Consider the following 57,671-nt stretch of genomic DNA (forward strand, 5'->3'; position numbering starts at 1 on the left):
ATAGGATATGGCGCTACATAAATGTTGTAAGCTATGTTTTCCAACGGAGTCTTTTAATAAAGTACAAAGACTCAAGAACATCTCCGGCTTAAGTTTACCGGAACGCTTTAAAAAGCCTGTTTCTTTACCTGTTTGTCTAACAAAGTTGTAGTTAAATGTTTCATGAATAGCTTGAGCCATGGACCGAATGTGTTTCATTAGTTTCATAAAATCATCCTTCCTTAGAAAATTCTTGAAGGAAGGATAACTTATATAAAGGGAGATACAAAAATTTTAGAGCTTAGCTTGACGGCTATGGGGAAACGGTGAGACTCCCGTGGGAGATGGATCTAGGCAAGACCCCGGAAGACGAAGTCTGAGGAGGCTTGCCAGTTCCCCCACAGGAAAGCGAACTGTTTCCCAGCCTCCCTTCTCACGATTCAGTGACGGACCCAAATTATCTCGGAATCGAGTCTTCCACAATTTGGTCCTATAGTTGAATAGGCCTATTGTGAAAATTAACAACGTTTAAAAGTGCGTTTCCAATAAAAAAAGCATCTGGTTATAAGACCAGATGCTTTTTAATATAGCGCGCCCGAGAGGATTCGAACCTCCGACACATAGAACCGGAATCTATAGCTCTATCCAGCTGAGCTACGGGCGCAAAATGACATGCATTGATTATTATAAGCACATAAGCGCAAAAACGCAAGAATTAATTCTACCTTTTACACTGTTTCCATCCATTTATTGAAGGTCATTGAATTATTTTAATTATCTCACTATTTTTGAGAAAAAAGAGATTTAATTCGTAATTTTCAGAATTTATGTATAATAAAAGGCACATCAAATTTAGAAGTTCTTGTCACAAGGAGGATCGCTATGGCTGATCATCTTCCTATTTTGGAAGTAGAAGATTTACATACCCATTTTTTTACGAAATCTGGTGTCGTCAAAGCTGTCGATGGCGTTAGCTTTTCGGTTAAACCAGGAGAAACATTAGGAATAGTCGGGGAATCCGGCTCCGGTAAAAGTATCACCGCCATGTCGGTGATGAAATTGGTTCCATCGCCCCCAGGGAAAATTGTCTCCGGGGATATCCGTTTCAATGGAGAAAGCTTATTACTAAAAAAAGAAAAGGAAATGCGAAAAATACGCGGGAAAGACATTTCGATGATATTCCAGGATCCAATGACTTCCTTGAACCCCGTATTCTCCGTTGAGAAACAGATGATGGAGACGATTCTTACGCACGAAAATATGAATAAACAACAAGCACGCAACCGCGCCATTGAATTGCTTGACTTAGTTGGTATTCCTGATGCCTCCAAGCGGTTAAAAAACTATCCGCATGAATTCAGCGGGGGGATGCGGCAGCGTGTCATGATTGCAATAGCACTAGCCTGTAATCCGAAGGTGCTGATAGCGGATGAACCCACTACTGCACTTGATGTTACCATCCAGGCGCAAATACTCGATTTACTAAAAAAACTGCAGCAAGAACTAGGAATGGCGATCATCATGATCACCCACGATCTTGGTGTAGTAGCAGAAGTCTGCGACCGTGTAATGGTCATGTATGCTGGTAAACCGGTAGAATTTTCAAGTGTCAAGGAATTATTTGACCAGCCCAAACACCCTTATACTTGGGGTTTATTATCATCTATCCCTCAGATTCACAATCGCAAAGAAAGATTGGAAGCGATCAAAGGTCTTCCACCTGATTTACGAGACTTACCGAAAGGCTGCAGTTTCGCTCCTCGTTGCACGCATGTTAAAGAAGAATGTCTGACAAAGGATCCTGCACTATTGGAAGACGAAACAGACCACTTTGTCCGCTGCCTACTGTATGAACAGGAAGAGAAGGTGATCATCCATGAGTGAACTATTACGCGTTCAAAATCTAAAAAAACATTTTCCTATATATAAAGGGGCAGTTTTCCCGAAAAAGATAGGGGCTGTACAGGCGGTCGATGGGATCTCTCTTACGGTCAAAAAAGGGGAAACCCTGGGGTTGGTCGGAGAAAGCGGATGTGGAAAGTCTACTGCCGGCAGAACCATACTAAAATTGCTCGATCCAACGGAAGGGCAAATCATTTATAAAGGACAGGACATTACCAATGTCAAAGGTGAGGAGCTACGGAAGCTGCGAAAAGAAATGCAATTGATTTTCCAGGACCCATATGCTTCCTTAAATCCCCGTAAAACCATCGAGCAGACAGTGACAGAACCGATGAAAATTTTCGGAATGTCAAAAGAAAAACGACAGCAAAAACTGGATCGCCTGTTAGAAGTAGTCGGACTCGATACTTATCATAAATACCGTTATCCGCATGAATTCAGTGGAGGACAACGGCAGCGTATCGGGATTGCCAGAGCATTGGCACTGGATCCAGAATTGATTATCTGTGATGAACCAGTCTCTGCACTGGATGTTTCCATCCAGGCCCAGGTTATCAATCTGATGGAAGATTTACAGAAGGAATTCAACCTTACTTATATCTTCATCGCTCATGATTTAAGTGTCGTTCATCATATCAGTGACCGCGTAGCAGTCATGTACCTTGGTGAAATCGTTGAAAGCGGGGAAGTCGAAGAACTTTATGGGGATCCGAAACACCCTTATACAAAAGCTTTACTGTCATCCATTCCCGAGGCCCGCCCTGTAGAAAAACGGGAACGGATCATGCTTCAAGGAGACCTTCCCTCTCCTTCCAACCCACCACAGGGATGTAAGTTCCACACGAGGTGTCCATGGGCAGAAGATATATGCAAACAGAAAAAGCCGGTCTTAAAACAAGTTCCCGGTGCGGAACATCAAGTAGCCTGTCATCTTGTTAAGGAGGTGGTAGAAGAAACGGAACCGACACCTGTCTAATACTTACTTTTATTAAATTCCAATAAGGGGGAACTAATTGTGAAGAAAAAAGCACTTTGGATGTTACTGACACTGTTTGCACTGATGGTGCTGGTAGTCGCTGGATGCAGCAGTAACGATGAAGCTAATTCAGAAGGTGATTCTGACAACCAGGATACTACTGATTCAGCTGAGGAAGGCAGCGGCGGAAGCGATACATTCGTATTCGGTCGTGGAGCAGACTCCGAACAACTGGACCCTTCCAAGGTTACAGATGGTGAGTCCATTTATGTCACCAACCAGATTTATGACACACTTGTCCGCTATGAACAGGAAGGAACAGAAGTGAAACCTGCTTTGGCTTCCGAATGGAAAACCAGTGAAGACGGCCTGAAATGGACATTCCAACTACGTGATGATGTAAAATTCCACGATGGAACCGACTTCACTGCTGAAGATGTCGTATTCAACTTTGAACGATGGACAGAAGGAGCAGAATATGTCTATTACGGTTACATGTTCGGCGCATCTGAAGAAGATCCAGGCGGAATCATCGAAAAGGTAGAGGCTACAGGGGACTACGAAGTCACTTTCACTCTCTCTGAGCCAAATGCACCATTTTTGAACACACTTGCGATGCCTCCTTTCGGTATTGCCAGTCCTGATGCAATAAAAGAGCATGGGGAAGACTACTTCAAAAACCCAGTAGGTACTGGTCCATTCGTATTTGAAGAATGGAAGCAGGATGACAGCATTACATTGTCTAAAAATGAAGATTACTTTGGCGATGCAGCAAAAGTAGATACAGTCATTTTCCGGGTTATTCCTGATAATGGCGCTCGCTTCATGGAACTTCAAGCTGGTTCTATTGATGCAATGAACGGGATGAATCCACAGGATATCCAACAGGCAGAAGATGATGATGCCCTTCAAATCATCCGTCGCCCATCCATGAACGTTTCTTACATGGCAATGAACACAGATAAAGAAGGTCCATTGAAAGACAAGAAAGTCCGTCAGGCGATCAACATGGCAATTGATAAAGATAAATTGCTGTCATTATTTGAAGGAATCGGGAAGCCAGCTAAAAACCCAATGCCACCATCCCTTTGGGGATATAACGATGACATCGAAGACTATGGCTACGATGTCGAAAAAGCAAAATCATTGCTTGCTGAAGCAGGATATGGCGATGGCATGAGCTTGACACTTTATACCATGTCTAACCCACGCCCTTACTTGCCGCAGCCGAAATTTGCTGCGCAGGCTATCCAGGAAATGCTTAAAGAAGTAAATGTCGAAGTAGAAATCGTTGAAAACGAATGGGATTCTCACCTAAGTGCGACCGAAAATGGCGACCATGATATGGCGTTCCTTGGCTGGACTGGTGACAATGGTGACCCTGACAACTTCCTGTATGTCCTTTTGGATAAGGATAATGCAAAGAAAGGTTCTGCAGGAAACATCGCCTTCTATAAAAACGATGAACTGCACGATATCCTGAAAAAAGCGCAAACTGAGCTGGATCAGGATAAACGTACCAGTCTTTATAAAGAAGCGCAGGAAATCATTCATGAAGATGCACCTTGGTTCCCAATCGCTCATACAACACCACCGCTTGCTGTTAAGAAAGAGGTCAAGAATTACATCCCTCACCCTACAGGAAGTGAACCGTTCAACTATTTAGAATTGAACTAATTGAGGTTAATGGAAGGGAAATTCCCTTCCCCCTCCCTTACGATCAGGCAAAGAAAAAGGCTGTAGGAAAACAAAGGGATGGATTCCTATTCAATAGGATTCTTCCCTTTGCACAGCTTTTTAAATTTTGGAGGAATGCAGCATGCTCAATTATATTATCAGACGTCTTGTTTCATTGATACCCGTCGTCATCGGTGTATCGATACTTGCTTTTTCACTCATGCACCTGGTTCCAGGAGACCCTGCCAGAAGTATTCTTGGAGAAAAAGCTACGGAAACCCAGCTGGAATTGCTGCGGGAAGAATTGAATTTAAATGATCCTCTCATTGTCCAATATGGTAATTTCATGGGGAAAATCGCCACTGGAGACCTTGGCGAATCTATTAAATCCAAAGAATCGGTTGCGTCCGAAATCGGCGGACGTTTACCAGCAACGATCGAATTGACACTGTTCGCTATGACAGTCGCTGTCGTAGTCGGAGTGCTTGCCGGAGTCATTGCTGCCGTAAAACAATACTCTTGGTTTGACAACCTCAGTATGAGTGGAGCATTATTCGGTGTTTCGATGCCGATATTTTGGCTAGGCTTGATGATGATTTGGCTATTTTCTGTGGAGTTGAATTGGTTGCCGCCATCCGGAAGGCTATCCAATGATATTGAGTTGACAACCATTACCAATCTATATTTGGTAGACAGCATCCTGACCTTGAATGGAGAAGCATTCGTCGATGCACTGCGGCATCTGTTGATGCCAGGAATAGCGCTTGCCACTATCCCAATGGCTATCATCGCTCGTATGACCCGTTCAAGCATGTTAGAAGTCATGAAGCAGGACTACATACGAACCGCCAACGCAAAAGGGTTAGCCAGCCGATTGGTTGTCTTTCAACATGCATTAAAAAACGCTTCCCTTCCGGTTCTCACTGTCATTGGATTGCAGTTTGGATTCCTCTTAGGAGGCGCTGTCTTGACAGAAACGATTTTCTCCTGGCCGGGAGTAGGCCGTTATGTCGTTGATGCCATCCTCAGCCGGGATTACCCTGTTGTACAAAGTACCATATTGATTATCGCTGTCATTTTCGTGTTGGTGAATTTGATCACCGATATCCTTTATACGTTATTCGACCCTAGAATCAAACTGGATTAGGAAAGGATGTGGAAACCTTGGCTGCAGAAGCAAAAGCGGATCAGATAGATCCAGCATTGAAGAAAAAAAAGAACTCGAGCCTTTGGCTTGATTCCTTATCCAGGGTAGTCAAAAGTAAAACGTCATTAATCGGATTGATCATCATATCATTATTGATCATTATCGCGGCGTTCGCACCGCAAATCGCCACCCACTCGCCTACGGATCAAAGCATTATCGATCGCTATCAGGCTCCTTCAGCGGAACATTGGCTAGGAACGGATGAACTCGGCCGGGATATATTTTCGCGAATCGTGCACGGTTCACGAATTACTATACAGATTGGAGTAATCACCGTGGGAATATCGATGATTGTCGGTGTATTTCTCGGAGCGGTAGCAGGTTTCTTCGGACGGTGGGTCGATCAGATTATCATGCGCCTGATTGACATTATGATGGCTTTCCCTAGTATTCTATTAGCGATTGCCTTAGTTGCCGTCTTAGGAAAAAGCTTGACCAATGCCATGATTGCCGTCGGTATAGTCGGTGTGCCCCACTTTGCCAGAATTGTACGGTCGACTGTGCTTTCTGTAAAAGAAACGGAGTATATCGAAGCCTCCCGGGTCATCGGAGCTAAAAACGGCAGGATCTTATTTTCTCATGTATTACCGAACTGCCTGGCACCGATTATCGTGCAGGCTACCCTGACGATAGGTACGGCTATTCTGGATGCAGCAGGTTTAAGTTTCCTAGGTTTAGGAGCACAACCGCCGCTCCCAGAATGGGGTGCCATGCTAAGTGATGGGCGATCGGCTCTCCAAACTGCCCCATGGGTGGTCATGTTCCCGGGCTTCGCCATTCTACTGGTAGTGCTCGGATTCAACTTGTTGGGTGATGGCCTACGAGATGCACTCGACCCACGCTTGAAGCAATAAGATATTCCTCCTTGAAAAACAAGGAATGTTGCATAATTAGAATACCGGTTCCGTTATCCGTGAGAAACAATTAAACCAGCATATGAAACGAGTATAAAACCACCACGGTTTTATACTCGTTTTTTGCAGTTATATACTGGTCAACTTACGTTACTGGTCTTTTCAATTTTACTACGTAATATCCCCTTTTTTTAGCGCAGCTTCTCAAAAGCACCTTTCATTATTCAGAATATTTAAGTAAAATAGTACTAAAAGCAATTGGGACTAGTGACCTTTTTGTAAACAGGCTTAAGAATTAATAAAGCAGCAGGAGGAAATGCCTTTGAAAAAATACACAGTGCCCATTTTGTGTTTCATCATCAGTCTGGCAGTTATCGGCCATCATTCCTATCAAGCTTCCGGGCAATCGATGTATATGTATCCGAATCTGCCTGCGCCAATTGGAAAAGAACCAATTCTAATCACTTCAGCAGGTCAGACCGTTGAAGGTGGCATCGTCCATAAACTTTCCCAACAGCTCCATTTGGAAGCCGAATACCGTCCGAGAGCATTAGCAACCGATTTATATGAATATCAAACATTAGTGATCGTAACCGGCTATAGCTATAATGGATTGTTACATAAGAAAAGAAAATTCAATCAAGAGCAGGAACGTATTCAAAAATTAATGAATGAAGCGGAAGCAGAAAGTATTCCAGTTATAATTTTCGATCTCGATCTCCAATACCGTGATTACGAGGAAACCTGGTCTATATTGGAACATACCATCCCGTATGCTGATTATTTCATCGGTAAACGACATGATGAATCGCCGGATGAATTGTTAGAGATGATCCGCAAACATAAAGTTAAATCTACTTTCGTCAATGAAATCGAAGATATGAAAACACCGTTTAATTCGGTATTCAGATAGGGGGACTACAGCATGAAGCAGCCTACTCACCCATTCTGGGGGACCCTTGGAATCGTGCTTGTTTTCTATGGCATGCTTATCCCGGCGTTGACGATGGATTGGTCTATGTTTATCTATGAAGAGATCGAACGCAGTCTTTATGAAGAGGACAGTGGAAAGTTACTGGTAACCGCTTTTGCTTATATCTCTCGTAATGTCATTATGTTTACGATGATCTTTTTCGGCACGTTGTGTCTGACTAGATTCCTGGGAGTAAGGATCACCACGGTACGCTTTCAAGTGATATTTACTGCTCTTTCCATAACAGCTGTTTTTGTATTAAATATTTTATATACAGAATATTATGCTTACCTGCCACATATTCTCACAATCGGCGTACTTTTATTTTTCAGCACCTACCTTCCAAAACAACGATATTTTGCCTGGACATTTTTGATATTGTTGATTTTGACAACCATTTCTGTTCAATGGCTTAACTTGATCCCCACTTTGAGCACGTATGGTTTTGGGACGAATGACCTTGCTGTAAGTTTGAAAACGGTTGATGAATTTTTAACAGATCATAATCTATTTAGAACCATCACTTTGGTATTTTTTCTAATATTTTTTATTATCGCTGTCATTTTTACTACCTTGATTCACTTGTTCAATAAGCAAATCACTACGTTAAAGCTATATCAGGCGCAAGGGAAGGAATTGCAAAGAACAAGGAATGACTTAATAGAATCAAAAGTCTACCAGGAAATGCACACGCTGGTCCATGATTTGAAAACCCCACTGGTGGCCATCGAAGGGTTATTATCTTTAATGGAAATGAAAGTAAAAGCCGATGACCATAAATCGAAGAGTTATTTCTCCAGGATCAATCAATCGGTCGTTAAAATGAAGGAAATGATTTCAGATATACTTTACGAGGATATCCGCAAGCAGATACCTGCCGAAGAATTACTCGATTATGTCATGAGCCACTTGAATACAGATGATCTGCCCATCGATTTTGAAATCCATATTTCCGAGGATGTTCCTCCCCTCTATGTCAATAAAATCCGTTTTTCCAGAGCCATTTCCAATGTGCTGGAGAACTCGATGATTAATTTGCATGAGCGAGGAGGGAAAATCACCGTTGAAATTTACAAGGACAAAGATAACACTTGTATAAAGATTGAAGATAATGGTCCGGGAATCGAACGCGCCAACCTTGTTCATATATGGCAGGAAGGATTCAGTACAAAAAATTCTTCCGGCATCGGGCTGCCTTTTGTGAAACGGGTAGTAGAGAGCCACTCTGGAACCATCGAAGTCTCCAGTGAACCGGGATCTCATACCATCACTACGATTACACTGCCTCAGAACTCTAGAAAGGAAGCGATAGGATGATATTAATCATCGATGACAACGAAGATATACGTTTTACTTTAAAAGAAATTTGTGAATTCTGTGAGTGGCCCTCTATCGAAGCTTCCAATGGTAAAGAAGGGATTGCATTATTTCGAAAACTGGACCCGGATTTGGTACTGGTCGATTTTCACATGCCTGAATGGGATGGGTTAAAAACCGTAAAAGCGATCAGAAACGAGAATAAACACATCCCGATCATTGTCTTAACGGTTGATGATCGCCAGGACATAGCTAACTCTTTCTTGGAGGCTGGAGCTACAGACTTTGCCATGAAGCCGATAAAAGCACCTGATTTAATCTCACGAATAAAATTGAATATGAAGTACGCTAAACTCTCCAATACAGATCAGGATATTTATGTGGATAAAGGCATAAACAAAGAGACACGCAAGTCAATCAAACATTTTCTTTACAACCAAAAGCAGCCTGTCACTATCAACGATATCCAGGAACAGCTTCCAATTGCTTATCAAACGGTCCACCGCTATCTCCATCATATGGTAGAAAAAGGCGAAATTGAAGTCGTTTCCGATTATGGCAGCCGCGGCAGGCCTAAAAATAAATACCAACTGCTGTAAACATGCTCGAAAAATCCATAGAAGACAGGTTTATTCTCCCTGATTTAGGGAAACATGGTAGAAGGAATTTTGCCTGATAAAGTCGAAGTATTTTGTTTGACCTTTATTGACCTTGGATGTATGATAAAACTATCACATCATCCAATGATAATAAGTGATGAAGGAGGAATTTACATTGAATCTAGTCCCTACAGTAATTGAACAAACAAACCGCGGAGAACGTGCATACGATATTTATTCACGCTTGTTGAAAGACCGTATCATTATGCTTGGAAGCGGAATCGATGATAACGTATCCAATTCGATCGTATCTCAGCTTCTATTCCTGGCAGCAGATGACCCAGACAAAGATATTTCCCTTTATATCAACTCACCTGGTGGATCTATTACAGCTGGAATGGCGATTTACGATACGATGCAGTTCATCAAACCAAATGTATCTACCATTTGTATCGGTATGGCAGCATCTATGGGTGCATTCCTTTTGGCAGCCGGTGAAAAAGGAAAACGTTATGCGCTTCCTAACAGTGAAGTAATGATTCACCAGCCATTGGGTGGTACACAAGGACAGGCGGCCGATATCGAAATCCATGCTCGTCGTATCTTGCAAATGCGCGAAAAGTTGAATAAGATTCTATCTGAGCGTACTGGACAGCCAATGGACGTTATCGAACGCGATACCGATCGCGATAACTTCATGCCTGCTCATCAAGCGAAAGAATACGGCCTGATTGACAAAGTAATGGAAAAGAAACCAACTGAATAAAAGCTTCACCTACCCTGATCCACTCGGATCAGGGTTTTTTCATATTTCTTATTGTCACAATTACTCAAAAAATAGCCAGGGACACTGTCAGATCCCTGGCTTACTTTGTTTGTCTAAGTATGCTATCCATTATCCTAATCTACTAATTGTTCATCCATTCACATAGAAAAGTACTAAGAATTTACACTTTTACTACGAAAGCCTGCAACTCTTCCATAGCAGGTTCTTCATCTGAGCCATCTGTAATCAGTACGACCTCTTCATCGGTGCCGATAGCAAGGCTCATTAAACCCATTATGCTTTTTGCATTGACTCTTTTTCCGTCCTTCTCAATAAATATATCTGATGAAAAACGATTAGCTAATTGTACGAATTGTGCTGCCGGCCTGGCTTGCAGACCAGTATCCAATTCAATTTTCAACGACCGTTCAACCACCTGAATTCTCCTCTCTTGCACACTTCTGGTTAGGGAAGCGCTATCATAGTTGGTGATAGAAAAAACGCCCTCGACGAAAGCGTTTTTTTAATTGCATTAATTATAGCATGAATTAACTGCATATGACACGGATTTAACTTAGAAATAATCTCCTGTTACCCCTTTGGGGTCGGATGTATTTCTCCTTTACGGACCTTTTCTGCAAACTCATCAATCTTTCTCAACCGGTGATTGACACCAGACTTACTGATCTTTCCGGTAGAAACCAATTCTCCCAGCTCTTTTAAAGATACATCCTGATGAAGCAGACGCAGCATAGCAATCCCCTGCAGCTTTTCAGGTAAAGCTTCAATCCCTACCGTATTTTTGATGAACTTGATATTTTCAACCTGACGGAATGCGGCGCCTATAGTTTTGTTCAAGTTGGCTGTTTCACAATTGACCAGCCGATTGACCGAATTTCTCATATCGCGCACGATTCGAACATCTTCAAACTTGAATAAGGCCTGATGTGCTCCGATATTACTCAGGAACTCCGTTATTTTTTCGGCTTCTTTGATATAAGTGATAAAACCTTTTTTCCGTTCCAGTGTGCGTGCGTGCAAATCAAACTCGTTCATAAGTTCGCACAATGCTTCATTATGCTCCTGGTAAGAATTATAGATTTCCAAATGATAGGAAGAGGTTTCCGGATTATTGACAGATCCGCCTGCTAAGAACGCTCCGCGTAAGTAGGCGCGTTTACAGCAAATGTCTTTCTTATGGTTTTCCGAAATCGTCCGATTGAACGAAAAAGGACCCCCATTCATGATTTCAAGTTCTTCTAAAAATACTTTAACGTCCTCTTTCATACGGACAATGTAAACATTATTCTTTTTCAAACGCATTTTTTTCCGAACAAGCAGCTCCACTGGCGAATGATAAACCTTTTTGATCAATGTATAGATTCGCCGTGCGATAGCTGCGTTTTCTGTTTGCACATCCAGTGCGTAGGTTTTATTGGAATTCAAAGAAACGGATCCATTCATGCGGATTAATGCTGCCAACTCCGCCTGTACGCAGCACGGCTTCTCTGCCTGGGCATTGGTTAATTCTTTTTTTATTTCCGAAGCAAAAGACACGACGTTCACCTCCCTGCAAAAACTCCTTGCTTTCTACAGCATACTGTAGAGCAGGTTCGCAATTTTCTTCGTATCATGGCGCAACATCGCTTTAGAATGATCGATGATATCTTCCTCAATAACTTCCAATTTCATATTTCGAATTCGCTCATTATCATAAACGACCGGCTCGGCCTGTTCTTCGGCATATATCTTTCTTACATCATGTTCAATCGGTTGATTGTGGACAATGATGGAATGGACACAACCCTCGCCGACATGATCCAATATCGCTTTAACATGATCTCCTGCTGAGTAACCATCGGTTTCTCCATGCTGCGTCATTACATTACATACATACGTTACTTTCCCGGAAGTTTCTCTTAATGCTTTAGAAATCTCAGGAATAATTATATTTGGAAGCGTGCTTGTATAAAGGCTTCCTGGTGCGATGACAATCAAATCTGCACTTTTTATTTCTTCCACCGCTTCAGGGAGCGGCTTTACTGGGTCAGGCTCAAGAAATACCCGCTTGATCCTGCCTGGATGTTTAGGAATGTTTGATTCACCGGAGACTAAATTTCCATCCTCCATTTCAGCATGTAAATACATATTCTGATTGGCTATAGGATAGATCTTCCCTTTCACATTCAGGACACGGGAAATTTCTTTTATTCCCGTGAAAAAGTCCCCTTTCATCGAGGTCAATGCGGCTAACAATAGGTTGCCCATCGAGTGTCCGGATAATCCATTCCCATTTTCAAATCGGTGCTGGAATAACTCTAACAGCATCGGCTCTGCGTCCGACAGAGCTGCAATGACATTCCGTATATCTCCTGGTGCCGGTATCGACATTTCATTACGCAAACGCCCCGAACTTCCCCCGTCATCAGCTACCGTTACAATTGCAGAAAGGTCGATAGGAAGATCTTTCAAACCGCGGAGCAGTACTGGCATACCTGTCCCGCCTCCTAATACGACCACTTTGGGCAATGCTTTATTTGTCATATCAATGGCCCTTTCTTTTATCAATATCACGGTGGCTTGCGTGTGTGACGTAGTCCGTAGAAAAATGCCTGCGTAAATGTTCGGCAATAGCGACAGAACGATGTTGTCCTCCAGTACAGCCAATACCGATGATCAATTGACTTTTCCCTTCCCGTTTATATTGCGGCAGCATAAATTGCAATAGATCAATCAATTTTTCTAAAAACTTTTGGGTATCTGACCATTTGAAAACATACGAAGATACTTCGCTATTAAGTCCGGTCAACGGCTGCATATGTTCAACATAGTGTGGGTTCGGTAAAAAACGCACATCAAAGATCAGATCGGCATCGATGGGCACTCCGTATTTAAAACCGAACGAGACCATTTGTACAGAAAAAATCTCGCGCTTCTTTTGTGTATTTGCATAGGTCTGAATAATTTGTTCCCGTAACTCCCTGGGCTTCAAATCCGTTGTTTCAATAATTGTTTGAGCCCTGCCTCGTAATTCATCCAGCATCCGGCGCTCTTGTTTGATACCATCTAAAGGCAATCCGTCTTTTGCCAATGGATGTGAACGGCGTGTCTCTTTATATCGAGAGACAAGCGCCTGATCCTGGGCGTCTAAAAATAAAATATGCTCCTGAAGCCATGGTTCATCAACAAGTTTATCAAGGACTTCAAACAAAGCATCGAAAAATTCCCGGCCTCGCAAGTCCATGACAAGCGCTACATTTTCTATATTATTTGATGAGTCTTTCATTAATTCAAGAAACTTTGGCAGCAAGGCAGGAGGCAAGTTGTCAACGCAGAAGAAACCTAAATCTTCAAAGCTCTGAACTGCCACGGTCTTACCAGCCCCAGACATTCCTGTGATGATTACTAATTGTGTTTCCTGATCTTTTTTCGCCATGTAAGAACCCTCTCCTTATCAAGCAGCAATCTAAAATTTACTCCGTAAGACTAATCGTTATTCAGGATCGGTCGGATCGAGGTCGATATCGAGCAGCTGATAGTCAGGCGTGTAAACAAATGTCCCATAGATTTGCTCATCGCTTGTTAAGATATGGTTAAAAATATGGCGGTCTCCTTCAGCCATCGGCTTACCCAATACATCATCGATATGCACCCACTCCAGCTCTCCTTCTTCACTTTCTTCCAGTAGTGATCCCTTATAGTCCCTGCAATAGAAAGTGAACATCATCCACTCTTGCACCGTTTCTTCCCCGTCACGGATAATAAATGTAAAGGAGCCTTTCATTTCGGGGTTCTGAATGGACAGTCCTGTTTCTTCTTTGAACTCTCTGACAGCCGAATCTTTGATCGACTCTCCTGGCTCCATCTTACCGCCAGGGGCTACATACCAGCCTCTTCTTGGTTTTTTTAACATTAAAATTTTATCGTCTATGTGTAAAATACAATTCGTCACTCGTTGCAATTACGTCACCTCATCCTTATTCGAGGACATCTTCTACTATTATACAATGAATGGGATTCGTCCCACAATGCTGCAAGCTTTATTAACAAACCAAAAGGTTCTTTGGTGATTTTTTATAAAAGCCTTATTCAACCATAGGGCCGAAAAGTCGAAGACTTTATTTCGAGATATTGTGTATGAGGGGAAGGGGCGTTGGGGAACGACTCGCTTTCCACGGGAGTCCGTTGAGCCTCCTCGAGCTAACGCTCTGTGGGGTCTCACCTGGAACTCTTTTCCCGTAGGAGTCTCCCCGTTCCCCCACGCCCCTTGCCAAATAAGATTATAGAAATCGCCTTTGAATATCATTACTTAATATCGAGAAAAATCCTGTCATATCGCTTGATAGATCTTACTTTCCGCACAAAAGTACGTACTCTGATAGGAGTTACGATACTCTTACAATCGTAAGGGGGCTGGGAAAACGGTGAGACTCCTCGAAAATGTTACGCATTTTCTTCGTGCGGTGTTTATTCAAGAAGCTTATTCAAAGTCCTATGGGATGAACATGCTCCCGCAAGGCGAAGCCTGAGGAAGCTCACCTCATGCCCACGGAAAGCGATCCGTTTTCCAAGCGACCATCATCGCCTGCATAAGTCTCGAAACTGAGTGATCTGGAAAAGGGAGCTTTAACTGTAAGTGCAAAAATGATATTTAGCATCGACAACCAAAAAAATGCACAGGTGGCTAGGCACCTGTGCTTAATAGATCTATCTATTAAAAGGGGGTCAATTATTAATTATAGTGTACCCCACAATTGTTTCATGCGTGTTACAGGAGAATTAAGATGCAATTACTATTTCTAAAGTCCTGTACATATGCCCGCACATCAACCATCACAGTTATTTATTGGCAACCTTAAGTTCTTCCATCAGGTTTTCGATATAATGCTGCGCAGATTGAGCAGCGATACTACCATCACCGGTTGCAGTAACAATTTGTCGCAACGTTTTCTCACGAATATCTCCAGCGGCAAAAATTCCAGGAATCTTCGTTTCCATATTATCGTCGGTTGGAATATATCCTTGCTCATTAGTAATGCCAAGGCTGGCAAATGGATCACTTAAAGGAATCATTCCGATATAGATGAACACCCCATCTGTATCGAATTCGTACTCTTCATTTGTTTTTTTGTTGTAAAGGGTAACACTCCCTACTTTCCCATCCTTTTCATTGATGGAATTCAGTACCGTGTCCCATACGAATTCCACTTTTTCGTTATCAAATGCCCGCTGCTGTAATATCGGCTGCGCCCTCAGTTCATCACGACGGTGCACGATAGTCACTTTGCTTGCGAAGCGAGTCAGGTAGACCCCTTCTTCAACAGCGGAATCTCCGCCACCGATTACGACAAGCTCTTTATCCCGGAAGAATGCCCCATCACATACAGCACAATAGGAGACACCGCGTCCGCCCAGTTCTTTTTCACCAGGGACACCGATTTCCTTGTATTTGGCCCCGGTTCCTATGATGACCGCGCGTGCTTTATACTCTTTATTGCCTGCTACGACTGTTTTATATTCTTTTCCATCTATGATCTCTTTGATATCTCCATATGCATACTCCGCGCCAAATTTCTTCGCATGTTCAAACATTTTGTTAGAAAGATCCGGCCCGAGGATACTTTCGTAGCCCGGATAGTTCTCCACATCTTCTGTATTCGCCATCTGACCGCCCGGAATTCCCCGTTCAATCATCAGCGTATCTAAATTCGCACGTGAAGTGTATACAGCAGCTGTCATACCAGCCGGTCCTGCACCTGCGATGATTACATCATAAATATGCTCTTCCATTTCTTTTCAGCCCCCTAATATACATTGACTCGAACTGTCAGTTTTCATACTATCATCCTATAAAATTGAGTCTCCTGCGTCTATTAATATGCTCACTAGGGTATATGCGGAACGTCATCTCCCCAGAAACGCTTCAAGAAGCATTCCAGGGGCCACCTTCCTCACTCAGTTCCGGATACTTTTTACAACCTTCTTCCCATAAATGCAATGCCTTGGCAGGTTTTCCTGTATGATAAGATGCGATGCTATGCCACTTATAGAAAGTCTTCGTCCGTTTCACAACCTTCGAGCGGATCGATTGGAACCGTTCGCATGCTTCACGGTAATGGCCTGTTCGTGTCAATGCCTGGGCAATATATAACTTTTGATGATCATGGATCGGAAAAATTTTTTTCACCATCTGGATATGGTCATCACTACGAGCGTCATTACGTTCTTTATAGAAAATTGCTAAATTGACATGGCTGTGCAGATTATCAGGCTGCTGTTGTAACCATTGTTGTTCCAATTCGATCGCCCCTTCTTCATCTCCATGATGAAATAAGGCGTAAGTATATTCATGCTTTGCTGCCGTATAATCAGGGAACATCTCCATCATTTCTTCCAGCAGGGCAATTGCTTCTTCCCATTCTTGATGCTGAATATGGTGAAGAGCTGTCTCCTGGTATATAAGCAGTTCGTCTTCATCTTCAAGGGTCCACTCATCCTCATCATCTTCTTCTAAGGAAGTGACCAATTCTAATAATTGCTCGGCGGCCTCTTTGAAATCTCCCTGCTGCGTTTTTGCTAAATAAGTTTCCGCGTATTTTTTAGCATCTTTGAATAAACCGAGGTGCGCATAGTTATTAGCTATCAAGTAATAACAATCCACATACTCTTTCCCGAACACCGATAATACCTCGGTCAATAATTGGTTCGCTTTATGATAGGAGCCTTGCTCTGTGTGAACCACAGCCAGTTGACAAGCGTAGAGCGGCTCTTGTGGGGACTTTTCCATCGCTTTTTTCAGCCATTTGACGGCCATCTCAAAATTCCGCTTTTGAAACGCCTGTACACCATAACTGAAATAAAATTCCCCGTCTGCTACAAAAGGAATCACGTTATTATTCGAATTTCCTGTGGCTGCATTCCTGGAAGTAGGCATCCATATCCTCCTATCACCGTTTCAGTACGTATGACAGTATAACACAGATGATTCTGGGGATATAGAGGTTTTTTTGACAAAAACAGTAAATATGATACTTGTTTTATTTACTATGTCGTTCCTCTAAAACACCAAGCACCTGGTCTATAGATACATTACGATCAGTAAGCAATATCAGCAAGTGGAACAGTAAGTCTGCTGACTCCATTGACAGTTCTTCAGGATCATTATTTTTGGCTGCAATTATGACTTCTCCCGCTTCTTCCCCGATTTTTTTAGCAATCCGGTCGACACCTTCCTGGAATAGCTTACTTGTATACGACCCTTCAGGCTGTGTGGCTTTCCTATCAGCAAGGATGGTCAACAGTCGGTCGATAATCTCGTAACGGTTTTCTTTTGGAGCTGATTCTCCAGTAGTCAATGATTCAGAGAAGCAACTGTAGTCCCCCTTATGGCAAGCGGGCCCATTTGGCATTACTTGTACAAGCAGTGCATCCTGATCGCAGTCATAATGGATACTGGTAACTTTCTGGGTATTCCCGGAAGTCTCTCCTTTATGCCATAGCTCCTGGCGGGAACGACTGTAAAATACCGTCTCTCTTATTTCCAATGTTTTCTCCAGTGACTCTTTATTCATATACGCAAGTGTCAGCACTGATTTACTACGTGCATCCTGGACAATTGCCGGGACCAGGCCTTTATCGTCAAATTGAACCTCTTCGATATTCATCGCACGACCACTCCTTTTTCTGAAAGGTAATTCTTAACCCGCTGGACGGATGTCTCTTTATAATGAAAAATCGACGCAGCTAATGCTGCATCTACATCTGATTCCCGAAAGACTTCGTTGAAATGTTCAGCAGACCCTGCTCCTCCGGAAGCGATAACCGGGACATTCACTACTTTTTGAACTGCCTTCAGCATTGGCAAATCAAAGCCTGTCTTTTCCCCATCCTGGTTCATGGAAGTTAATAAAATTTCGCCTGCACCCAGCCGAACAGCTTCTTTTGCCCAGTCTTCCAATAGCCATTCAGTCGGTTTACGGCCGCCATGGGTATAAACACGCCATGTATCCACTTCGGTATCATACCTGGCATCAATGGCAACTACGATGCACTGGGTTCCAAAATAATCCGAACTTTCTTTGATTAAGTCCGGCCTTCTGACAGCAGCTGAATTGAGCGAAACCTTATCGGCGCCAGCTCGAAGTATCGCGCGGATATCCTCTAATGATCCAATCCCGCCTCCCACGGTAAAGGGAATGGCTAATTCGGAAGCAACTTGACGGACGACATCAATCATCGTCTTCCGCCCCTCATGGCTGGCGGAAATATCTAAAAATACGAGTTCGTCTGCCCCTTGCTCATCGTATACCTTCGCCAGTTCAACCGGATCCCCGGCGTCACGAATTTCTACAAACTGAATACCTTTTACTACTCTTCCTTCTTTGACATCAAGACAAGGGATAATTCGTTTCGCCAGCATCTATTCTTCCTCCTTCAGTGCTTCTTCGAGGGAGAATTGATTTGTGTAAAGAGCCTTACCTACGATTGAACCAACAACCTGGCTGGACTGATACTTTTTCAATTCACGTAAGTCTTCCAGTCCTTTGATGCCGCCTGAGGCAATAACATTTGTATTCGTCTCTTCAGCGAGGCGAACAATTTCTTTTGTATTTGGCCCGGAGAGCATCCCGTCTTTAGCAATATCAGTATAAATGAATGTTGATGCACCGGCTTCAGCAAGCTCTTTTCCGAGTGAGACCGCCGTTACTTCTGAACGCTCAAGCCAGCCATCAGTTGCCACATAACCATCACGGGCATCAAGGCCGATGGCGATTTTGTGCCTGAATTTCGTCAGCAGCTCTTTCGTCAAATTCAAGTCACGGATAGCGAGTGAACCGATGATCACCCTGTCGACACCCTGGTCCAAATAAAAACGGACATCCTGTTCGGAACGGATGCCGCCGCCGATTTGCACGGAACATGATAGCTCTTTAGCCACTCGAATGACATGCTCTGCATTTTGTCTGGATCCTTCTTTCGCTCCATCCAGATCCACCATATGAATCCAGCTAGCTCCAGCTTTGGCAAAGCTTTTCGCTACCTCGAACGGATTTTCTCCATACACCGTTTCTTTATCAAAATCCCCTTGCTCCAAGCGGACACATTTACCATTACGCATGTCGATGGCCGGGTAAACTGTAAAGCTCATGCTTGTACTCCTCCTTGATCCGGTACTATCTTTTTGCAAAAATTCTCTAACAACTGCATACCTGCCTTGCTGCTTTTTTCCGGGTGAAATTGACTGGCATATAATGAGCCCCTACCGACGATTCCTGGTACTTCTACATGATAATCGGCTGTAGCAAGTAATACAGATTTGTCTTCCGTATAAACGTAATAGGAATGAACGAAGTAGACATAGTCATTGCCGATCCCATCCAACAACGGGTGGTCAGTCTGCTTAATATTCAGCCGGTTCCAGCCCATATGTGGAACTTTATAGGAATGGCCTTTCTCATCGATACCCGGAAACCTGACAATCCGGCCTGGGAGAAGTCCAAGTCCTTTCGTCAACTGATTTTCTTCACTTTCCTCAAATAACAACTGCATCCCAAGACAGATACCGTAAAGCGGCACGCCCTCAGATGCTTTTTCTTTGATGAATTCAACAAAGCCATGCTTTTGCAAAGCTTTTATAGCATCAGGAAATGCTCCGACACCTGGGAGAATATAACCGTCGCAGTCAGCAATCTGCTCTGGACGTTCTCCGAATTTATAAGGAACATCCAACCGCTCTAACGCTTTTGAAACACTGAACAGGTTCCCCATGCCATAATCGATGATACCAATCATAATCAAAGACTTCCCTTCGTACTTGGTACTCCTTGTATTCTCGGATCAATTTGTGTCGCTTCATCCAATGCGCGGGCCAGCGCTTTGAACATCGCCTCGACAATGTGATGGCTGTTATGGCCATGATGGACGATGATATGTAAGTTGATCCTTGCCTCAAGGGCAAACTTCCAAAAGAATTCATGCACATTTTCTGTATCAAACGTACCGATTTTTGCGGATGGAATGTCAGCTTTCCATTCCAAATGCGGCCGGTCGCTTAAATCGACAGCCACGGTCACCAGTGTTTCATCCATCGGCAATGTCATCGATCCATAACGTTTAATACCGGCTTTGTCCCCTACTGCTTCACGAAAAGCCTGACCGAGACAAATTCCGATGTCTTCCGTCGTATGGTGATCGTCGACTTCAATATCGCCATGCCCTGTTATCGTTAAGTCAAACAATCCATGCTTAGAAAATAACTCCAGCATATGGGAGAGGAATGGGACCTGGACATCAAGTTCTTGTTGGCCAGTCCCATCCAGGTTAATTGTCAGACTAATGTCTGTTTCTCTCGTCTTTCGTTCGATTGCTGCGGTTCGTTTGTTCATCACTTGTTCTCCTTCCGTGCCTCGACTGCTCGTGCATGGGCTTCTAATCCCTCCAGCCGGGCAAAACGGGCAATTTTCTCATAGTTATCCTGCCAGGCTTGTTGACTATAAGATATCACACTGGATTTCTTTACAAAATCATCGACATTCAACGGACTGGAAAACCGCGCCGTTCCGTTTGTAGGCAAGACATGATTCGGTCCGGCAAAGTAATCACCAATTGGTTCACTACTATATTTTCCAAGGAAGATCGCTCCGGCATGTTTTATTTTCGCCAACTGTTCAAATGGAGCACCTGTTACTACTTCCAGATGTTCGGGAGCGATCAGGTTGATGACATCTTCTGCTTCAGTCATCGTATCGCATACAATGATAGCTCCATAGTCTTCAATACTTTTCCTTGCAATCTCTTCTCGAGGTAAAGTTTTTAGCTGCTGTACCACGGCTGATTGTACTGCTTCAGCCAAGGCTTCGCTGGTCGTCACCAATACACTCGATGACCGGGCATCATGCTCGGCCTGTGAAAGCAGGTCTGCTGCCACTTCCTGAGCCTCAGCTGTTTCATCAGCAAGAACTGCGATTTCACTTGGACCGGCAATCATATCAATGGCGACATCACCAAAAACTTCTCGTTTGGCAAGGGCTACAAAAACATTGCCTGGTCCGACGATTTTATCGACAGGGGATATCGTTTCTGTCCCATAAGCAAGCCCTGCCACTGCCTGGGCTCCTCCGATTTTATATATCTCATCGATACCAAGGATGTCAGCAGCCACCAATACTCCAGCTGGCACCTTTCCATTTGGTCCCGGAGGGGTCGTCATCGCAATTCTTTCTACACCCGCCACCTGAGCGGGAATGACATTCATGAATACAGAAGATGGATAAGCCGCCGTGCCTCCGGGTACGTATACACCCACTGCATCGATCGGCGTGATTTTCTGGCCAAGAATCGTACCATCAGCCTGGGTGTCAAACCAGGAAGTCGATTTTTGTTTGGCATGAAAATCCCGAATGTTCTCAGCTGCTTCTTTTAAAATTGTAACCAGGTCAGCTTCGATTTGCTCGTATGCCAGTTTGATTTCATCCTTGTCTACTTTCAGGCTGTCTACATGAATCCCGTCAAATTTTTCCGTAAAATGCCGTATCGCTTCATCGCCTCGTTGTTTGACATCGGCTATAATTGATTTGACTGCCGCTCTTTGTTCCTCTGTACCAGCATCGACACTGCGCTTGAAGGAGGTAACTTTATCTTTTTTTAGGATTTTCATGCGAAGTCCTCCCCTACCACTTCACTCAACTGACTGACCATCTCATCGATTTCTTTACTTTTCAACCGATAACTTACCGGATTGACGATCATCCGGGAAGTGATCCCGACAATTTTTTCATATTCGACCAGCCCGTTCTCCTTCAATGTCCTTCCTGTCGATACGATATCTACAATACGATCAGCGAGGCCAATCAATGGAGCTATTTCGATGGAACCATTCAGGGGGATAATTTCAATCTGCTCCCCTTGTTCACGGAAATAGTCGGATGCCACTTTTGGGTACTTCGTTGCTATTTTCGGTGCGATTTTGCTAAGCGGCTGATCCGGCAGTCCAGCTACGGCAATATAGCAAGGACTAATCCCAAGATCCAGCACCTCGTATACATCCCGGTCCTGTTCTAATAAAACATCTTTTCCTGCAATTCCGATATCGGCTGTACCGTATTCGACATAAGTGACGACATCCATCGGTTTAGCCATCATAATCCGTATATTCTGCTCGGGGAATTCAAGGATCAGCTTTCTTGATTCCTCCTGATCCGCCAGCAGATCATATCCCGCTTTTTTCATCAATTCTGCCGCTTCTTCAAAAATCCGCCCTTTTGGCATGGCGATCGTCAATGGCTTACGCATCCCGGCCACCTCCTGTCGTCAAATCGATCGCCTCAGCCAGATCTGCTTTGAATTGCTGCAGATCCGGTACTTGATCGACATGCTGAAGTAATACCTTTTTTCCTTCTGAGCGCAGATCCTGCGCCTGCTCTAATCCATCCGCAAATGTATCATCATCGACCAAAATACCAATGCGCTGTTCTTCATCGGATTGTGCCGCCAGTGCCTCTACCAGGCGCTCGAGACGGATGGCGAAACCAGTCGCAGATGCATTGAGCTGGAATGAAGGGAGCAATTTATCATAGCGCCCGCCATTGCATAACAGTGAACCAAGGTTCGGCGCATAACCTTCAAAAAGAATGCCAGTATAATAATCCATATGGCTGATCAAGTTTAGGTCGAAACTGACATACTGCTCCACCTCATATTGCTTCAGTATCTTATACAATTGCTTCAGTTCGTTGATCGCCTGCAGACATTCCTGATTGCGGGCAAGTGATTTACTTTGATCGAACACTTCACCTTCTCCACGAAGCTTCATCAATCCCATCAAAGACCTTTTCGCCTCATCACTAACTGCCAGTGCTCTTACCGCTTCCTGATATCCTACGTGATTCTTCCGGTAAAGATAGCTCATTAATTCCTCTGTAACAGCTGGGTCGTCTCCGAGGATTTCTTTGAAAAAGCAACGGACGTATCCGACATGCCCGATTGTGATTTGGAAATCATCCAACCCAGCGCGCTGCAACGAACGAATCAGTAAGGCGATTACTTCCGCGTCCCCATAAGAAGAATGATCGCCAATCAGCTCCGTACCTACCTGCTCGAATTGCGCAGGCTTGCCTCCTTCAGTCTGCTGGGCGCGGAAAACCGGGCCATCATATGCCAACCGCAGTGGAAATTCAGCATTTTTCAATTGGGACGCTGCGACCCTCGCAATCGGTGCCGTCATATCCGGGCGTAAAACAAGCGAATGACCTTGCTGATCGAGCAATTTGAACAATTGCTGATCCAAGGTCGCACTTGCTTCACCGACTGTCTCGTAATATTCAAGAAATGGTGTATCCATAAACAAATAGCCAAACCTGCTGATTTCTTCTGTCAACAGCTCGCGGGCTTTCTTCTTCTGGTTATAAAAAAAGGGAAGCGTATCCCGCATTCCCAGAGGCTTTTCAAACATTAACCGCTTAGCCATGGAGTGCATCCTTTCTATATTAGAAATCTATAAGTAATCCTTTAGCCTGCTAATATGATAACGTAATAAAGATAGAGCGTCAAACATTACCCGCTGTTTTTCCTTTCCCTTTTCAAAATGGTTTAGAACCTGCAATTTGAATTGCACTGCAAAGGTCATTTTGTTAGCTAGTTTGTTGTTTCTACTGTCAGTTTGCACTATTTATTGTCCACTTCCCAGTCATTATTAATCGCTGTATTAAAAAATGTCCCTCGCATCAGAGGGACATTTCATTCAAGTCGCCGGTATACCTGGATTGACGATACTATCGAAGTATTGGAGGGGGAGTGCTTCTTCCTTTGGATTATCTTCCTTAAACGTTTGAGTAATATATACTTCTGCTATTTTTTGTTTACGTTCCTCTCCTGTTGCTGCTTCTTCCAAAGCTACAACCCCTTCATAACTTTTCGACAGCCGCTTTGCAATCCTCTTACTATAATATGTCTGTTCCTGTTTTGACTTTTTTACTATTTTTCCAAGATAAGCTTTATCGTCATCGAGTGCTTTCAAAACAGGTTGCAACCACTTCTGATCTATACTCGCTTCAATCCTGGCTAGCCGGCTCTCCATTTCCTCGTAGAAAAGTTCATAAGCTTGATATTTATGAATCAACCGCATGACTTCCAACCCCAGAATATTGGCTGTACCTTCCCACACCGTCAATACCTGGGCATCACGCAACAGTCTTGGAGTGACGAAGTCTTCAATGTAGCCATTTCCCCCATGCATTTCAATAGCTTCATGAGAAAAGTGTATCGCTTGTTCCGCCGTTTCTTTTTTCATAATTGCTATATATAACCTGTTCAAGACAGCATCTCTTTCCGATACACCATGGGGATCATTACTGACGCGATCAAGCAAAGAAATCATATCGAACACCGTACTGGTTTCTACCTCCTGCTTGACCGCCATTTGTATCAATGTGTCCTGGACCATTGGGTATTGGATTAATCTGTCGCCAAAAGCTTTTCTCTCAGTCGCATACTCCCGTGCCTCTATATATGCCCGGCGCATGATACCGATTGATGTGACCGCATTGCAAATACGCGATAAGTTCAGTGCCTCCATCATATAATAAAAACCGCGATCCGCTTTTCCAACTAAGTAGGCATGCGCTCCTTCAAATTCTACTTTTGCAGAAGGTACCGCCCGAACCCCTAGTTTGTCCTTCAACCTTCTGATTTTTATATGATTAAGTTTCCCATCTTCATTTCGCCATGGGACAAGAAATAGACTCAATCCCTTAGTCCCTGGAGGTGCTCCTTTCATACGAGCCAGCACCATCGCTACCCCGCATGCCCCGGCATTACTGGCAAAATATTTTTCTCCATAAATTCGGTAACTCTCCCCGTCAGCTGCTGCATATACTTCGTTCGCCCCGACATCAGATCCACCCTGTCGCTCAGTCAAGAATGTTGCACCTTCATAAAGTTCTGTGTCCCCAGTAGCAAGTACATGTGGAAGATACTTGGCTTTTAACGCTTCATCACCATAATGATCAATCAGGTAAGCTGTTGCCATCGTCAATGTCACAGGACAATAGAAACCTGGTTCAGCATGCGATAACAAATATCCTTGTGCAAAAGAATAAATATAGTTCCCTTTATGACCGAGTTCAGGGATTGGTTTATGGACGAATCCCACAATCCCCTTTTCATATGTTTCTTTCACTGTCTGCATATAGCCTTCGTTCAACCAGACTTCTGAAATATCTTCGCCCATACGGTCATATTTGATCAGCCTCGGTTGTCCTTCCCGATCAGTGTGCTTTGCACGTACATCAATTTCCCCTGCACACATAGCCCCGAACTCCTCTAATTCTTTAACTGCCCATTCATTAAATTGCGGCTTCATCATTTTCTTCATTTGAAATGCTAAATTAGGATCCTCATGATAAAAGTTCATATTACCTCCCCTACCACATTGTTATCTTCCGGCAACAAGGCTCCTTTAAATACTGAATTTTCCAATAATTAAAGTGTACCATGCCCATTAACATAACGTGTAGAAGAGTTTTTCTTAGGATTATTTTGGACTGTCTCTTCATGAAGATGAAGAGTAGAACGTCCGAGAAACCGTTCCGCGATTACCGGGAGCTTTAATGGCTAAAAGTGCGGCAAAAATTAAACGTCCAGGAGATACCCTGGACGTTTTTGTGCATCACTTTTTTATTTCTACTCATGAGTACTCCATTTTCCACTGACCTGTTAATAGAAGGGGCTCAGCCTTTGTCGTTTTTGTCTAAGCCATCACAGGTTCAGTCGGTTCGACGGCTTCCTTCAAGAGTTGCTCTAATTCTTTGGTATAAGCTTTTTTCTGGGTGTCGTTCCAGTTCAGTTCATTGGCCATATAAGCAATTACAGCATCTTTATGCTCATGCACCCATTCAATAGCAAAGAAGAGCGCCCCTGTACGGCGGACAAAAAAGTCAACTGGTCGATAGGCAAGTTCGTATTCCAGCGCGTATTGTAGCATAGCGAAGACGATTTGGTCGATACCTGCTTTCTCAGCGGCTTCTTTTCCATTTTTATAATAATCAAAGACGATTTCTATATTGGAGCCATATAAATCTGCAAGTTCTCTTGCATCGTCTTCCAGTAGTCCGAGACTGACCCCTTGCTTTGTTTTTTCTCCTAAGAATTTTTCAAAACCTTTTGAACCTCCGACTTCTCCGCCTGAAATCGGCATATGCTTCGTTTCAGAATCAGAATAGCGGATACCTTCTTCTTCCATCAGCATATCACGTACCTGATCGATAACGTTTTGTGCCATTTTCCGATAGCCCGTAAGTTTTCCTCCAGCCATAGAAATCAAGCCTGAATCAGATATAAAAATTTCATCCTTACGTGATATTTCAGAAGGATCCTTACCTTCTTCATGAATCAGTGGACGTAAACCGGCCCAGCTGGATTCAACGTCCTCCACTGTAATATTGACTGTCGGGAACATATAGTTGATCGACTCGATCAAGTAGGTTCGGTCTTTTTCAGTCATGGTTGGGTGAGCAATGTCACCCTCATAGTCCGTGTCAGTCGTACCTACATAGGTCTTACCATCACGCGGGATAGCAAATACCATCCGTCCATCTGGTGTATCATAGTAAATCGCCTGTTTCAGCGGAAAGCGCTCTCCATCAAAAACAAGGTGCACCCCCTTCGTTAAATGCAGGGTTTTCCCTTTTTTCGATCCATCAATTTCACGCAGTTGATCCACCCAAGGGCCGCCTGCATTAATTATTTTTTTGGCATGAATGTTATAGTGTGTTCCGTCTGTTTGATCCTCGACAACAGCACCATCGATTTTTCCTTCATCATTATATATAAAATCGACCACTTTAGCGTAATTGGAAGCCAGCGCCCCATGTTCAACAGCTTTTTTCATGACTTCCAATGTCAACCTGGCGTCATCTGTTTTATATTCGACGTAAAATCCGGCCCCTTTCAAATTTTCCCGTTTGATCAACGGCTCACGTTCAATCGCTTCCTCCGGGGAAAACATCGTCCGGCGTTCTTTCTTTTTCACCCCGGCAAGATAATCATAAACTCGAAGACCCAGACTGGTGGAGAAGGGACCGAAATTTCCACCTTTATGGAAAGGCAGCATCATCCATTCAGGAGTAGTCACATGGGGACCATTTTCATAAACAATCTCACGTTCCTTACCGACTTCTGCTACCATTTTCACTTCAAACTGCTTTAAATATCGAAGGCCGCCATGCACCAATTTTGTTGATCTGCTTGAAGTGCCGGCAGCGAAATCCTGCATTTCCACTACCGCTGTTTTCATTCCGCGGGAGGCGGCATCAAGTGCGATACCAGAACCGGTAATGCCACCACCGATGATTAAAACATCCATTCGTTCTTCAGTCATAGCTGATAGTGTTTCTGCGCGTTTATAACTTGAAAATTGACTCATTTTACAACTCTCCTTCTGACGATACTATATGATCCGGCCGGAATCCTCCTGTACTTCATTTACCCATAAACCCGCTAATTCATGTATTACTATTGAGCAGAATAAATAAAAAAAGAGACCACGAACATACTTTATAGATAGTTCTATAAAGCAGCGTGGTCTCTCCGTTTCTCCAAACCGAATCTTATTAACTTCTTCATTCATTATAGCAGCAGAACAGCATTGATTCAACTAAGAACTTAAGGTTTAAATATACGAGCGGCTTCGACCGCTTTTTGCCACCCTCCGTACAACGCAGTGCTTTTCGCTTCTTCCATCTTTGTTTCGAAAACTTTATCCATTTCCCATTGTGAAGCAATTTCCTCTTTGTTATCCCAGAAACCGATTGCTAGTCCAGCCAGATATGCAGCACCTAATGCAGTAGTTTCATTGACTTTCGGACGTTCTACCGGTACCTGAAGCATATCACTTTGAAACTGCATGAGAAAATCGTTTTTAACAGCGCCGCCATCGACCCGCAGTTTTTTCAATTCTATTCCTGAATCTTCTACCATTGCATCTGCGACGTCTTTTGTCTGATAGGCGAGAGACTCAAGCGTTGCGCGGACGAAGTGCTCTTTTGATGTTCCTCTCGTCAATCCAAATACAGCGCCTCGGGCCTCACTGTCCCAATAAGGGGTCCCCAGCCCGACAAAGGCCGGCACCACATAAACACCTTCAGTGGAAGCTACCTTTTTCGCCAAAACCTCACTTTGAGGTGAGCTATCAATCATTCTCAGCCCATCCCTCAACCATTGGATTGCTGACCCGGAAACGAAAATACTTCCTTCCAGCGCATATTCAACCTTGCCGTCGACTCCCCATGCTAAAGTTGTCAGTAAACCATGTTCTGAAACAACTGGTTCTTCACCGGTATTCATCAATAAGAAACCACCGGTACCATACGTATTTTTGCCCATCCCTTTTTCAAAACAAGCTTGACCGAATAACGCCGCCTGCTGATCTCCTGCTATACCTGCAATCGGAACTTGTTCACCATAAAAGTGGTAATCTACCGTATGGCCATAAATTTCTGATGAAGGTTTCACTTCAGGAAGCATACTTTTCGGTACTTTTAGAATATCTAACAGCTCTTCGTCCCACTTCAAATCATAAATATTATACATTAATGTGCGGGAAGCATTGGAATAGTCTGTGACATGTTCTTTTCCACCGGAGAGCTTATAGACAAGCCAGGAATCAATTGTGCCAAACAGCAATTCCCCTTTGTCAGCTTTCTCCCTCGCACCATCTACGTTATCTAATATCCATTTTACTTTCGTTCCTGAAAAATAAGGATCAAGTAACAGCCCGGTTTTGTTGCGGAATGTGTCTTGAAGACCTTGCTCACGAAGTTCATTGCATATTTGCTGGGTTTGACGGGATTGCCAGACGATTGCCTTATAAATCGGACGGCCGGTGTTTTTATCCCAAATCACTGTCGTTTCACGCTGATTGGTGATCCCAATTCCTGCGATTTGATTTGCTTCGACTTCGGCTTTTCTTAACACATCAGCAATACAGGCGAGTGTCGATGTCCAAATCTCATTTGCGTCATGTTCGACCCATCCTGGTTTCGGAAAGTATTGTTGGAATTCTTTTTGGGCGGTCTCCACGACGCCGCCATCATGATTGAACAAAATCGCTCTGGAACTGGTTGTCCCTTGATCAAGGGATAAAATGAAAGTTTCCATCGAAAATTCCTCCCTTATTATTAAGACTGTCATTAATCTCAGTGTTTCTTTTACAATTAAGCTCCCGTTTGCTGAAGACTCAGTTTTAAGGTAGTTGGGTCCGTTACCATGAGAGGAACGGGATGTTCCGGGAAACAACTCGCTTTCCAGCTTCATCGTCTAGACACTCGCGACATAAGCAGTCCATCAACGGGAAGAAAGAGCCCTTCCCTTTTGCTGTTCTGCTTATGCTTGTCGTGTCTCCCAAGGCGATTACGCATTCATTTCTTCCCTGCGGGGGACCTGGCAAACTTCCTCGGGGCTGCGCCCTGCGGGATCTCGCCTAGCCCCTTCTCCCGCGGGAGTCTCGCCGTTTCCCTTCCCATCCAGCCAGTTTTGTAATAAACGGACCTACCTTATTTATAGCTGAAATCTTCATCTCGAGCCGTTTATAAAGGGTCCAAAGGTCTTCTTTCAAAATTATCATAGGGCGGTTTACACAAGTATGGTTTCGAGGACTTCCTATAGCAAGGTCCGGTGGGGAACGGCGAGACTCCTCGAAAATGCTACGCATTTCCTTCGTGCGTGGGTTAAGTCAGGATGAAAATGACAGGTGAGACCCCGGAAGACGAAGTCTGAGGAGGCTCAGCGTATGCCCGCGGAAAGGGAGTCGTTCCCCACCGAACCCTTATTCAGACAAACATCTCGAAATCAAGTCTTCGACTTTTCGGCCGTTTAATTTAATAGGCCGTTTATGAAAAATCCACAGCAACTTTTAACGGAGTCTTTATAGTGAAAACCAAGGAGATAGCAAAAAGCAGCGATTCAGAAATCCCATAAATCGCTGCGTGAAGTAGATATAGCTGTCGCTCCAGCTTCAATAGCCTGATCGACTTCCTGATGATTTCGTATCAACCCGCCAGCAATGATGGGAATTCCTACTGCTTCTTTAATTGCCGTTATTTGCTCGGGCAGTATACCGGGAAGAAGCTCGACATAATCAGGCTTCGTTTTCCGGAGAAGTTTCAGATTATGATCGATAGCGTGGCTGTCAATCAGGAACATTCGCTGGATAGCTGTCATTTTATATTTTTTAGCCTGTTGGATGACACTGGCCCGCGTGGAGATGACACCGTCCGGCTTAACCTCCTGGCCAAGGAACTCCATGCCGTATTCATCTGTTTTAAGTCCCTGAATCAGGTCCGCGTGTACAAACACTTTCTTTTCTGTTTTTTTACTGTAACGGACCAGGCTTTTCAACAGAGCAATCCGAGTATCTAATAAGACGATGTATTTTGTGTCGCTTTCCAGCAGTTTTTCGAAGTCTTTCATATTTTTGACTGCCGGAAGTATTCTCTGTTCAATCAAACTTCTGGCCCCTTTCTTCCATGAAAAACTCGTCATTCTGCATACGCGCTTGCAGCTCTTTTTCGGTGTAAATGACCTGCATAGGGTTTCCCCCCACAAAACAGCCGGCTGGTACATCCCTGTGTACCAGTGTACCTGCTGAAACAATAGCGCCATCGCCAATTTCAACACCTGGGAGTATGGTAGAATTAGCACCTATCATCACTTCATCACCGATACGGACATCGCCCAGACGATATTCTTTGATTAAATATTCATGAGCAAGAATCGTTGTATTGTAGCCTATGATGCTGTTTTTTCCGACAGAAACTCTCTCCGGAAACATGACATCAAGCATTACCATTAGCGCGAAAGCCGTGTGCTCTCCTACTTCCATACGTAAGAAAGTGCGGTAAAGCCAGTTTTTCATTCCAAGAAAAGGGGTATATCTGGCTATTTGGATGACAAGGAAATTTTTCGCGACCTTCCAAAATGGTACGGTTTTAAAGATTTGCCACAGCGAATTGGCGTTGTTTACGCGGTAGCGTTCGGTCTTGCGCATGGGATCATCCCCCTAAGATTTCAATTAGCTCACGCATTTCAGCTAACATATAATCCGGTTCCAATTCTTCAAGTACTTCTTTTCCTTTGATCGTCCACGCAACCCCTGCTGTTTTCGTGCCTGCATTTTGTCCAGCCAGAATATCATGGGTGTTGTCGCCTACCATCAAGGTCTCTGAAGCTGTCGATCCAAGGGCGTTCAATGCCTGGATAATCGGTTCAGGATGAGGTTTCGCGTTAGTCACATCATCTAATGTAACGACTACAGGAAATATTTCCACCAACCCAGTCAGCTTAAGTCCCATTTCAACAGTCTGACGCATTTTGGTGGTAACGATACCTAATTTGCAGCCCTTCTCCTTCAAGGTTTTCATCGTTTCAACGACCGTTGGGTATGCTTCCACTAATTCATCATGATGCTTCATATTATGTTCGCGATAAGTGACGATCATTTCTTCCACACGGTTTTCATCGACTTGTGCCAGACTTTCCCTCAGCGGCGGACCGATGAAGTTCATAATTTCTTCCCGGGTATATACCCTGTCGCCATATTGTTCTGTCGTATGCAAAAATGATGCGATGATTAATTCATTCGTGTCAATCAGTGTCCCATCCAAATCAAAGAGTATTGTATTTATGCTCATGTATGTGTTCCTCTCTTTTCTGTTCTAACCTGTTCCATATGAATCCTATTGCAGCTGTCAAAAGAATGGCGGTGATCAGGCGGAATGCGAGCAGCGGCCATACCGGGATACCTAATGGTATAAAGATCAAGGTATCTTCTACAACTGCATGGCAAGCCACAAGGAAGATCATTGCCAGATACATATCTTTTTTTGAAACACCGTCTTCTTTCACAGCCTGTATCATCATTCCTGCCCCATAAGCTAATCCGATGGTCAGGCCAGCGACCAATGTCATAGAGGTGTTACGTTCCATCCCTAGAAATTTGGTTGCTGGTGCTACCCATCCAGAAAAAATATCAAGCCAGCCTTTTTCTCTTAAATATTGCATAAAAACCATCAGCGGCAGGACGATAAGAACCAATTGCAAGATACCCATAGATGCTGTCTGCAGACCCTGCATGATGATTTCGGCCCAGCCCTCTGGAGCAGCTTGCTGTTGAGGCGCAAGCCCATAGTCGGCCAATTCCCCGCCGCCTTTCCAGACCAAGTTGATCACTGCGGCTGCTAAAAGCGCAAGAGTGATACGGAAACCAATGACGAACCACCAGCTGACACCAACCCTGGATGCAACGGTAGATTCAATCAGCAAATTATGGGAGAAAGACATCATTACCGCAAGGATGAACACTTCTTTTACAGTGAAATCAAATGAAATGATGGCTGCAATGCCGGCATATAAATTCAAAAAGTTACCTAACACAAGCGGGACAGCCGCTTCTCCTGACAAACCCAGCCAAGCCATGAACGGAGCTATTTTTTCCATCGCCCATGGCAGCACAGGGGTGAACCGGAGGATGGTGACTATCAATGTCACAGGGAATATCACTTTTCCTAACGTCCATGACACAGATAACCCTTGTTTTAAACCTCTCGTGATGATGCCTGTCACTGTTCCTCCTCCTTACTTAGCTTTCTTTCCGTTATAATGCTTATCTGCCATATTCGTTTTTCGGCGATAAATGATTGATGCAATGCTAACAACTACGAGTACGATGGAAATAGCCTGGGCTGTACGAATATCTCCCACCAGGTATAGACTGTCTGTACGCAGTCCTTCCACGAAGAAACGTCCTACTGAATACCAGATCACATAGCTCAGGAATACTTCACCGCGAAGCGGATTATAACGGCGTAACACGAGCAGCAATATGAACCCGAGTATATTCCAGGTGGATTCATATAAAAATGTCGGGTGATACATCGTCCCCCCGATACACATTTGATTCGTAATAAATTCAGGAAGGTATTGCATGAAGTTGGTATAAAAACTTTCTGATACCGGACCTCCATGGGCTTCCTGGTTCATAAAGTTCCCCCAGCGCCCAATCGCTTGTCCAAGAATGATACTTGGAGCGGCAATATCCAGCAGCATCCATACCGATACTTTTTTCACACGGGCATACACGATTGCTGTAATCACAGAACCGATCAAAGCCCCGTGAATGGCGATACCGCCTTCCCAAATTGCAAATATGTTCAATAATGAACTTCCCGCATAGCGTTCCCATTCAAAAATAACATAGTAGATTCTTGCAGAAATAATAGCAACCGGGATAGCGATGACGACTGCATCAATCATCAAATCCTTTTTTAATCCCAGCCGCTCCGTTTCCCGGACAGCCAGCCAGAGACCTAAATACGCACCAGCGGCAATAATGACGCCATACCAGTAGATAGATAAAGGTCCCAACTGTAAAAATACCCGGTCCAGGGCTTCAGCGCTACATGACACGTGAACTCCTCCTTACTATTCCGTATGCTTATCGCGATCGATGACGTTTGTCAATCGCTGTGAAAATTCTTCTGCGGCATTAACTCCCATTCGCTTCAACCGGAAATTCATCGCTGCCACTTCGATGATGACAGCCAGGTTACGCCCCGGACGTACAGGAATTGTCGCTTTCGGTATTTCCACATCCATGATTTTCATTTTTTCTTCATCTAATCCTAACCGATCATATTGTTTCTTCGGATCCCATATCTCCAAATTCATCACCATGGAAATCCGTTTGTAGTTACGAACTGCCCCGGCCCCGAACAAAGTCATGACATTAATAATGCCGAGTCCGCGGATTTCTAACAGGTGTTCTATCAGAGGAGGACTGTTTCCAATCAATGTATCGAAGTCTTCCTGGCGAATTTCAACACTGTCGTCAGCCACAAGGCGATGCCCACGTTTTACCAGCTCAAGCGCAGTTTCACTTTTCCCTACACCACTTTGACCTGTAATCAGGACACCGATGCCATAAATATCGACAAGGACACCATGGATGGCTGTAAATGGTGCAAACTTCGTCTCAAGATAATTGGTCAGCCTGCTGATGACTCTTGTCGTCTTATAAGGGGAACGCATTAATGGTACACCAGCTTCACGTGCTGATTCGATTAATTCAGGCGGGATGTCCATCCCCCTGGTGATCACTATTCCTGGAGTTACATCGGTACACAGCTTTTCTGTACGGTCTTTACGCTCTTCTGTATTCAGTTCATTGAAATAGGATAACTCCGTTTTCCCCAGCAGCTGCAGCCGCTCCTTAGGATAAAATTTGAAATAACCGGTCATCTCGACTCCCGGTCTGGAGATATCACTCGTATGTATTTCACGATGGACGCCGTCCTCGCCCGTCACCAATTCTAGTTCGAATCTGTCTAATAGGTCCTGGGTGCGAACTTTCGACATATCGTAGCCTCCTCTTATATCATCTCAATCACTGTACCTTATTGTAGCATTTTTTCCAAATAACTTGGACAAAAACAGGTTATTAAAGATTGCGTAATATTTTACCATGAGTAATCGTTCATAATCGATGTCCTTGGAGGGATAATGAAAAAAAGACAGAAAAGGCTGGTGCATTTTAATGGAACTTTATAATCCACAGCAAACGCTGGGTGCAGGTGAAATCGTGTATGTCATCTATCGCAATCCACATACACAAAATGTAGCGAATATTCAGGAAGCAGCTGTGGTTCGTGATCCGGAAGAACCGGAACAGCTTGCTCTCTTTTTATACGAAACCTATTATCCACTGACCGAGGAAATAGCCGTATATCGTACGGAAGCAGAAGCGGAACAGGCATACGCTGATCATTTTGGCGGGAGTGACCTCCAGTGGTGAAGCCATTCATACCACAACTTGTTTATATCGAGCCAAGGGCATTAGAATACCCTCTTGGAAGAGAACTTCAGGAAAAGTTCGAGAATATGGGAATCGAAATTAGAGAAACCACCTCCCATAACCATGTCAGAAATCTCCCAGGAGAAAATCACTTTCAGCAATACCGTGTAGCCAAATCCACCCTTGTCGTAGGAGTAAGAAAAACCTTAAAGTTCGACACTTCCAAACCATCGGCTGAATATGCCATTCCATTAGCAACCGGATGTATGGGCCACTGTCACTATTGTTATCTTCAGACGACGATGGGCAGCAAGCCATACATCCGCACTTACGTTAATGTAGAAGAAGTGTTTGAATCAGCAAACAAGTATATGGAAGAGCGTGCTCCGGAACCGACAAGGTTTGAAGCCTCCTGTACTTCCGATATCGTAGGAATCGATCATTTAACCCACTCACTAAAAAGAGCGATTGAATTTTTCGGAGAGTCAGAATATGGAAAGCTTCGTTTTGTCACTAAATTTGCCCACGTCGATCATTTATTGGATGCTAAGCATAACGGTAAGACGCGCTTCCGCTTCAGTATGAACGCTGACTATGTCATTAAGTTCCTGGAGCCCGGAACCTCCAGGCTGGACGAACGGATTGAAGCTGCCGTAAAAGTAGCAAATGCCGGTTACCCTTTAGGTTTCATCATCGCCCCGATTTATTTGTATGACGATTGGAAAGAAGGATACCGTGAATTATTTGAAAAGCTGGAGGCCAAATTGCCTGCCTTCGCAAAAAAAGACCTTACCTTTGAACTAATTCAGCATCGTTTTACGCAGCCTGCTAAAAAGACGATTGAAAAGAACTACCCTATGACCAAACTTGAGATGGATGAATCAAAACGACAATATAAATGGGGGAAATATGGTATTGGGAAATACGTATATAAAAAAGAAGAACAAGAGGATATGAAAGATACGCTTAGAGGATACATTGAAAAATATCTTCCTGAAGGCAAATTTGAATATTTCACTTAAAAGAACAAAAGCGCAAGCGCCTTGCTCACCCCCGACAAGCTTAAGTCAAGCCACGCCGTGACGTTTTTTGTCACAGAGAGGATTGACTTAAGACCTCGAGGGGGTAGGCGCTGGAGCTGGATGTGGCCCACTGCAAAATGTTATCCTTTATAATTTCCTAGATTACAAAAAATAGAGTATAAAATCTAAGGATTTTATACTCTATTTTTGTACGGGCCTCTTTACTTTTGATTATTTTTTAACAAAAGAATTCAAAATCAAGTTGAGCAGGGAAATGACGATTGCAGCGAGAATCGCCATGAAAAAACCGTCAATCTCGAACATGGTGCCAAGGATCGCATCCGTCAACAACAAGGTTATCGCATTCACTACAAATAAGAAAAAGCCGAGTGTCAAAATTGTAATTGGCAGTGTCAAAACCACCAATATCGGCCGTACAATCGCATTTAAAATTGATAATATGAATGCTGCCAGCAATGCGCCACCTACACCATCAATCTGGACCGCTTGAAATAATGCGGCAACCACAAAGATCGCTACAGCATTTAGAATAATATGAAGGAGCCAGCTTCTCATTCTTCTATTCTCCTTTCATTCGGCATGATAAATATAGCCGCAAAGTAAACCAGAATTAAAGGAGTCACAGGGATGGTCAGAACTACAAAAATAATTCGAAGTAATGTCGCATCAATATTGAAATACGCTGCCACCCCGCCTAGGACCCCGGCAAGCATGCGGTCTGATTTCGATCTCGTTAATTTTCCTTCCATTTTACCTGCCCTCCCTTGTTATTCAACAGTGACAGAGCCTGTTTTTGTCTCTGCTTCTAAATGATATTCCTTTTCTTTCTGCTCGTTAATCACGAATAGCAGCTCTTTACGAACGACTTCCTTCTTCTCTTTATAAATTTTGGCGTTATCCAGGTTGCACTTCAAGCTGCCCATATTAGTCTGTAACTTGCCATCAACTTTTACATTATGTGGCAAATGAACTTTTATACTCCCTGTGGTTGTCTGGAAGAATCCAGTATGGGCTTTTTCCCCAAAGTATTCGCACGTAACACTTCCAGTCACTGTAGATGCATCAAGCTTACCAAAATCCCCGCTCAGCTTCACCGATCCGTTGATTGTATCAGCTTCCAGATCATCAAAAGCACTCCCTTTAACATGAAGGGTTCCATTCGACGTTTCGACATCTCCAGTCTTGGCTTTAATTCGGTCTAAATAAATCGAGCCGTTCGACGTCTTCAATTCCAGTTCGCTAAGATCCATCTTCTCAAAGGAAATGGATCCGTTGAACAGCTTAGCATGCACCCTGTCGTATATTTTTTCAGGTAAATAAAGTGTAAAATCAGCCTTAATTTTTTTCTCATCGAGGACCAGGGAAAGTTTTTCATCAGCTACCCGGAAATTCACTTTATCCAACAGCTGTTTCTTACCCGCCGCATGATCATCGGCTTGAAACACTTTGGCTTCACATTCAACCCTTGTCGCTGATTCCTTCCACGATTTTAATGTAAGGGAACCATTCGTAACTGAAACATCTACTTGATTGTAGGCATCTCCAACATTTTGATAAATATGAGAAACTTCAACATAGTCACCAAAATTAAAATCTAAATCAGCATTTTTTATTTTTTGAATCGCTTGCTCCACATAGTCCATGAAGTTCTTTTTCTTTTTATCTGATTTCTGTTCCTCAGACTGGTTACTGCCGTTGTCCCAATCTACCTGTTTAGAAACAGAGTGGGACTGCTCCTCAGATGTCGTTAAGGCATCCAAAAGTTTAGCTCCTTCTTCAGCAGAAACTGTACCTTCTTCAATCATTTTAAGTATCCGCAAACGTTCCTCTTCCATCTATATTCTCCCCTTTCCAATGCATCTCTTTCTTACCTTCAATTATACGCTAACCATCCTATAATTTTATGTTAATTCTTTAAAACGATGTATAAAAAAAGCTCTGTTAAAACTCAAAGCTAATGTTACAGTTAAGCTCCCTTTAATTGAAGACTCAGTTTCGAGAGAAACTGTTTCCCTATGGTGGTGAGCGTTTGGAGGTCCGGGAAATCACTCGCTTTCCATGGGAGTACGGTGAGCTTCCTCGGACTAAGCCCTGCGGGATCTCACCATGTACTATTTTCCCATAGGAGTCTCGCAATTTCCCTGACCTCCTTGCGTTAAGTGAGCAAAACGGAAACCCCGGCATGGAGGATTTCAAAGAGCTATTCATAAAAAGGGATTACTTCCACAATCCCTGACATACACAGGATGTTGCAAAGGTAGAAGCATTTTCATTCATTGTAATGGTCCTTTTATCTCGAAAAGGATTGGGTGGCGGGAAACGGTTAGACTCCCGTGGGAGAAGGATCTAGGCAAGACCCCGGAAGACGAAGTCTCAGGAGGCTCAGCGCATTCCCGCGGAAAGGGAGTCGTTCCTCACCGGACCCTTATTCAGATAAACATCTCGAAATCAAGTCTTCGACTTTTCGGCACTATTATTGAATAAGGCTTTTTGAAGAATCAACCACGACGTTCAGGGAGTAACAAAAAAAGCACCTCGATATAACAAACATGTGAGGTGCTTTTTCTGGAAGTATTCAATTGTTGTAATTCCAACGGTAGAACCGTTCATAACGCAAGTGCTCAAGCTCTTCATTTTCGTTGAAATCTGGTTTTTCTTTAATCAGACTCATCATCCCGGATGCCTGGGAAAGATGGGTTTCGATGGCAGCCATTTTTTTATCCCAATAGGGTTTCACATCATGCCTGATGTCTGGTTCACCAAGGTCTTTTTCATAGTTGGTCGCGATTGCCTGCGCCCACAATTCAGGGCGTCGGGCAGCCTCGATATTCCCAACTGCTTTGATTGCAGCTGTCCCAAGTGCATTATGATCAGGATGCACGGCATAGCCAGGATAATGGGTAATGACCAATGTCGGCTGTATTTCTTCCAGGATCGACTGAAGATGAGCGGCAACCTGATCCACTTGTTCAAATTCGAGTGTCTTATCCCGGTACCCAAGCAGACGGACATCAATATCCAATGCCTTGCAAGCTTTCATCAATTCCTGCTTTCGATAAGAGGAAAGGGTTTCCCGGTTCGCGAACACCGGGTTACCCATATTCCGTCCCATTTCCCCTAACGTCCCACAAAGATAGGTGACTGGAACACCTTTTTCACGGTAGCTTGCAATTGTGCCGGCCGCACCGAATGACTCATCATCGGGATGTGGGTAGATCACTACTACATGTTCCTGTGTCATGATTGTCCCACACTTTCATGGGAAAAAGGCGTCTCACTGATTTCAAGCGCAACCATCAATCGTCCTTCGCGATCATGTCCAGCCATCAGCAGCCTGTTCTGATCATCCAATTCATAATCGGTGACGCCTTCCGCGTACACCCACCCTAAATCTAGCTTTAAGCCGACACGATAAGCATTTCCGCTGCCGACAATTTTACCGTGCTCGTATTTTACTTTGGCATTACGAATGAACGCCCCTACATTATAGGCATTTTCATCAAAATGACTGGCATAAGCACCATTGGTAGTCTCTAAGTGTACATAGACATCTTTATCAGCAAATTGATCGATTGCCTGCTGTACTTTTTCTTTTACGATTGCTTCCATTAGACAAGACTCCTCCCGTCAGACTCTCTCTTGTTCAACGATACTGAATAACGCTATTGGCGTCAAAAGATGTACTTACTTAGCTACTTTCTCTTTTTCCTTGAGCTTGTTTTCCATCCTTTCACGATCACGTTCCAGGACTGGCTTTAAATAACGACCGGTATGTGATTTTTCATTATCAGCCACCTGTTCCGGCGTACCAGTGGCAACGATCTGGCCGCCTTTATCTCCGCCTTCCGGTCCTAAATCCAGAATGTGGTCAGCTGCTTTGATGACATCCAGGTTATGCTCGATAATCAATACCGAGTCCCCATTATCGACCAGGCGTTGCAACACTTCCAATAAACGCGCAATGTCATCGACATGGAGACCTGTAGTCGGTTCGTCCAGGATGTAGAACGACTTCCCGGTAGACCGACGGTGAAGTTCACTCGCCAGCTTGACTCTTTGTGCTTCCCCGCCGGATAGCGTTGTCGCCGGCTGGCCAAGCTTGATATAGCCTAGTCCGACATCAAAGACTGTTTGAAGCTTACGACGGATTTTTGGAATGTTGGCGAAAAAGTCAAGCGCATCCTCAATTGTCATCTCAAGGACATCTGCGATGTTCTTTCCTTTATACTTCACTTCCAGCGTTTCACGGTTATAACGTTTTCCATGGCATACCTCACATGGAACATAAACGTCCGGGAGAAAGTGCATTTCAATCTTAATGATTCCATCCCCGCGGCAGGCTTCGCAACGGCCGCCTTTGACATTAAAGCTGAAGCGGCCTTTTTTATAGCCCCGGATTTTTGCTTCATTTGTCTGAGCGAAAACATCGCGAATATCATCAAATACACCGGTATACGTCGCCGGGTTGGAACGCGGTGTCCGCCCGATTGGAGATTGGTCGATGTCAATCACTTTTTCCAGATGATCGATACCTTTGATTTCCTGATGCTTGCCAGGCTTTTGCTTGTTGGCCCGGTTCAATTTCATCGCTAAAGATTTATATAAAATTTCATTGATCAGCGTGCTTTTTCCTGAACCCGATACACCAGTAACAGCTGTAAACACGCCTAGCGGGATGTTTGCATTTACTTTCTTTAAGTTGTTCTCTTCCGCTTTTTTGATTTCCAGATAGCGGCCATCCGGCTTTCGACGTTCATAAGGAAGCGGGATGAATTTTTTCCCGGACAGATATTGCCCGGTCAATGATTTACGGTCCTTCATCACCTGCTTAGGCGTACCCTCGGAAACAATTTCGCCTCCATGTACTCCTGCACCTGGTCCGATATCGATGAGGTAATCAGCAGCAAGCATCGTATCTTCATCATGCTCCACTACTATCAATGTATTATCAAGATCGCGCATCCGCTGTAAAGTTGAAATCAACCGATCGTTATCCCGCTGGTGAAGTCCAATCGAAGGCTCATCGAGTACATATAGCACCCCCGTCAATGCAGAACCGATTTGGGTCGCCAGCCGGATCCGTTGTGCTTCCCCGCCTGAAAGCGTGCCGGCAGAACGGGACAGCGTCAGATAATCCAATCCTACATTGATAAGAAAGGTCAGACGCTCGCAGATTTCTTTCAAAATCATCCGGGCGATTTTTTCTTCTTTTTCTGTCAGTTCCAGTCCTTCAAAAAAGTTTTTCGCATCTGTAACTGCAAAATCAACGGTATGACCAATATGTTTTCCGTTGATCAGTACAGATAAGGCTTCTTCTTTTAAGCGATGCCCTTTACATTTCGGACAAGGCTTCTGAGCCATATATCTTTCCATTTGCTCACGCACCCAGTCGGAGCTGGTTTCCTTATAACGGCGTGCAATATTATTTATAACACCTTCGAAATAAATGTCATTTTCCCGTACCCTGCCGAAATCATTTTCATAACGGAAATGAATTTTTTCCTTACCGCTGCCATACAGGATTTTATCCATTTGGTGTTTCGGGATATCTTTTACAGGAACATCCATGTCAATCCCGTAATGCGTACAGACACTTTCAAGTAACTTCGGATAATACTGAGAGCTGGTCGGCTCCCACGCAACAATCGCATTATCACGAAGTGTTCTCGACCAATCAGGAATTGTAAGATCCAGGTCTACTTCAAGCTGGGTTCCCAGCCCGTCACAACGTTCGCAGGCACCGAAAGGACTGTTGAAGGAAAACATGCGAGGTTCCAGTTCTCCAATCGAAAATCCGCAAATCGGGCAGGCGTGATGTTCGCTAAACAACAGTTCTTCCTCACCGATGACATCGACGATCACTTGTCCTTCTCCAAGCCTGAGCGCCGTTTCAAGCGAATCAGACAAACGGGACTCTACGCCATCTTTGACGACAATCCGGTCGATGACCACCTCAATGGAATGTTTCTTATTTTTCTCTAAGTTGATTTCCTCGGAAACCTCACGCATTTCCCCGTCTACCCGAAGACGTACATATCCTTCTTGCTGGAGCTTTTCAAAAACTTTGACATGCTCCCCTTTCCGTCCGGAGACGACCGGGGCTAAAATTTGCAACTTGGTACGGTGTTCGTATTCCATAATCCGATCGACCATTTGTTGGACCGTCTGCGAACTTATTTCTATATCATGCTTCGGACAAGTCGGACGTCCGATACGAGCGAATAATAGGCGTAAATAGTCATAAATCTCTGTGACGGTTCCGACAGTCGAGCGCGGATTACGGCTGGTCGTTTTCTGGTCAATCGAAATAGCAGGAGACAAACCTTCAATCGCGTCGACATCCGGTTTATCCATCTGGCCAAGAAACTGGCGGGCATAGGCAGACAAAGACTCGACGTAACGACGCTGCCCTTCCGCATAGACAGTGTCAAAGGCCAGGGATGATTTCCCTGACCCGGACAAACCAGTCAATACGACGAGCTTATTCTTCGGTATTTCTACATCTATATTCTTCAGGTTATGGGCTCTTGCCCCTTTGATACTTATTGATTTACTGGCCATAATGCCATCATCCTTCCGCTTTAAGTTCCAGAAGTACGTCACGAAGCTCGGCGGCCCGTTCGAAATCGAGATCCCGGGCTGCTTTCTTCATTTCCTTTTCCATATTCTCGATCATCTTTTCGCGTTCTTTCTTCGTCATCTCTTTCGGCTTCGGTGTTGTGTCATAGTTTTCTTCGTCTTCTGCAGCCATAGTAGCGCGAATGACATCCCGCACTTCTTTTTTGATTGTTGTCGGCGTAATGCCGTACTTTTCGTTAAAAGCGATCTGCTTTTCTCTCCGTCGTTTCGTTTCTTCGATCGCCGTTCCCATAGAATCCGTAATTTTATCCGCGTACATAATGACGCGGCCATTTTCATTACGGGCAGCACGTCCAGAGGTCTGAACCAATGAACGGTGGGAACGCAGGAAGCCTTCTTTATCAGCATCCAGAATAGCCACAAGGGATACTTCCGGAATATCCAGCCCTTCACGAAGCAGGTTGATCCCTACCAGGACATCATATTTTCCGAGTCTCAGATCCCGGATTATTTCAATACGTTCCAGCGTTTTGATTTCAGAATGCAGGTAGGCTACTTTAATTCCGATTTCCTTCAGATAATCAGTAAGGTCTTCAGACATTTTTTTCGTCAATGTAGTAACCAATACCCGTTCGTTCTTATCCATACGCTTATTGATTTCACCGATCAGATCATCAATCTGTCCTTTAATTGGACGAACCTCGATTTCTGGATCAAGCAGGCCGGTCGGCCGGATGATCTGTTCGACCATTTTCGGCGTATGCTCCAGTTCATATGGACCAGGAGTGGCAGATACATACATACTCTGATTCACCTTTTGCTCGAACTCTTCGAACCTAAGCGGACGGTTGTCCAGGGCCGAGGGCAGACGGAAACCATGATCGACCAGTACCTGCTTTCGGGCCCGGTCGCCATTGTACATTCCCCGCACCTGCGGCAACGTCACGTGCGACTCATCGACCATCACCAGAAAGTCTTCGGGGAAGTAATCGATTAATGTATAGGGAGTGGCGCCTTCTTCTCTTAGTGTCAAATGACGGGAATAGTTCTCGATACCTGAACAGAAACCCATTTCCTGCATCATTTCCAGGTCATAGTTTGTCCGTTGCTCCAATCGCTGTGCTTCTAACAGCTTGTTTTCTTCACGGAACTTTTTCAACTGCTGTTCTAATTCTTTTTCAATATTCTTGATTGCAATTTTCATTTTTTCTTCGCGGGTTACGAAGTGGGATGCCGGAAAAATAGCTACATGTTCCCGGTCACCAATAATTTCTCCGGTCAGTACATCGATTTCTCTGATCCGGTCTATTTCATCACCAAAAAACTCAACACGGATCGCATGCTCCTCCCGGGATGCTGGTATGATTTCCACCGAGTCACCCCGGACACGGAACGTACCGCGCTGGAAATCAATATCGTTTCGTGCGTACTGGATATCGACCAAATCACGCAGCAGTTCATCACGTTCTTTTTCCATATCAGTACGAACGGAAAGCACCTGGCTGCGGTATTCATCCGGATTACCCAAGCCATAGATACACGAGACACTGGCCACGATAATGACATCGTTCCGTTCAAACAAGGCTGATGTTGCCGAGTGGCGCAGCTTATCGATTTCATCATTGATGCTGGCATCCTTTTCAATGAACGTATCCGAAGACGGCACATACGCCTCCGGTTGATAGTAATCGTAATAACTGACAAAATACTCGACCGCATTGTTCGGGAAAAATTCCTTGAACTCACTATATAATTGACCAGCCAACGTCTTGTTATGAGCAATGATCAGCGTCGGCTTGTTCACTTGTTGAATCACATTCGACATGGTGAACGTCTTCCCGGTACCAGTCGCACCAAGTAAAGTCAGGTGCTTCTCGCCACCGTTGATCCGTTTCACCAATTCTTCTATCGCACGGGGTTGGTCCCCTTCTGGTTGATACTGTGAAACAAGCTCGAATTTATTCTCGTTCTTCACAAAGCAACCTCCGTTCCTTGAATATACATCACTAGTTTACCACAATATTATACAATTCTAACATGGATGCGAACAAATATTCGATTAAAATGCCTTTGGAACATTTTTCTTCCTTTCTTTTAGAAGTTTCGCCTAATTTTAGTGATCTAAATACCGTAATTATTTACTTCCGCCTATTTCTTGCCTGCGACCTCCTATTAATTTCATATAAGCAGTTACTTCCTTAGACAAAAAGAAGCGATACCCGGTGTTCTGAGGTATCGCTTCTTTTCCATTTAGTACGATTGGTCGTATTGATTCACTTCAAACAGATCGATCAACTCGATGTCAGGATTCTTATCCTGGAACCAGCGCAAAGAGAAGTCGTTTTTGAATAATACAAGCGGACTTCCTTCCCGGTCCTGGACAAGCATGTTCCGTTCGTCGAAAAGAGATTCATTGACCTGATCTTCTTTCAGCCAGCGTGGAATCCTTTCTCCCAGCGGCTCTAGTTCGACTTCGACGTTATATTCGTTTTTCATCCGGTACTCGAACACATCATATTGCAACTTGCCGACAGCTCCAAGGATATAATCCTCAAACCGATAGCGTTTGAACAACTGGATCGCACCTTCCTGCACGAGCTGCTCTATCCCTTTTTTGAACTGCTTCGACTTCATGACGTTCTTCGCCGTAACTTTTTTGAATTCTTCCGGAGGGAACTGCGGCAGTTCGTCATATTCGAAGTTCGTTTTCCCAGTCAAAATCGTATCGCCGATCCGGTATACGTTAGGATCATAAATCCCGATAATGTCGCCGGCATAAGCTTCATCGATCGTCCCCCTTGAAGATGCGACGAACTGCTGGGACTGTGCAAGCTTAAAGGTTTTACCCGTCCGTCCCAATGTCACGTTCATGCCCCGCTCGAATTTTCCGGAACAGATTCGGACAAATGCGACCCGGTCACGATGCTGTGGGTTCATGTTGGCCTGGATTTTGAAAATAAAACCAGAAAACTCCGGATCGTCCGGAGATACGATACCTTCTGTAGAACGACGTGGTGCAGGAGCAGGTGCCATATCAATGAACGTGTCGAAAAAGCCCTCCACGCCAAATGGTGCCAATGCGCTTCCGAAGAAAACAGGCGTCTGTTCTCCTCGCATTACTTTTTCCATACTGAATTGATCGCCTGCTTCATCAAGCAGCATCAGTTCCTCAAGCGTTTCCTGATAAGTAGAATGCTCGACCAATTCCTGATGTTCCGGCTTTTCTAAATCCGAATAAGGAATGTAAGTTTCTTCTTCATTTCCGGTATAGGAAATGAACTGTTCATGATGGCGGTCAAATACACCAAGGAACCGTTTGCCCATACCAGCAGGCCATGTCATTGGATACGTCTCGATATCCAGGACTTCCTCGATTTCTTCCATCAATTCGAATGGCTCGCGGCCCTCACGGTCTAATTTGTTGATGAATGTAAAAATTGGAATTCCACGCATTTTACAAACTTTGAATAATTTCAGCGTCTGGGCTTCGATCCCTTTGGTAGCATCGATGATCATGACGACACTGTCTACAGCGGTCAGTGTACGGTAGGTGTCTTCACTGAAATCTTCGTGTCCAGGAGTATCCAGTATATTGACCTGATAATCCCGATAGGGGAAATTCATGACACTGGAAGTTACCGATATACCACGCTGCTTTTCGATTTCCATCCAGTCAGAGGTTGCGAACTTTCCCGATTTCTTTCCTTTAACTGTACCAGCCGAACGAATCAAATTTCCGAAAACCAACAGTTTTTCTGTCAGTGTCGTTTTACCGGCATCCGGGTGGGAGATAATGGCGAACGTACGCCGTTTATTCATTTCTTCATTTATACTCATAATTTATATCCTCCATTTTACTTCGATATAATTTTCCTTTACTTTTTCAGGCAGGATATAAAATCACATCGGTCCATTCAACTCCATTTTATTATTATTCACCACGAAAAAAGCCGCTTCCTGCATATACTTTGCCAGGAGCGGCTTTTCTATATAACAACTCCATACCTTGAAAAATAGCACAAAAACAGAGGAAAATCAATCTGGCGGACGCCCATTTTAACTGGATACCGCCTTTGCTTTAGAACTGTTCTGCTTCTTCATGATTCTTAAAAAGACCTCTTCTAAATTGCTGGATTGATAGGTTCGATACAAGCCAGCAAGCGAATCATCCGCTTCGATCCTGCCTTCAAATAACACAACCACCCTGTCTGCTATATCTACTACATCACGCATGATATGGCTTATAAGCAGCACAGTCTTTCCCTTATGTTTCAAAGATTCTACCATTTCCTTAAATGCTATTACCCAGTAGGGATCAAGACCATTAGTAGGTTCGTCAAAAATATAAAGCTCGACATCAGCTAGTAATGCTTGTGCCATATTGAGCCGCTGCGCCATTCCTTTTGAGAAGGAGCCGATTTTTTGGTGTCGCTTTTCCCATAGCCCTACTTCCCTCAAAACTTCTTCTGCGTCACGACGGACGCCAGTATCCAGAAAACCACGATAATAGGACAGGATTTCTAAAGCAGTCATTTCCTTTGGAAATTCCATATGATCCGGCATGAAGCTATAGGATTTACCACCAGCTTCCGGAAACATAACTTTACCAGTTGTGCCTCTTTCTATTCCAGTCAATACCCGGATCAACGTGCTTTTGCCAGCTCCGTTGCCCCCGCATAAAACGACACATTCTCCAGCTGAGATGGAGATGTCAGTCTTATCAAGCACCTGCTTTTTTCCATAGCGCTTGGAAACCCCTGACGCTTGTAAAATCACTTTATTCATTACTGCCACCTCCATTTCAGCTTGAGCATTGCTCCGGTAAGTGTAATGCCGATGATTCCAATAGTGGATCCGAGTAAATATACTGTAAGCATTTTACTGTCTCCCCATTGTTCAATGATAAGGAATTGCGGGCCGAACACATAAGCTGCATTTAATTTATCGATTGCCCAGACCCGGAGTGACTCGACTGGATTCAAAAAAATCAATGTGATTAAATTCTGAAGTTTATAATTGTAGGGGATAAAACCTATGAGAGAAAAAATGATAAATTCATATACGAATACGAAAAAGCTCCAGGCAGCCAATGCAAAGCTGAGCCCCTGCATCCGGCTTGCACTCCAAGTGCCTAATAAGACAGCCAAAGCTCCGAAAACAGCGATCAACACTAGATTCAAATTAAGGAAGGTTATAAATAACTGCACGCCATGCAATTTCCCCATCAATGCCACCGCTGCACCGAACACTGCATAAGAAAGGGTTGTAGCAATACTTAATGCCAAAAACAAAGCAACATATTTACTGACCAAATAATAGAAGCCAGACACCCGATAGGTTCGCAGCAATGCCATACGACCGGACTCCTTATCAGCAGTGACCGACGAAACACCAATCACCAGGGTAATGATAGGGACAATCCACAAAGATATATTCATTAATAATGCGATCGAACGACTGAAACCGGCTTTTCCATTACCTTCTGACTCTTCCTCTGTTTCCATCTCTTCCAGCCCAAAAAGCGAAGGGTCGACCGTACCGGTGTCGATATCGCTGCTGACACCATCTAAACCATAAGTGACGACTGTCGGATCCATCGTTATCGATTTCACACCATAACCATAAAACAGGAGGGCCATGATCAAAAATAAACCGATGCTGCTGACTAACCACTTACTCCTCATCAATAACTTCAACTCATATCCGATCATTGAAACCAGCCTGGTGGCTTTCATCTCCTTCACCTCCTCTTAATGTTGCATTTTCCTGCGTTGCAACTCCGCATCCATGACTTCCATTCCTTTGTAAACTTCTCCTCCATTCGCGGCTATAAATTCTTCCGCATCCACTTTCTTTAGGAAGGCAATAAAACCGTAGTTCATCGGAGTCTCCATACGTGGTTCATGTACGATATAGGCTTCCTCAAGATCCACCCATTTTTGAGTATGATAGTCTTGCACAAAAGCCTGACTGGTTTTGTTTTCTTTCATATACGTAAGCATACATCCAATATCATCGAATTTTTCCGGCATCCCGTCATCCTTGATGACCTGACTGGCTGCATCCACCTGTTGGATTCCCATATGGCAAAGCTTGCAGCTGTCTACGGATGGATCGATCTCTTCCGGACCTGCCGCTTCTCCGACCGCACAACCGGTTGCAACAATCAACAATAATACCAGCCACCATTTTTTCATTACTTCCGCCTCCATGCGGTGATAATCAATGCCCCACTGAATACCACCAATGTTGAGAAAAACAAAGCCGGTCCCGTCAGCATTTTTCCTTCTGCAAGTGCTTCCGTTTCTGTCCCGATACGATTTATTGGCGCCGGCTCTGCCAATGGGTAGGGATCCGTAATGAACGTATCAGAGGGGATTGGTGTGAACTGCTCGATCGCATTCCACATTTGGATGGCCGGACTTCCCGAAAAAGCCTGCAGCAGTGGTTCCTCTGCAATCATATGATGGAAAGCATCCCCGCTTTTATACGCAAAATCGACCTGATTATCCCCGTCGAGCGTGATATGACGTTGATTATCCCAGTAGTTTCCATGCTCACTCACAAAAAAATCATTTTCACTTTCGATAGTAGTAACAACCTGCTTATTATTGGATAGGAAATTATTTAGAAAGATTCTATTGTCCTTAGATGCTTCCCCAACATCGAGTCCAAGGTGATTTCCAGCTATTTTGTTGAATGAGATATCATTTCCAATCGCATTTTCGAGATAGATTCCCTTACGATTATCAACAATGCGATTATTTTTTATTTGAGAGGAGAAGGTATCAAACATAAAAATCCCCGCTCCGTCCAACAGCGTATTATCATGAAGGTCATTTCCTTTAATGCGTACTTCATAGCTTTGCATGATCATCAACCCGTTGCGGCTTTCAAATACCTCATTATCGTTGATTACCACACTGGTGGAATCCATCGCATGGACGCCATAGCGTGCCTTACGGATGCTATTTCCGGTTACCTGACATAGATTTGAAAAAGATACATAGACGCCATCCTGGAGATGAGACAGTTGATTACCTGTCACTTGGGCATGAGGGCTGTCAACAAGATAAATTCCAAAGCCTTTATGGCGGTCATCGGTATAACTGCTTATGATATTATTTTCAATAATAGGTGCGTAAGCTTCCTTGACTTCTACTCCATTAAAGACATTTCCAATAGTATTTCTCTTAATGTGCACACGATTTCCAGCCACGGAAATACCAGCGTTCTGCGACCCGCTTTTTTCGATTATGAGCCCTTCTACTGTTACATCATCGGCAGTGACTTTGAGGACGAAACCTTTTTCGGTCCCTGCAATTTTCGCCCCCTTTTCACCTTGAAGAATAATAGATTCCCTTATCACAAAAGGACCAGAATAGACTCCTTTTTCTAATAGAATCTCATCCCCTGGCTCTGCTCCATCCATAATTGCCTGTAGATCCTCACCTTCCGATACTTTTATCGTATCTGCATAGACAACGGATGGTACGAACCATAAAGAAAAGAACAATAGGCTGAACAGCACCTTCACTCTAACCACCTCCCTCAACGTCAGAGAATCAGGGGCTATGGCTGCCTACACATAGCCCCTCCCCCGCAATCAGTGACTCATGACAGCCTTCCCGTCATCTTCTCCGGTTTCGGTCACCTTCAGTATTGCAACAGCTCCTTTTTGAGCATGATTGAATTGATGGGTTACGATTGGATAACTGCCTACCTCAGTTACAGTGAATTCTACGATTGCTCCTCCACTGGCTGGAAGCAGTACCGTTTGTAATCCTTTAAAGTGGTTATAAGGGTTACCGTCCATATAGACGTCATCGAAAATGGTACCGACCACGTGGAAAGAACTTGTTTCATTCGGTCCAACATTGTTGATGTACATCCGGATACGGTCGCCTACTTTAGCAAGCAGTGGCTCATCCTTCAATGTGAATGTATCGCCATTGGTGTTACGGCCCTCTTCATCGAATGATTTTACAGAAAAAGTTACCTGGCTTGGTTCTCCGTTAGAAAAATCGTCCAAGTCATTGTATTTGTACCATTCATTTTGAAGCATAATAAATTCACGGTCGATGACGTCATCGTTAGGGTAGCCGTCCTTCGGTTTGACGATGATGGTGCCATGCATTCCGTTGGCAATGTGGCTTAAAATCGGTTTCGTGCCGCAATGATACATGAACACCCCAGGCTTAGTAGCAGGAAAACGGAAGGTCCCTGTTTCATCAGATTCTACGTCAGCGAAGTTTTTCGATGGAGCAGTATGAACAGCATGAAAATCCATGCTATGCGGGATAGCCGGGTCCATATTCTTGAGCGTAAAATTAATCATGTCTCCTTCTTCCACAACGACCACCGGTCCCGGCGCTTGCCCATTGAATGTCCATGCTTTATAAAAATAATCCTTTTCAATCTCGATATCCGTAATCTGAGCAGTCATCTCTACGTTGACCTCATTTTCACCGACACGTTCTACCTTCAATGGGGTAGGGTCTTGATTCAAACCCTGGTGAGGCTCAATAGCTTCTATTTCTTCCCCCGAGGCTGCCTCCACTTTTCCATCTGCATCTTGCTCTCCTTTACCTGCTGAGCCTTCCTCTTGCTGGCCACAACCAACAATCAACCCGAACAACAAAAGGAAACCGATCCAAACTGTCATCTTTTTCATTGCTTCCACCTCTTTAAATAGAATTAAATTCTCTACCTGAAAAGAAGAGGAGATGACAACGAAAGATGCAGGCCAGAAACGAAACTTTTTTAATCAGTAAGTTTCGAAAATATACGGCTCTAGGGTTCCTCGTCTTTTCATCTTCATTTTATCTTCATAACTATCTGGGCTTTGTGATAGGAATCACGCACAATAGGGCTAATTGTGTATACTTCATGTCGTACTTGTGAATGAATTGTATATAATGATGCTAATTGTTTATTGATAGTAATCACATGATTAGAATGAAACAAATTCTCATCGATACAAAAGGAAATGATTTGTCATCCCTGATATAATGAACGTAAATAATGTATTTAGATAGGATGCTCACTATGCAGTCATATTTACTGGAACCGAATGATATCAAGAAGATTACCGGCACAACCTTTTATTCAAGAGGGAGACGGTATTTTACTGGCGGCAAAGTCCACGGACTCACCCACAATCAGTCGATCAACTCCTGGCGAGCTGTAGTAACAGGAACGGAGGATTACGAGGTACGGATATTTTTCTTCGACGATGATGACTTGGAAGCGAAATGCGAATGTCCGGCCTACAACAGTTTTTACAGTTGTAAACATATCGCCGCTGTCCTGCTGGCCATCCGGGAACGTGCATTGAAGGAATCCGGCATAACCGAGGAAAAAACGGAAACATACGAGTCACAGTTTTTGCCTATCGACCGGGACCACTTTTCTAAACGTTTGACGGAAGCCTTTATGAATCAAAGTCAGGGACAGACAGCTTTAAGCGAGCGTGAAACCTTGACCGTCCACTATCAGCTTCACGTACAATCGACAATGGGAAAAAACGTGTTGGGACTGGAAATGAAACTGGGCAGCAATTACTTGTATGTTATCAAAAACATACAGGAGCTGATCGATCATATTCTTGATGAAAGACCCTGCTCCATTACGAACAAGTTCAGCTATCATCCAGAAGAGCACCAGCTCGCACAAAGCGATAGAGAAATTTTTGGCCTGCTCCAGCAAATATTGGTGCAGGAGCAGTTTTACAAGGACTCTTACTGGAACCATTCAGTCGATAAAAGAAGATTGATTCTACCACCTACTTTCACGGATTCGCTGCTTGAAAGGCTCGCTGACCGTAACAGCAGCCTGCATGAATTGAAGAACAGTTATGAAGAATGGGAAGTGCACGAGGAACTGCCTCCACTTACCATTCAAGTGACAAAAGACGAAGCAAATTTTCAGCTTCACCTCTCAGATCTGAAGCAGTATGTCTACTTATCGACTTACAGCCTGCTTTATCGTAACGGGCATTTTTATAAAATTTCTGAACAGCAGAAATCTATTTATGAAAATATCATGCGTGTGCTTCCCTACCGCTCTAATGGTAATCACACAATTTCCCGTAAATACATGGAGCCTGTCCTGTCCGAGGTGATACCACAATTAGAAAAAATAGCCAATATTCATTACGCTCAGCCAGTACAGGAGACTGTGATACGGGAACCATTAACAGCAGAAGTTTACCTGGACATCCATAATGGCGCACTGACCGCTGATTTGCGCTTTTATTATGGCAAGCACCTAATTCGGCCATTTTTAGCTGCTGAACCGGAAGATGATGTCCTTATCCAGCGGAAGACAGCTGAGGAAAATGCAATCATGTCTATCATTGAAGCGAGTGAATTCAAATTTGATGGAGAACATGTCCATTTGACTGATGAAGATGAGATATTTTTCTTCCTTGCAGAACAACTGCCTGTACTAAAAGAACTGGCTGATGTCTATCTATCAGGGTCAGTCAATAACATGTTGAAGTACTCTGAAACCGAACTCGAACCAGCTATTGAAATGTCCGAGGAAGGAAATTGGCTCGATATTGCCTTTTCCATGGAAGGAATCACGGCTGATGATATTTCGGAAGTGATGAAAGCCGTCATTGAAAAGAAACGCTATTATAAATTGTCTGAAGGTGCTTTACTGGCCCTGGATTCTCCAGCTTTTGACCGCTTCAGGCGACTGGCAGATGAATTTGAATTGGACGTAGATGATATCGATCATAACCATGTCCAACTGGCTCAAGCCCGCAGCCTGCAGGTAGATGAGGTTCTCCACACGAAAAAGGAAGAACGGAACATCGACTTCGACGCACTGATCAGCCGCTTACGTGATCCTTCGGTATTCGAGGTTTCTGTACCCGAGCATTTGAATGCAGACATGCGTGATTATCAGCTGACCGGGTTCCGGTGGATGAAAACGCTCGCCAATTACAGATTCGGCGGCATTCTTGCTGATGATATGGGACTGGGAAAAACATTACAAAGTATCAGCTTCCTGCTTTCTGAAAAGCAAGAAGGAAAAATGACAGACTCAGCTTTGATCGTTGCTCCTGCTTCGCTCGTTTATAATTGGAAAAAAGAAATCGAACGGTTCGCTCCCAGCTTAAGCGTTCAGGCAGTTTCCGGAGACCCGGAGATCAGACAAAGCATGCTTGATGGCAGTGAAAAGTATGACATCATCATCACCTCTTATCCATTGCTGCGTCAGGACATAGCTGGTTATTCAGATAAGAAGTTTCACGCATTGATTTTAGATGAAGCCCAGGCCATCAAAAATGAGCAGACGAAAACCGCGCAAGCGACGCGCTCAATCAAAGCTGTCCACCGTTTTGCCCTAAGTGGGACACCAATCGAAAACTCATTGAATGAATTATGGTCGATTTTCCGTACGATCATGCCTGGATTCTATACGAATAAGAAAAAATTTCTGGCCATGAAACCCGAAAAAATCGCCAGGATGACCAGACCTTTCATTTTAAGACGACTGAAAAAAGATGTATTATCAGAGCTTCCGGATAAAATTGAAACAACCCAGTACTCAGAATTGACAAAAGAACAAAAGCAGATTTACCTTGCCTACCTGGAAAAAATCCAGTCAGAAGTGAAAGAAACCATTGCTTCTAAAGGATTCCAGCGAGGTAAATTAGAAATCCTGGCTGGCTTGACCCGACTAAGGCAAATTTGCTGCCACCCGGGATTATTTGTAGAGAATTATCAAGGTGATTCTGGAAAACTTACGCAGCTGAAAGAGTTAGTCACAGAATTGAAAGAAGGCGGCCACCGTATCCTCATCTTCTCGCAATTCGCCAGCATGCTGAAGATCCTTTATCGAGAAATGGAAGGGATGGGCATGGAGGCTTTCTATTTGGATGGCAGCACAAAATCGGAAGATCGGCTTGCCCAGGTCGAACGTTTCAATGAAGGAGAAAAAGATGCCTTCCTGATTTCCTTGAAAGCAGGCGGAACCGGTTTGAACCTCACTGGTGCCGACACCGTGATCCTGTATGATTTATGGTGGAACCCGGCTATTGAAGAACAAGCCGCCGGCCGCGCACACCGGATCGGCCAGAAAAAAGTAGTCCAAGTCATCCGGATGCTTGCGGAGGGTACGATTGAAGAACGCATCCATCAGCTCCAACAAAAGAAGCGCGATCTCGTCGACCAAATCATCCAGCCAGGCGAAACGATGCTTACCAGTCTGAAAGAAGATGAAATCCGCCAGCTTTTGGATATGTAAAAGAAGCAATCAGCAGAAGAGAGACATTAGAAAAACTTGGCTTGTCGCCAAGTACTTATGGCGAAAGCCTTAGTATTTTCTTATACTTTAATCCTTTATCAAAGTTAAACTTTCTTAAAGTGCAAAAAAGGTCTGAGCCGGTAAAGGCTCAGACCTTTTTAATATTCATCTTTCTTTTTTTCAACTTGAACCAGTAGCCGCCAAGTATACTGCCGCCAATCACCATCGTCATTGTCGAAACGATCATATGGATGGAGGACATCAACACCGTATTTTTCGTGACCACTATTACTATCCCAACGGCGGCATTCAGCAGGATAGAAATGAAGTAAAGCCATGCCAATGGTAAATGATAGCGGAATTTCATGGAATAGATTAAAAACCATAAAGCACCCACGAAAACAATCACAGTAGCTACCCAATGCAAGGAATAGACCACATTGGCAATACTTTCACTTTTAATCAAATATTCGTGGGCAGGAACGTCCAACATCACATTGGAGGCGCGACTATGCTTAAAGAAGGCACCGAGTACAGTTTGAAAAATATAAAACACAAATCCTAACGTAAATGCTTTATAACTCATGGCTACAGCTTCCCTATGATGGGGCTCCACAGGGGACTCGCTTTCATGAAGGCTGTAGCTCAACAACACCATGGTCAATAACAGCAATTGACTGAACATGACATCGAAGGTTGAAAAGCCTGGTGGTGTGCCTAACAATACATTCAATCCCCCGATTACTGATTGTAGAATCAATAAACCGAAACTTAAAATTGATAATCGGCGGACTGCTTTCGATTGGCGGTTTGTAATATAAGCACCCACCGCATTGATCAGAATGACTACTCCCAGCATAGTGGTAAAAATCCGGTGGGAATACTCGATCACCACATGGTAATCCGTGAAGACGGGAATCAGAGATCCGTTACAGAACGGCCAATCTGTACCACATGCATCACCAGATTCAGTCGCAACGACCAGGTTGCCTAATATCAATGCGACAAACGTAAATATGACAGTAAAAATTGAAAATTTTCGCATCTGCTTATCCCTCTATTTCAGTCGAGTGAACTCGATGACAAATTACACAACTATAGAAATCATATCATGATATTCTACCATATAAGAAGCAATTAGACATATTTCGACCATGAACATTTTGTGAACCAATTGTTTTAGCTACTGACTTCACGGGGAAGGTTTATTGGAAAGGAGGCTATATCATGTTTGATGCCTATGTATTTGATGCTTATGGTACCCTGTTCGATGTCCATTCAGTCACAGAAAAACTTGAAGAAAAATACCCGGATAAAGGAAATGCGATCAGTCAGGAATGGCGCAGAAGACAGGTACATTATTTTATGATTAGACAGTTGATCGATGGCTATCTGCCTTTTGACCAAATTACCCAAAACGCACTGAAGGATGCACTGCACATCAACCAGGCTAATTATCATTCTGGGGAGTTAGAGGAATTGATGAATGCCTACCTGCATTTACAACCCTATGAAGAGGTTGCAAGTATCAAGGCTCATTTACCAAATAACACCTTGACTATTTTCTCAAACGGCACCCCATCGATGCTCCATCCACTATTAGAAAACAATCAGCTCGAGGATACATTCCGGGTGTTGAGCGCAGATGAGCCCAAAGTTTACAAACCCGCACCAGCAGCTTATGCCTACGCTCAAAAACAGTTGAAAGTAGCTGATCCGGAAAATATTTTATTTTTATCAAGTAACCCCTGGGATATCGCAGGTGCTAAAAGTTTTGGCTTCACGACTGCCTGGGTCAATCGGCAGCAAACCCAGTGGCCATCACTGGAAGTCGAGCCAGATCATATTTTCGATAACCTGAACGAGCTAAAATAAAGGCTCTTTTAAATCTCAGTGTTTATTTTCCAGTAAAGCTCCCTTTACTTGAAGACTCAGTTTCGAAAGAAACTGTTTCCGTTACGTTGAGAATCTCTGGAGGTCCGGGAAATCACTCGCTTTCCATGGGCGTACGGTGAGCTTCCTCGGGCTAAAGCCCTGTGGGATCTTGCCTAGCCCCTTCTCCTGCGGGAGTCTCGCCGTTTCCCTTCCCATCCAGCCAGTTTTGTAATAAACGGACCCTTTAAAAAAGAAAGAATGTACAACTAAAACCTTCATCTTGAGACATTTATAAAGGATATTAAAGGGCTAGAGTCTTCAGTAAAAATTATCCTAGGGCTGGTTACACAAGTATGATTTCGTGAATTTCCTATGGCAAGGTCCGAGGGGAACGGCGAGACTCCTGCGGGATGAAAATGACAGGTGAGACCCCGGAAGACGAAGTCTGAGGAGGCTCAGCGCATGCCCGCGGAAAGGGAGTCGTTCCCCATCGGACCATTATTCAGATAAACGTCTCGAAATCGAGTGTTCCGTTAAACGGCCCTATAATTAAATAAGCCTCTTCTGAAAATTCAACAATAATATTTAACAAGCCAAAATTAAAAGAGGAATAGGAACCTCAGTCATACCGACTGAGGTTTGCTTATTTCGCTTTACGAGCAGCCTGCTGTACCGGATCCCACACCCCGTTATATGGTGGGGCATAGGACAAGTCAAGATCGAGCAGTTCTTCGGTCGTCATTTCATGAAAAAGCGCTGTGGCCAGTACATCAATCCGTTTATCTACTCCATCACCACCGATGATTTGCGCTCCAAGCACTT

At 43.9% G+C, this 57,671-nt stretch carries 52 protein-coding genes, 1 tRNA gene and 1 pseudogene (1 of these 54 running past the window's edge); 13 read left to right on the forward strand and 41 right to left on the reverse strand.

Going from position 1 to position 57,671, the window contains the following annotated elements; translation table 11 throughout:
* Positions 1 to 207, reverse strand: a pseudogene (locus tag ACGTN9_RS05445) (IS4-like element ISHaha1 family transposase); the annotation flags it as partial.
* A gap of 362 nt (positions 208 to 569) precedes the next feature.
* Positions 570 to 643, reverse strand: a tRNA-Arg gene (locus ACGTN9_RS05450).
* 218 nt (positions 644 to 861) lie between these two features.
* Here ACGTN9_RS05450 and ACGTN9_RS05455 point away from each other — a divergent pair.
* The 9 genes from ACGTN9_RS05455 to clpP all read left to right on the forward strand — a co-directional run bounded on the left by ACGTN9_RS05455 (position 862) and on the right by clpP (position 10,250).
* Complete coding sequence (locus tag ACGTN9_RS05455) at positions 862 to 1,863, forward strand: ABC transporter ATP-binding protein (protein WP_499591317.1); 1,002 nt, start codon at positions 862 to 864, stop codon at positions 1,861 to 1,863.
* Positions 1,856 to 2,857 (forward strand): ABC transporter ATP-binding protein, encoded by a 1,002-nt coding sequence (locus tag ACGTN9_RS05460; RefSeq protein ID WP_499591319.1) that lies wholly within the window; start codon positions 1,856 to 1,858, stop codon positions 2,855 to 2,857. The genes ACGTN9_RS05455 and ACGTN9_RS05460 overlap by 8 nt, the downstream gene beginning before the upstream one ends.
* 39 nt (positions 2,858 to 2,896) lie before the next feature.
* Positions 2,897 to 4,534 (forward strand): ABC transporter substrate-binding protein, encoded by a 1,638-nt coding sequence (locus ACGTN9_RS05465; RefSeq protein ID WP_499591321.1) that lies wholly within the window; start codon positions 2,897 to 2,899, stop codon positions 4,532 to 4,534.
* A 142-nt stretch (positions 4,535 to 4,676) separates the two neighbouring features.
* The gene (locus ACGTN9_RS05470; protein ID WP_499591323.1) at positions 4,677 to 5,681 is read left to right on the forward strand and encodes an ABC transporter permease; all 1,005 of its coding nucleotides are present in this window, start codon (positions 4,677 to 4,679) and stop codon (positions 5,679 to 5,681) included.
* A 17-nt stretch (positions 5,682 to 5,698) separates the two neighbouring features.
* Positions 5,699 to 6,595 carry a nickel transporter permease gene (gene nikC / locus ACGTN9_RS05475; RefSeq protein ID WP_499591325.1) on the forward strand — a complete coding sequence of 299 codons (897 nt, stop codon included), beginning with the start codon at positions 5,699 to 5,701 and terminating at the stop codon, positions 6,593 to 6,595.
* A 322-nt stretch (positions 6,596 to 6,917) separates the two neighbouring features.
* Positions 6,918 to 7,508, forward strand: a complete 591-nt coding sequence (locus tag ACGTN9_RS05480) for a DUF6305 family protein (protein ID WP_499591327.1) — start codon at positions 6,918 to 6,920, stop codon at positions 7,506 to 7,508.
* Positions 7,509 to 7,520: 12 nt separating this feature from the next.
* Entirely contained in the window at positions 7,521 to 8,885 is a 1,365-nt protein-coding gene (locus tag ACGTN9_RS05485; RefSeq protein WP_499591329.1) for a sensor histidine kinase, read from the forward strand.
* On the forward strand, positions 8,882 to 9,484 hold the full coding sequence (locus tag ACGTN9_RS05490; protein ID WP_499591331.1) for a response regulator: 603 nt from the start codon (positions 8,882 to 8,884) through the stop codon (positions 9,482 to 9,484). The genes ACGTN9_RS05485 and ACGTN9_RS05490 overlap by 4 nt, the downstream gene beginning before the upstream one ends.
* A 175-nt stretch (positions 9,485 to 9,659) precedes the next feature.
* Positions 9,660 to 10,250, forward strand: a complete 591-nt coding sequence (gene clpP, locus ACGTN9_RS05495; protein ID WP_499591333.1) for an ATP-dependent Clp endopeptidase proteolytic subunit ClpP — start codon at positions 9,660 to 9,662, stop codon at positions 10,248 to 10,250.
* 181 nt (positions 10,251 to 10,431) lie between these two features.
* Here clpP and ACGTN9_RS05500 read toward each other — a convergent pair whose 3' ends face one another.
* From ACGTN9_RS05500 to hprK, 24 genes are all read right to left on the reverse strand, one after another.
* On the reverse strand, positions 10,432 to 10,686 hold the full coding sequence (locus ACGTN9_RS05500) for an HPr family phosphocarrier protein (RefSeq protein WP_093043947.1): 255 nt from the start codon (positions 10,684 to 10,686) through the stop codon (positions 10,432 to 10,434).
* Positions 10,687 to 10,841: 155 nt separating this feature from the next.
* Complete coding sequence (gene whiA, locus ACGTN9_RS05505) at positions 10,842 to 11,807, reverse strand: DNA-binding protein WhiA (RefSeq protein ID WP_499591336.1); 966 nt, start codon at positions 11,805 to 11,807, stop codon at positions 10,842 to 10,844.
* A gap of 33 nt (positions 11,808 to 11,840) precedes the next feature.
* A complete protein-coding gene (locus tag ACGTN9_RS05510) occupies positions 11,841 to 12,794 on the reverse strand; it encodes a gluconeogenesis factor YvcK family protein (protein WP_499591338.1) in 954 nt (317 codons plus the stop codon).
* A gap of 1 nt (position 12,795) precedes the next feature.
* Entirely contained in the window at positions 12,796 to 13,686 is an 891-nt protein-coding gene (gene rapZ, locus ACGTN9_RS05515) for an RNase adapter RapZ (protein ID WP_499591340.1), read from the reverse strand.
* A 57-nt stretch (positions 13,687 to 13,743) separates the two neighbouring features.
* Complete coding sequence (locus ACGTN9_RS05520) at positions 13,744 to 14,211, reverse strand: NUDIX domain-containing protein (protein WP_499591342.1); 468 nt, start codon at positions 14,209 to 14,211, stop codon at positions 13,744 to 13,746.
* An 878-nt stretch (positions 14,212 to 15,089) separates the two neighbouring features.
* Entirely contained in the window at positions 15,090 to 16,040 is a 951-nt protein-coding gene (gene trxB / locus ACGTN9_RS05525; protein WP_499591344.1) for a thioredoxin-disulfide reductase, read from the reverse strand.
* A gap of 133 nt (positions 16,041 to 16,173) precedes the next feature.
* Positions 16,174 to 17,184, reverse strand: coding sequence for a tetratricopeptide repeat protein (locus ACGTN9_RS05530; protein WP_499591346.1), 1,011 nt, complete (start codon positions 17,182 to 17,184; stop codon positions 16,174 to 16,176).
* 103 nt (positions 17,185 to 17,287) lie between these two features.
* The gene (hisIE, locus tag ACGTN9_RS05535; RefSeq protein ID WP_499591348.1) at positions 17,288 to 17,914 is read right to left on the reverse strand and encodes a bifunctional phosphoribosyl-AMP cyclohydrolase/phosphoribosyl-ATP diphosphatase HisIE; all 627 of its coding nucleotides are present in this window, start codon (positions 17,912 to 17,914) and stop codon (positions 17,288 to 17,290) included.
* Complete coding sequence (gene hisF, locus ACGTN9_RS05540; RefSeq protein WP_499591350.1) at positions 17,911 to 18,669, reverse strand: imidazole glycerol phosphate synthase subunit HisF; 759 nt, start codon at positions 18,667 to 18,669, stop codon at positions 17,911 to 17,913. The genes hisIE and hisF overlap by 4 nt, the downstream gene beginning before the upstream one ends.
* The gene (gene hisA / locus ACGTN9_RS05545) at positions 18,670 to 19,398 is read right to left on the reverse strand and encodes a 1-(5-phosphoribosyl)-5-[(5-phosphoribosylamino)methylideneamino]imidazole-4-carboxamide isomerase (RefSeq protein WP_499591352.1); all 729 of its coding nucleotides are present in this window, start codon (positions 19,396 to 19,398) and stop codon (positions 18,670 to 18,672) included.
* The gene (gene hisH, locus ACGTN9_RS05550) at positions 19,395 to 20,042 is read right to left on the reverse strand and encodes an imidazole glycerol phosphate synthase subunit HisH (protein WP_499591354.1); all 648 of its coding nucleotides are present in this window, start codon (positions 20,040 to 20,042) and stop codon (positions 19,395 to 19,397) included. The genes hisA and hisH overlap by 4 nt, the downstream gene beginning before the upstream one ends.
* 2 nt (positions 20,043 to 20,044) lie before the next feature.
* Positions 20,045 to 20,635, reverse strand: a complete 591-nt coding sequence (gene hisB / locus ACGTN9_RS05555) for an imidazoleglycerol-phosphate dehydratase HisB (RefSeq protein ID WP_499591356.1) — start codon at positions 20,633 to 20,635, stop codon at positions 20,045 to 20,047.
* Positions 20,635 to 21,906 (reverse strand): histidinol dehydrogenase, encoded by a 1,272-nt coding sequence (gene hisD, locus ACGTN9_RS05560; protein ID WP_499591358.1) that lies wholly within the window; start codon positions 21,904 to 21,906, stop codon positions 20,635 to 20,637. The genes hisB and hisD overlap by 1 nt, the downstream gene beginning before the upstream one ends.
* The gene (hisG, locus tag ACGTN9_RS05565) at positions 21,903 to 22,541 is read right to left on the reverse strand and encodes an ATP phosphoribosyltransferase (RefSeq protein WP_499591360.1); all 639 of its coding nucleotides are present in this window, start codon (positions 22,539 to 22,541) and stop codon (positions 21,903 to 21,905) included. The genes hisD and hisG overlap by 4 nt, the downstream gene beginning before the upstream one ends.
* A complete protein-coding gene (locus ACGTN9_RS05570) occupies positions 22,534 to 23,715 on the reverse strand; it encodes an ATP phosphoribosyltransferase regulatory subunit (RefSeq protein ID WP_499591362.1) in 1,182 nt (393 codons plus the stop codon). Before ACGTN9_RS05570 ends, hisG begins: the two co-directional genes overlap by 8 nt.
* 273 nt (positions 23,716 to 23,988) lie before the next feature.
* Positions 23,989 to 25,659 (reverse strand): acyl-CoA dehydrogenase family protein, encoded by a 1,671-nt coding sequence (locus ACGTN9_RS05575; protein WP_499591364.1) that lies wholly within the window; start codon positions 25,657 to 25,659, stop codon positions 23,989 to 23,991.
* Positions 25,660 to 25,995: 336 nt separating this feature from the next.
* Positions 25,996 to 27,669 (reverse strand): glycerol-3-phosphate dehydrogenase/oxidase, encoded by a 1,674-nt coding sequence (locus tag ACGTN9_RS05580; protein WP_499591365.1) that lies wholly within the window; start codon positions 27,667 to 27,669, stop codon positions 25,996 to 25,998.
* A gap of 239 nt (positions 27,670 to 27,908) precedes the next feature.
* Positions 27,909 to 29,402 carry a glycerol kinase GlpK gene (gene glpK / locus ACGTN9_RS05585; RefSeq protein WP_499591367.1) on the reverse strand — a complete coding sequence of 498 codons (1,494 nt, stop codon included), beginning with the start codon at positions 29,400 to 29,402 and terminating at the stop codon, positions 27,909 to 27,911.
* Between the two features lie 804 nt (positions 29,403 to 30,206).
* Positions 30,207 to 30,785, reverse strand: coding sequence for a glycerol-3-phosphate responsive antiterminator (locus ACGTN9_RS05590; RefSeq protein ID WP_499591369.1), 579 nt, complete (start codon positions 30,783 to 30,785; stop codon positions 30,207 to 30,209).
* Positions 30,742 to 31,290 (reverse strand): acyltransferase, encoded by a 549-nt coding sequence (locus ACGTN9_RS05595; RefSeq protein WP_499591371.1) that lies wholly within the window; start codon positions 31,288 to 31,290, stop codon positions 30,742 to 30,744. Before ACGTN9_RS05595 ends, ACGTN9_RS05590 begins: the two co-directional genes overlap by 44 nt.
* 4 nt (positions 31,291 to 31,294) lie before the next feature.
* Positions 31,295 to 31,933, reverse strand: a complete 639-nt coding sequence (ppaX, locus tag ACGTN9_RS05600; protein WP_499591372.1) for a pyrophosphatase PpaX — start codon at positions 31,931 to 31,933, stop codon at positions 31,295 to 31,297.
* On the reverse strand, positions 31,908 to 32,864 hold the full coding sequence (locus ACGTN9_RS05605; RefSeq protein WP_499591373.1) for a nucleoside recognition domain-containing protein: 957 nt from the start codon (positions 32,862 to 32,864) through the stop codon (positions 31,908 to 31,910). The genes ppaX and ACGTN9_RS05605 overlap by 26 nt, the downstream gene beginning before the upstream one ends.
* Positions 32,865 to 32,876: 12 nt before the next feature.
* Positions 32,877 to 33,707 carry a prolipoprotein diacylglyceryl transferase gene (gene lgt / locus ACGTN9_RS05610; protein ID WP_499591374.1) on the reverse strand — a complete coding sequence of 277 codons (831 nt, stop codon included), beginning with the start codon at positions 33,705 to 33,707 and terminating at the stop codon, positions 32,877 to 32,879.
* 15 nt (positions 33,708 to 33,722) lie between these two features.
* Entirely contained in the window at positions 33,723 to 34,655 is a 933-nt protein-coding gene (gene hprK / locus ACGTN9_RS05615; RefSeq protein ID WP_499591375.1) for an HPr(Ser) kinase/phosphatase, read from the reverse strand.
* Positions 34,656 to 34,833: 178 nt separating this feature from the next.
* On the opposite strand from hprK, the gene ACGTN9_RS05620 reads away from it, so the two are divergent.
* Positions 34,834 to 35,091, forward strand: coding sequence for a transcriptional regulator SplA domain-containing protein (locus ACGTN9_RS05620; protein ID WP_499591376.1), 258 nt, complete (start codon positions 34,834 to 34,836; stop codon positions 35,089 to 35,091).
* Entirely contained in the window at positions 35,085 to 36,113 is a 1,029-nt protein-coding gene (gene splB, locus ACGTN9_RS05625) for a spore photoproduct lyase (RefSeq protein ID WP_499591377.1), read from the forward strand. The genes ACGTN9_RS05620 and splB overlap by 7 nt, the downstream gene beginning before the upstream one ends.
* A gap of 231 nt (positions 36,114 to 36,344) precedes the next feature.
* On the opposite strand, the gene ACGTN9_RS05630 is transcribed toward splB, so the two are convergent.
* The 13 genes from ACGTN9_RS05630 to ACGTN9_RS05690 all read right to left on the reverse strand — a co-directional run bounded on the left by ACGTN9_RS05630 (position 36,345) and on the right by ACGTN9_RS05690 (position 51,387).
* Entirely contained in the window at positions 36,345 to 36,689 is a 345-nt protein-coding gene (locus ACGTN9_RS05630; protein WP_499591378.1) for a phage holin family protein, read from the reverse strand.
* Positions 36,686 to 36,883 (reverse strand): PspC domain-containing protein, encoded by a 198-nt coding sequence (locus ACGTN9_RS05635; RefSeq protein WP_499591379.1) that lies wholly within the window; start codon positions 36,881 to 36,883, stop codon positions 36,686 to 36,688. Before ACGTN9_RS05635 ends, ACGTN9_RS05630 begins: the two co-directional genes overlap by 4 nt.
* Positions 36,884 to 36,901: 18 nt before the next feature.
* The gene (locus tag ACGTN9_RS05640; RefSeq protein ID WP_499591380.1) at positions 36,902 to 37,969 is read right to left on the reverse strand and encodes a DUF4097 family beta strand repeat-containing protein; all 1,068 of its coding nucleotides are present in this window, start codon (positions 37,967 to 37,969) and stop codon (positions 36,902 to 36,904) included.
* A 740-nt stretch (positions 37,970 to 38,709) separates the two neighbouring features.
* Entirely contained in the window at positions 38,710 to 39,375 is a 666-nt protein-coding gene (gene bshB2 / locus ACGTN9_RS05645) for a bacillithiol biosynthesis deacetylase BshB2 (RefSeq protein ID WP_499591381.1), read from the reverse strand.
* Positions 39,372 to 39,743 (reverse strand): YojF family protein, encoded by a 372-nt coding sequence (locus ACGTN9_RS05650; protein WP_499591382.1) that lies wholly within the window; start codon positions 39,741 to 39,743, stop codon positions 39,372 to 39,374. Before ACGTN9_RS05650 ends, bshB2 begins: the two co-directional genes overlap by 4 nt.
* A 75-nt stretch (positions 39,744 to 39,818) precedes the next feature.
* Positions 39,819 to 42,695: an excinuclease ABC subunit UvrA gene (gene uvrA, locus ACGTN9_RS05655; RefSeq protein WP_499591383.1), complete on the reverse strand. Its 2,877-nt coding sequence runs from the start codon at positions 42,693 to 42,695 to the stop codon at positions 39,819 to 39,821.
* 7 nt (positions 42,696 to 42,702) lie between these two features.
* Positions 42,703 to 44,688, reverse strand: a complete 1,986-nt coding sequence (gene uvrB / locus ACGTN9_RS05660; protein ID WP_499591384.1) for an excinuclease ABC subunit UvrB — start codon at positions 44,686 to 44,688, stop codon at positions 42,703 to 42,705.
* A 275-nt stretch (positions 44,689 to 44,963) separates the two neighbouring features.
* Positions 44,964 to 46,550 (reverse strand): peptide chain release factor 3, encoded by a 1,587-nt coding sequence (locus tag ACGTN9_RS05665; protein ID WP_499591385.1) that lies wholly within the window; start codon positions 46,548 to 46,550, stop codon positions 44,964 to 44,966.
* A gap of 219 nt (positions 46,551 to 46,769) precedes the next feature.
* A complete protein-coding gene (locus ACGTN9_RS05670) occupies positions 46,770 to 47,498 on the reverse strand; it encodes an ABC transporter ATP-binding protein (protein ID WP_499591386.1) in 729 nt (242 codons plus the stop codon).
* On the reverse strand, positions 47,498 to 48,448 hold the full coding sequence (locus ACGTN9_RS05675) for an ABC transporter permease (protein WP_499591387.1): 951 nt from the start codon (positions 48,446 to 48,448) through the stop codon (positions 47,498 to 47,500). Before ACGTN9_RS05675 ends, ACGTN9_RS05670 begins: the two co-directional genes overlap by 1 nt.
* A 15-nt stretch (positions 48,449 to 48,463) precedes the next feature.
* Positions 48,464 to 48,910 carry a nitrous oxide reductase accessory protein NosL gene (locus tag ACGTN9_RS05680; protein ID WP_499591388.1) on the reverse strand — a complete coding sequence of 149 codons (447 nt, stop codon included), beginning with the start codon at positions 48,908 to 48,910 and terminating at the stop codon, positions 48,464 to 48,466.
* On the reverse strand, positions 48,910 to 50,250 hold the full coding sequence (locus ACGTN9_RS05685; protein ID WP_499591389.1) for a right-handed parallel beta-helix repeat-containing protein: 1,341 nt from the start codon (positions 50,248 to 50,250) through the stop codon (positions 48,910 to 48,912). Before ACGTN9_RS05685 ends, ACGTN9_RS05680 begins: the two co-directional genes overlap by 1 nt.
* Positions 50,251 to 50,319: 69 nt before the next feature.
* The gene (locus ACGTN9_RS05690; protein WP_499591390.1) at positions 50,320 to 51,387 is read right to left on the reverse strand and encodes a multicopper oxidase domain-containing protein; all 1,068 of its coding nucleotides are present in this window, start codon (positions 51,385 to 51,387) and stop codon (positions 50,320 to 50,322) included.
* A gap of 374 nt (positions 51,388 to 51,761) precedes the next feature.
* Between ACGTN9_RS05690 and ACGTN9_RS05695 the strand changes: the two genes are divergently transcribed.
* The gene (locus tag ACGTN9_RS05695) at positions 51,762 to 54,974 is read left to right on the forward strand and encodes a DEAD/DEAH box helicase (RefSeq protein WP_499591391.1); all 3,213 of its coding nucleotides are present in this window, start codon (positions 51,762 to 51,764) and stop codon (positions 54,972 to 54,974) included.
* Positions 54,975 to 55,122: 148 nt separating this feature from the next.
* Here the strand turns inward: ACGTN9_RS05695 and ACGTN9_RS05700 are convergent, their stop codons facing one another.
* Positions 55,123 to 56,019 carry a COX15/CtaA family protein gene (locus ACGTN9_RS05700; RefSeq protein ID WP_499591392.1) on the reverse strand — a complete coding sequence of 299 codons (897 nt, stop codon included), beginning with the start codon at positions 56,017 to 56,019 and terminating at the stop codon, positions 55,123 to 55,125.
* A 182-nt stretch (positions 56,020 to 56,201) separates the two neighbouring features.
* Between ACGTN9_RS05700 and ACGTN9_RS05705 the strand changes: the two genes are divergently transcribed.
* Positions 56,202 to 56,849, forward strand: coding sequence for a haloacid dehalogenase type II (locus ACGTN9_RS05705; RefSeq protein ID WP_499591393.1), 648 nt, complete (start codon positions 56,202 to 56,204; stop codon positions 56,847 to 56,849).
* Positions 56,850 to 57,492: 643 nt separating this feature from the next.
* Here the strand turns inward: ACGTN9_RS05705 and ACGTN9_RS05710 are convergent.
* Positions 57,493 to 57,671, reverse strand: the end of a protein-coding gene (locus ACGTN9_RS05710) for a CoA-disulfide reductase (protein ID WP_499591394.1). The gene runs 1,153 nt beyond the window's last position; the window shows 179 of its 1,332 coding nt (coding positions 1,154-1,332); its start codon lies off the right edge, out of view; the stop codon is at positions 57,493 to 57,495.

Origin of the sequence: Halobacillus sp. B23F22_5, from assembly GCF_043497085.1 — a bacterium.
GTDB lineage: Bacteria > Bacillota > Bacilli > Bacillales > Halobacillaceae > Thalassobacillus.

What these genes read in the sequence shown, in the direction of transcription:
- hisG (WP_499591360.1), bottom strand. Translation starts at nt 22,541, where the DNA reads ATGCGTAAGCCATTGACGATCGCCATGCCAAAAGGGCGGATTTTTGAA.
- ACGTN9_RS05575 (WP_499591364.1), bottom strand. Translation starts at nt 25,659, where the DNA reads ATGAACTTTTATCATGAGGATCCTAATTTAGCATTTCAAATGAAGAAA.
- ACGTN9_RS05460 (WP_499591319.1), top strand. Translation starts at nt 1,856, where the DNA reads ATGAGTGAACTATTACGCGTTCAAAATCTAAAAAAACATTTTCCTATA.
- ACGTN9_RS05675 (WP_499591387.1), bottom strand. Translation starts at nt 48,448, where the DNA reads ATGAAAGCCACCAGGCTGGTTTCAATGATCGGATATGAGTTGAAGTTA.
- hisH (WP_499591354.1), bottom strand. Translation starts at nt 20,042, where the DNA reads ATGATTGGTATCATCGATTATGGCATGGGGAACCTGTTCAGTGTTTCA.
- ACGTN9_RS05670 (WP_499591386.1), bottom strand. Translation starts at nt 47,498, where the DNA reads ATGAATAAAGTGATTTTACAAGCGTCAGGGGTTTCCAAGCGCTATGGA.
- ACGTN9_RS05650 (WP_499591382.1), bottom strand. Translation starts at nt 39,743, where the DNA reads ATGGAAGCAATCGTAAAAGAAAAAGTACAGCAGGCAATCGATCAATTT.
- ACGTN9_RS05630 (WP_499591378.1), bottom strand. Translation starts at nt 36,689, where the DNA reads ATGAGAAGCTGGCTCCTTCATATTATTCTAAATGCTGTAGCGATCTTT.
- hisB (WP_499591356.1), bottom strand. Translation starts at nt 20,635, where the DNA reads ATGAACAAACGAACCGCAGCAATCGAACGAAAGACGAGAGAAACAGAC.
- ACGTN9_RS05570 (WP_499591362.1), bottom strand. Translation starts at nt 23,715, where the DNA reads ATGGCTAAGCGGTTAATGTTTGAAAAGCCTCTGGGAATGCGGGATACG.
- bshB2 (WP_499591381.1), bottom strand. Translation starts at nt 39,375, where the DNA reads ATGACACAGGAACATGTAGTAGTGATCTACCCACATCCCGATGATGAG.
- ACGTN9_RS05695 (WP_499591391.1), top strand. Translation starts at nt 51,762, where the DNA reads ATGCAGTCATATTTACTGGAACCGAATGATATCAAGAAGATTACCGGC.
- ACGTN9_RS05620 (WP_499591376.1), top strand. Translation starts at nt 34,834, where the DNA reads ATGGAACTTTATAATCCACAGCAAACGCTGGGTGCAGGTGAAATCGTG.
- hisA (WP_499591352.1), bottom strand. Translation starts at nt 19,398, where the DNA reads ATGAGCTTTACAGTTTACCCGGCCATCGACATGCGTAATGGTAAATGT.
- ACGTN9_RS05690 (WP_499591390.1), bottom strand. Translation starts at nt 51,387, where the DNA reads ATGAAAAAGATGACAGTTTGGATCGGTTTCCTTTTGTTGTTCGGGTTG.
- ACGTN9_RS05580 (WP_499591365.1), bottom strand. Translation starts at nt 27,669, where the DNA reads ATGAGTCAATTTTCAAGTTATAAACGCGCAGAAACACTATCAGCTATG.
- ACGTN9_RS05510 (WP_499591338.1), bottom strand. Translation starts at nt 12,794, where the DNA reads ATGACAAATAAAGCATTGCCCAAAGTGGTCGTATTAGGAGGCGGGACA.
- hisD (WP_499591358.1), bottom strand. Translation starts at nt 21,906, where the DNA reads ATGAAAATCCTAAAAAAAGATAAAGTTACCTCCTTCAAGCGCAGTGTC.
- ACGTN9_RS05595 (WP_499591371.1), bottom strand. Translation starts at nt 31,290, where the DNA reads ATGCGCAAGACCGAACGCTACCGCGTAAACAACGCCAATTCGCTGTGG.
- ACGTN9_RS05640 (WP_499591380.1), bottom strand. Translation starts at nt 37,969, where the DNA reads ATGGAAGAGGAACGTTTGCGGATACTTAAAATGATTGAAGAAGGTACA.
- ppaX (WP_499591372.1), bottom strand. Translation starts at nt 31,933, where the DNA reads ATGAGCATAAATACAATACTCTTTGATTTGGATGGGACACTGATTGAC.
- ACGTN9_RS05680 (WP_499591388.1), bottom strand. Translation starts at nt 48,910, where the DNA reads ATGAAAAAATGGTGGCTGGTATTATTGTTGATTGTTGCAACCGGTTGT.
- ACGTN9_RS05470 (WP_499591323.1), top strand. Translation starts at nt 4,677, where the DNA reads ATGCTCAATTATATTATCAGACGTCTTGTTTCATTGATACCCGTCGTC.
- glpK (WP_499591367.1), bottom strand. Translation starts at nt 29,402, where the DNA reads ATGGAAACTTTCATTTTATCCCTTGATCAAGGGACAACCAGTTCCAGA.
- ACGTN9_RS05705 (WP_499591393.1), top strand. Translation starts at nt 56,202, where the DNA reads ATGTTTGATGCCTATGTATTTGATGCTTATGGTACCCTGTTCGATGTC.
- ACGTN9_RS05665 (WP_499591385.1), bottom strand. Translation starts at nt 46,550, where the DNA reads ATGAGTATAAATGAAGAAATGAATAAACGGCGTACGTTCGCCATTATC.
- ACGTN9_RS05700 (WP_499591392.1), bottom strand. Translation starts at nt 56,019, where the DNA reads ATGCGAAAATTTTCAATTTTTACTGTCATATTTACGTTTGTCGCATTG.
- ACGTN9_RS05590 (WP_499591369.1), bottom strand. Translation starts at nt 30,785, where the DNA reads ATGACGAGTTTTTCATGGAAGAAAGGGGCCAGAAGTTTGATTGAACAG.
- hisF (WP_499591350.1), bottom strand. Translation starts at nt 18,669, where the DNA reads ATGCTGGCGAAACGAATTATCCCTTGTCTTGATGTCAAAGAAGGAAGA.
- uvrA (WP_499591383.1), bottom strand. Translation starts at nt 42,695, where the DNA reads ATGGCCAGTAAATCAATAAGTATCAAAGGGGCAAGAGCCCATAACCTG.
- ACGTN9_RS05635 (WP_499591379.1), bottom strand. Translation starts at nt 36,883, where the DNA reads ATGGAAGGAAAATTAACGAGATCGAAATCAGACCGCATGCTTGCCGGG.
- hprK (WP_499591375.1), bottom strand. Translation starts at nt 34,655, where the DNA reads ATGTCGAAAGTTCGCACCCAGGACCTATTAGACAGATTCGAACTAGAA.
- trxB (WP_499591344.1), bottom strand. Translation starts at nt 16,040, where the DNA reads ATGGAAGAGCATATTTATGATGTAATCATCGCAGGTGCAGGACCGGCT.
- rapZ (WP_499591340.1), bottom strand. Translation starts at nt 13,686, where the DNA reads ATGGCGAAAAAAGATCAGGAAACACAATTAGTAATCATCACAGGAATG.
- ACGTN9_RS05530 (WP_499591346.1), bottom strand. Translation starts at nt 17,184, where the DNA reads ATGCCTACTTCCAGGAATGCAGCCACAGGAAATTCGAATAATAACGTG.
- ACGTN9_RS05455 (WP_499591317.1), top strand. Translation starts at nt 862, where the DNA reads ATGGCTGATCATCTTCCTATTTTGGAAGTAGAAGATTTACATACCCAT.
- hisIE (WP_499591348.1), bottom strand. Translation starts at nt 17,914, where the DNA reads ATGAATATCGAAGAGGTTCAATTTGACGATAAAGGCCTGGTCCCGGCA.
- ACGTN9_RS05485 (WP_499591329.1), top strand. Translation starts at nt 7,521, where the DNA reads ATGAAGCAGCCTACTCACCCATTCTGGGGGACCCTTGGAATCGTGCTT.
- ACGTN9_RS05490 (WP_499591331.1), top strand. Translation starts at nt 8,882, where the DNA reads ATGATATTAATCATCGATGACAACGAAGATATACGTTTTACTTTAAAA.